This is a genomic window from Pseudoalteromonas sp. SiA1, assembly GCF_018732205.1.
In the GTDB taxonomy this organism is placed as follows: Bacteria; Pseudomonadota; Gammaproteobacteria; order Enterobacterales; family Alteromonadaceae; genus Pseudoalteromonas; species Pseudoalteromonas tetraodonis.
In genome coordinates this window covers 1,224,119-1,281,789 of sequence record NZ_CP076084.1, presented here as the reverse complement: position 1 = coordinate 1,281,789, position 57,671 = coordinate 1,224,119, and the positions used below count along the sequence as shown (strand labels likewise).

The 57,671-nt window shown below is 41.1% G+C and carries 42 protein-coding genes, 8 tRNA genes, 3 rRNA genes and 1 pseudogene (1 of these 54 cut by a window edge); 11 read left to right on the top strand and 43 right to left on the bottom strand.

Going from position 1 to position 57,671, the window contains the following annotated elements; all coding sequences use genetic code 11:
- Nucleotides 1-18 (top strand): annotated as a pseudogene (gene yfcC, locus KK487_RS06005) (putative basic amino acid antiporter YfcC); it begins 1,386 nt to the left of the window's first position.
- A gap of 12 nt (nucleotides 19-30) precedes the next feature.
- Nucleotides 31-1,197: a beta-aspartyl-peptidase gene (gene iadA, locus KK487_RS06000; protein WP_013464620.1), complete on the top strand. Its 1,167-nt coding sequence runs from the start codon at nucleotides 31-33 to the stop codon at nucleotides 1,195-1,197.
- A gap of 117 nt (nucleotides 1,198-1,314) precedes the next feature.
- Here the strand turns inward: iadA and KK487_RS05995 are convergent, their stop codons facing one another.
- From KK487_RS05995 to KK487_RS05980, 4 genes are all read right to left on the bottom strand, one after another.
- Nucleotides 1,315-3,588: an EAL domain-containing protein gene (locus tag KK487_RS05995; protein ID WP_215522046.1), complete on the bottom strand. Its 2,274-nt coding sequence runs from the start codon at nucleotides 3,586-3,588 to the stop codon at nucleotides 1,315-1,317.
- Nucleotides 3,589-3,708: 120 nt separating this feature from the next.
- On the bottom strand, nucleotides 3,709-4,014 hold the full coding sequence (locus tag KK487_RS05990) for a DUF3240 family protein (protein ID WP_013464618.1): 306 nt from the start codon (nucleotides 4,012-4,014) through the stop codon (nucleotides 3,709-3,711).
- Complete coding sequence (locus tag KK487_RS05985) at nucleotides 4,007-7,081, bottom strand: efflux RND transporter permease subunit (protein ID WP_013464617.1); 3,075 nt, start codon at nucleotides 7,079-7,081, stop codon at nucleotides 4,007-4,009. The genes KK487_RS05990 and KK487_RS05985 overlap by 8 nt, the downstream gene beginning before the upstream one ends.
- On the bottom strand, nucleotides 7,082-8,134 hold the full coding sequence (locus tag KK487_RS05980; protein WP_252190554.1) for an HlyD family secretion protein: 1,053 nt from the start codon (nucleotides 8,132-8,134) through the stop codon (nucleotides 7,082-7,084). It lies immediately after the preceding gene.
- A gap of 183 nt (nucleotides 8,135-8,317) precedes the next feature.
- Here KK487_RS05980 and KK487_RS05975 point away from each other — a divergent pair, with 183 nt between their 5' ends.
- The 3 genes from KK487_RS05975 (at nucleotide 8,318) to KK487_RS05965 (ending at nucleotide 10,341) form a co-directional block, all read left to right on the top strand.
- Nucleotides 8,318-8,845, top strand: a complete 528-nt coding sequence (locus KK487_RS05975) for a helix-turn-helix transcriptional regulator (RefSeq protein WP_024601172.1) — start codon at nucleotides 8,318-8,320, stop codon at nucleotides 8,843-8,845.
- A 122-nt stretch (nucleotides 8,846-8,967) separates the two neighbouring features.
- Complete coding sequence (locus tag KK487_RS05970) at nucleotides 8,968-9,882, top strand: M14 family metallopeptidase (protein ID WP_024601173.1); 915 nt, start codon at nucleotides 8,968-8,970, stop codon at nucleotides 9,880-9,882.
- Nucleotides 9,883-9,933: 51 nt separating this feature from the next.
- Nucleotides 9,934-10,341, top strand: coding sequence for a hypothetical protein (locus tag KK487_RS05965; RefSeq protein WP_033102666.1), 408 nt, complete (start codon nucleotides 9,934-9,936; stop codon nucleotides 10,339-10,341).
- 44 nt (nucleotides 10,342-10,385) lie between these two features.
- On the opposite strand, the gene ccoG is transcribed toward KK487_RS05965, so the two are convergent.
- The 10 genes from ccoG to KK487_RS05915 all read right to left on the bottom strand — a co-directional run bounded on the left by ccoG (nucleotide 10,386) and on the right by KK487_RS05915 (nucleotide 23,455).
- Nucleotides 10,386-11,768, bottom strand: coding sequence for a cytochrome c oxidase accessory protein CcoG (gene ccoG / locus KK487_RS05960; RefSeq protein WP_033102667.1), 1,383 nt, complete (start codon nucleotides 11,766-11,768; stop codon nucleotides 10,386-10,388).
- A 153-nt stretch (nucleotides 11,769-11,921) separates the two neighbouring features.
- Nucleotides 11,922-13,340: a sigma-54 interaction domain-containing protein gene (locus KK487_RS05955; protein ID WP_033102668.1), complete on the bottom strand. Its 1,419-nt coding sequence runs from the start codon at nucleotides 13,338-13,340 to the stop codon at nucleotides 11,922-11,924.
- Nucleotides 13,341-13,395: 55 nt separating this feature from the next.
- A complete protein-coding gene (locus KK487_RS05950) occupies nucleotides 13,396-14,697 on the bottom strand; it encodes an ABC1 kinase family protein (protein ID WP_138563215.1) in 1,302 nt (433 codons plus the stop codon).
- A 64-nt stretch (nucleotides 14,698-14,761) separates the two neighbouring features.
- Entirely contained in the window at nucleotides 14,762-15,316 is a 555-nt protein-coding gene (locus tag KK487_RS05945; protein WP_076920766.1) for a YceB family lipoprotein, read from the bottom strand.
- A gap of 90 nt (nucleotides 15,317-15,406) precedes the next feature.
- The gene (locus KK487_RS05940) at nucleotides 15,407-18,091 is read right to left on the bottom strand and encodes a DUF349 domain-containing protein (RefSeq protein WP_215522044.1); all 2,685 of its coding nucleotides are present in this window, start codon (nucleotides 18,089-18,091) and stop codon (nucleotides 15,407-15,409) included.
- Nucleotides 18,081-18,362, bottom strand: a complete 282-nt coding sequence (locus KK487_RS05935; protein ID WP_013464607.1) for a YeaC family protein — start codon at nucleotides 18,360-18,362, stop codon at nucleotides 18,081-18,083. Before KK487_RS05935 ends, KK487_RS05940 begins: the two co-directional genes overlap by 11 nt.
- 1 nt (nucleotide 18,363) lies before the next feature.
- On the bottom strand, nucleotides 18,364-18,690 hold the full coding sequence (locus tag KK487_RS05930; RefSeq protein ID WP_013464606.1) for a hypothetical protein: 327 nt from the start codon (nucleotides 18,688-18,690) through the stop codon (nucleotides 18,364-18,366).
- Nucleotides 18,691-18,813: 123 nt separating this feature from the next.
- Complete coding sequence (locus KK487_RS05925; RefSeq protein ID WP_036956131.1) at nucleotides 18,814-20,316, bottom strand: alanine/glycine:cation symporter family protein; 1,503 nt, start codon at nucleotides 20,314-20,316, stop codon at nucleotides 18,814-18,816.
- A 375-nt stretch (nucleotides 20,317-20,691) separates the two neighbouring features.
- Entirely contained in the window at nucleotides 20,692-21,819 is a 1,128-nt protein-coding gene (locus KK487_RS05920; protein WP_036956129.1) for a M14 family metallopeptidase, read from the bottom strand.
- 193 nt (nucleotides 21,820-22,012) lie between these two features.
- Nucleotides 22,013-23,455 (bottom strand): glyceraldehyde-3-phosphate dehydrogenase, encoded by a 1,443-nt coding sequence (locus tag KK487_RS05915; RefSeq protein ID WP_013464603.1) that lies wholly within the window; start codon nucleotides 23,453-23,455, stop codon nucleotides 22,013-22,015.
- Between the two features lie 486 nt (nucleotides 23,456-23,941).
- Between KK487_RS05915 and KK487_RS05910 the strand changes: the two genes are divergently transcribed.
- Nucleotides 23,942-24,739 carry a DUF2989 domain-containing protein gene (locus tag KK487_RS05910; RefSeq protein WP_024603129.1) on the top strand — a complete coding sequence of 266 codons (798 nt, stop codon included), beginning with the start codon at nucleotides 23,942-23,944 and terminating at the stop codon, nucleotides 24,737-24,739.
- Between the two features lie 41 nt (nucleotides 24,740-24,780).
- On the opposite strand, the gene ihfA is transcribed toward KK487_RS05910, so the two are convergent.
- The 8 genes from ihfA to KK487_RS05870 form a co-directional block, all read right to left on the bottom strand.
- Entirely contained in the window at nucleotides 24,781-25,077 is a 297-nt protein-coding gene (gene ihfA / locus KK487_RS05905; protein ID WP_008114070.1) for an integration host factor subunit alpha, read from the bottom strand.
- 2 nt (nucleotides 25,078-25,079) lie between these two features.
- Entirely contained in the window at nucleotides 25,080-27,467 is a 2,388-nt protein-coding gene (gene pheT / locus KK487_RS05900) for a phenylalanine--tRNA ligase subunit beta (protein ID WP_036956126.1), read from the bottom strand.
- A gap of 15 nt (nucleotides 27,468-27,482) precedes the next feature.
- The gene (pheS, locus tag KK487_RS05895; RefSeq protein WP_013464600.1) at nucleotides 27,483-28,463 is read right to left on the bottom strand and encodes a phenylalanine--tRNA ligase subunit alpha; all 981 of its coding nucleotides are present in this window, start codon (nucleotides 28,461-28,463) and stop codon (nucleotides 27,483-27,485) included.
- An 82-nt stretch (nucleotides 28,464-28,545) separates the two neighbouring features.
- Nucleotides 28,546-29,256, bottom strand: coding sequence for a DnaA inactivator Hda (gene hda / locus KK487_RS05890; RefSeq protein ID WP_024603126.1), 711 nt, complete (start codon nucleotides 29,254-29,256; stop codon nucleotides 28,546-28,548).
- Nucleotides 29,256-30,311 carry a DUF2066 domain-containing protein gene (locus KK487_RS05885; RefSeq protein ID WP_024603125.1) on the bottom strand — a complete coding sequence of 352 codons (1,056 nt, stop codon included), beginning with the start codon at nucleotides 30,309-30,311 and terminating at the stop codon, nucleotides 29,256-29,258. The genes hda and KK487_RS05885 overlap by 1 nt, the downstream gene beginning before the upstream one ends.
- Before the next feature lie 497 nt (nucleotides 30,312-30,808).
- Nucleotides 30,809-30,923: ribosomal RNA gene (rrf, locus tag KK487_RS05880) — 5S ribosomal RNA — on the bottom strand.
- Nucleotides 30,924-31,055: 132 nt separating this feature from the next.
- Nucleotides 31,056-33,941: ribosomal RNA gene (locus KK487_RS05875) — 23S ribosomal RNA — on the bottom strand.
- A gap of 294 nt (nucleotides 33,942-34,235) precedes the next feature.
- Nucleotides 34,236-35,771: ribosomal RNA gene (locus KK487_RS05870) — 16S ribosomal RNA — on the bottom strand.
- The 16S, 23S and 5S rRNA genes sit together here, the layout of an rRNA operon.
- A gap of 606 nt (nucleotides 35,772-36,377) precedes the next feature.
- Here KK487_RS05870 and KK487_RS05865 point away from each other — a divergent pair.
- Nucleotides 36,378-37,796, top strand: a complete 1,419-nt coding sequence (locus KK487_RS05865; protein ID WP_036956983.1) for an alanine/glycine:cation symporter family protein — start codon at nucleotides 36,378-36,380, stop codon at nucleotides 37,794-37,796.
- Nucleotides 37,797-38,480: 684 nt separating this feature from the next.
- Here the strand turns inward: KK487_RS05865 and KK487_RS05860 are convergent.
- The 12 genes from KK487_RS05860 to KK487_RS05805 form a co-directional block, all read right to left on the bottom strand.
- Nucleotides 38,481-38,567 (bottom strand) — tRNA-Leu (locus KK487_RS05860).
- Nucleotides 38,568-38,604: 37 nt separating this feature from the next.
- A tRNA-Cys gene (locus KK487_RS05855) sits at nucleotides 38,605-38,678 on the bottom strand.
- Nucleotides 38,679-38,696: 18 nt separating this feature from the next.
- Nucleotides 38,697-38,772, bottom strand: a tRNA-Gly gene (locus tag KK487_RS05850).
- Nucleotides 38,773-38,836: 64 nt separating this feature from the next.
- Nucleotides 38,837-38,923: transfer RNA gene (locus KK487_RS05845), tRNA-Leu, on the bottom strand.
- 39 nt (nucleotides 38,924-38,962) lie between these two features.
- Nucleotides 38,963-39,038: transfer RNA gene (locus KK487_RS05840), tRNA-Gly, on the bottom strand.
- Between the two features lie 66 nt (nucleotides 39,039-39,104).
- Nucleotides 39,105-39,191, bottom strand: a tRNA-Leu gene (locus KK487_RS05835).
- A gap of 36 nt (nucleotides 39,192-39,227) precedes the next feature.
- Nucleotides 39,228-39,301, bottom strand: a tRNA-Cys gene (locus KK487_RS05830).
- Between the two features lie 28 nt (nucleotides 39,302-39,329).
- A tRNA-Gly gene (locus KK487_RS05825) sits at nucleotides 39,330-39,405 on the bottom strand.
- A gap of 139 nt (nucleotides 39,406-39,544) precedes the next feature.
- The gene (gene pgsA, locus KK487_RS05820; protein ID WP_013464594.1) at nucleotides 39,545-40,090 is read right to left on the bottom strand and encodes a CDP-diacylglycerol--glycerol-3-phosphate 3-phosphatidyltransferase; all 546 of its coding nucleotides are present in this window, start codon (nucleotides 40,088-40,090) and stop codon (nucleotides 39,545-39,547) included.
- Nucleotides 40,091-40,132: 42 nt separating this feature from the next.
- Nucleotides 40,133-41,956 carry an excinuclease ABC subunit UvrC gene (uvrC, locus tag KK487_RS05815; RefSeq protein WP_036956961.1) on the bottom strand — a complete coding sequence of 608 codons (1,824 nt, stop codon included), beginning with the start codon at nucleotides 41,954-41,956 and terminating at the stop codon, nucleotides 40,133-40,135.
- Nucleotides 41,957-41,965: 9 nt separating this feature from the next.
- Nucleotides 41,966-42,616 carry a UvrY/SirA/GacA family response regulator transcription factor gene (gene uvrY / locus KK487_RS05810; protein WP_016899482.1) on the bottom strand — a complete coding sequence of 217 codons (651 nt, stop codon included), beginning with the start codon at nucleotides 42,614-42,616 and terminating at the stop codon, nucleotides 41,966-41,968.
- Nucleotides 42,617-42,783: 167 nt separating this feature from the next.
- Nucleotides 42,784-43,935 (bottom strand): dicarboxylate/amino acid:cation symporter, encoded by a 1,152-nt coding sequence (locus KK487_RS05805; RefSeq protein WP_016899481.1) that lies wholly within the window; start codon nucleotides 43,933-43,935, stop codon nucleotides 42,784-42,786.
- 377 nt (nucleotides 43,936-44,312) lie between these two features.
- On the opposite strand from KK487_RS05805, the gene cysK reads away from it, so the two are divergent.
- Both cysK and KK487_RS05795 read left to right on the top strand, forming a co-directional pair.
- On the top strand, nucleotides 44,313-45,281 hold the full coding sequence (gene cysK, locus KK487_RS05800; RefSeq protein WP_028835324.1) for a cysteine synthase A: 969 nt from the start codon (nucleotides 44,313-44,315) through the stop codon (nucleotides 45,279-45,281).
- A gap of 145 nt (nucleotides 45,282-45,426) precedes the next feature.
- On the top strand, nucleotides 45,427-45,876 hold the full coding sequence (locus KK487_RS05795) for a hypothetical protein (RefSeq protein ID WP_013464590.1): 450 nt from the start codon (nucleotides 45,427-45,429) through the stop codon (nucleotides 45,874-45,876).
- A gap of 125 nt (nucleotides 45,877-46,001) precedes the next feature.
- On the opposite strand, the gene KK487_RS05790 is transcribed toward KK487_RS05795, so the two are convergent.
- The 8 genes from KK487_RS05790 to KK487_RS05755 all read right to left on the bottom strand — a co-directional run bounded on the left by KK487_RS05790 (nucleotide 46,002) and on the right by KK487_RS05755 (nucleotide 54,529).
- Nucleotides 46,002-48,278, bottom strand: a complete 2,277-nt coding sequence (locus KK487_RS05790) for an acyl-CoA dehydrogenase (protein ID WP_013464589.1) — start codon at nucleotides 48,276-48,278, stop codon at nucleotides 46,002-46,004.
- 213 nt (nucleotides 48,279-48,491) lie between these two features.
- Complete coding sequence (locus KK487_RS05785; RefSeq protein ID WP_013464588.1) at nucleotides 48,492-49,280, bottom strand: putative porin; 789 nt, start codon at nucleotides 49,278-49,280, stop codon at nucleotides 48,492-48,494.
- Between the two features lie 208 nt (nucleotides 49,281-49,488).
- Entirely contained in the window at nucleotides 49,489-49,863 is a 375-nt protein-coding gene (locus KK487_RS05780) for a PH domain-containing protein (RefSeq protein WP_013464587.1), read from the bottom strand.
- Nucleotides 49,863-50,771: an ABC transporter ATP-binding protein gene (locus KK487_RS05775; RefSeq protein WP_013464586.1), complete on the bottom strand. Its 909-nt coding sequence runs from the start codon at nucleotides 50,769-50,771 to the stop codon at nucleotides 49,863-49,865. Before KK487_RS05775 ends, KK487_RS05780 begins: the two co-directional genes overlap by 1 nt.
- On the bottom strand, nucleotides 50,768-51,595 hold the full coding sequence (locus KK487_RS05770) for an ABC transporter permease (protein WP_024601640.1): 828 nt from the start codon (nucleotides 51,593-51,595) through the stop codon (nucleotides 50,768-50,770). Before KK487_RS05770 ends, KK487_RS05775 begins: the two co-directional genes overlap by 4 nt.
- A gap of 143 nt (nucleotides 51,596-51,738) precedes the next feature.
- Nucleotides 51,739-52,917, bottom strand: coding sequence for a cystathionine beta-lyase (locus tag KK487_RS05765; RefSeq protein ID WP_024601639.1), 1,179 nt, complete (start codon nucleotides 52,915-52,917; stop codon nucleotides 51,739-51,741).
- Between the two features lie 3 nt (nucleotides 52,918-52,920).
- Nucleotides 52,921-53,847, bottom strand: coding sequence for an NAD(+) diphosphatase (gene nudC, locus KK487_RS05760; protein WP_024601638.1), 927 nt, complete (start codon nucleotides 53,845-53,847; stop codon nucleotides 52,921-52,923).
- A gap of 187 nt (nucleotides 53,848-54,034) precedes the next feature.
- Nucleotides 54,035-54,529: a LabA-like NYN domain-containing protein gene (locus KK487_RS05755; protein WP_024601637.1), complete on the bottom strand. Its 495-nt coding sequence runs from the start codon at nucleotides 54,527-54,529 to the stop codon at nucleotides 54,035-54,037.
- Between the two features lie 139 nt (nucleotides 54,530-54,668).
- Here KK487_RS05755 and KK487_RS05750 point away from each other — a divergent pair, with 139 nt between their 5' ends.
- Entirely contained in the window at nucleotides 54,669-55,292 is a 624-nt protein-coding gene (locus KK487_RS05750; RefSeq protein WP_215522043.1) for a hypothetical protein, read from the top strand.
- Nucleotides 55,292-56,038, top strand: coding sequence for a DUF3307 domain-containing protein (locus tag KK487_RS05745; RefSeq protein ID WP_024601636.1), 747 nt, complete (start codon nucleotides 55,292-55,294; stop codon nucleotides 56,036-56,038). Before KK487_RS05750 ends, KK487_RS05745 begins: the two co-directional genes overlap by 1 nt.
- A gap of 70 nt (nucleotides 56,039-56,108) precedes the next feature.
- On the opposite strand, the gene KK487_RS05740 is transcribed toward KK487_RS05745, so the two are convergent.
- Nucleotides 56,109-57,506, bottom strand: coding sequence for a DEAD/DEAH box helicase (locus tag KK487_RS05740; RefSeq protein ID WP_024601635.1), 1,398 nt, complete (start codon nucleotides 57,504-57,506; stop codon nucleotides 56,109-56,111).
- Between the last annotated feature and the right edge of the window lie 165 nt (nucleotides 57,507-57,671).

Below are 57,671 nucleotides of genomic sequence, written 5' to 3'. Positions count from 1 at the left end.
TTTATTAATTATCAATAAAAAGAATTTGTTATGTTAACTTTAATTCAAGGTGCAACCGTTTATGCACCTACCTTCCTAGGCACACAAGATGTTTTAATTGGCGGTGGTAAAATCATTGCTATTGACGAAAATATAACCCTCGACAGCAGTGTACTCGTCAAACGGATTGCCGGTAAAAATAAGCTGGTTGCGCCGGGGTTTGTTGATTCTTTAGTGCATATTACCGGTGGCGGTGGCGAGGCTGGATTTGCCAGCCGCACCCCTGAAATGAACCTAACAGATGCAACCTTATCGGGCACCACCACGGTGGTGGCCGCACTGGGTACCGATTCAAGCTCACGTACACTGACCAACTTGGTTGCCAAAGCAAAAGGCCTAAAAGAGCAAGGGCTGAATGTATTTTGCCATACCGGTTCGTATCATTTACCCGCGAAAACACTCACCCACTCAATTACTGACGACATCATGTATATAGAGGAGTTTATAGGTGTTGGCGAAGTGGCGATTTCTGATCATCGTAGTAGCCAACCTACGGTACAGCAATTAGCAGAATTGGCAGCAGAGGCCAAAGTAGCCGGTATGCTCAGTGGTAAAAAAGGCACTGTGAGTATTCATGTTGGCCCTGTTGATAGCCATTTAACTATTTTACATCAGGTGGCTGAGCAAAGTGATATTAAGCTTAAACAGTTTTATCCTACGCATATGAACCGCAATAAAGCACTTCTTGATGCCGGTATTCACTTTTGTGATCAGGGCGGTACTATCGACTTTACCACCAGCACAACCGACTATGATTTAGCCCATGGTGAATATGCAGCAGCCCATGCCCTTGCCTACTGCTTAGAACAAGGCGTAGCACCAAATCAACTCACTATGAGCTCAGATGGCCATGCCAGTTTACCTATTTTTGATAAAGACTTTAATTTATTAGGGCTTGAGGTGGGCAAAGAGGCATCTTTATTAACCTCGTTTCAGCAAGCAGTCAAAGAATATAACGTCCCTATTGAGCACGCTTTAATGAGCATAACCAGTAATCCTGCCGATATTTTAGGAGTTGATAAAGGCCGTCTTAAAGCAGCGAGCGACGCGGATGTTGTCCTTCTCGATAAAGAGACCCTAACCCCTGAGTATGTATGGGCTAACGGCACATTAATGGTGCAAAACACCCATGCAGTTATAAAAGGAGTGTTTGAATAAGCTAGTACAGCTAAAATGCTGCTGAGATATTTCAGCAGCATTTAACACCAAAGAGTTTTTTACCCTAGTTTAAACAAATATCAATCCAACAAGGTCACTAGAACCTAGTTGTTAAATTCAGCTACTTTTCGCCGTAGCTAAGTTTTTTGTCGTAAAAAGCAGACCATTTTGATTTATATATTCAGCATAAACCTGAGCACTCATAGGTTTAGAAAAGTAATAGCCTTGAAACTCTTTACATCCCATTTCGGACATTATTAGGACCTGTTCTTCGGTTTCTACTCCCTCGGCTACACACTTAATATTAAGTTCATCACACATCACATGCACGGCTTTAACTAAGCTTTTTTGGCGTGTAGAGCTTGTAACCTTACTTATTAAAGAGCGATCCAATTTAAGTTTATCAATGGGATAATCAGCAAGTCGTGCAATATTCGAGTATCCAACACCAAAATCATCCACTGTAATAGTGAACCCCCAATCTTGCAGAGTTTGCATAAGTTTTAGAGAGTGAACTTGGTTAGCCTCAAGTGACGTTTCAGTAAGCTCTAATTCTATTTGATTCGGTTTTACATTAAAATCCGCCAAATATTTTACCAACTTTGACATAAAATCAGCTTGGCTAAAATCGAGTAAAGATATGTTTATTGCTACGGGTAAAAGTGGCAAACCAACTTTACTCCATTGGGCAATTTGAGCGCAGACTTTTTGAATAATTAAGTCCGTTAATCGGCTAATCATTCTATACTCTTCTGCAATAGGAATAAATACAGCGGGCGATACACTGCCAAGTACAGAGCTATGCCAACGAGCTAATGCTTCAAGCCCTATACATTCACCTTTTGCATTCACTTTAGGTTGATAATGTACTGACAGATCATTTTGTTGCAAAGCTTCATCAAGTAACATGGAAATTTCATACTTTTCCATAAAGGCCTGTGATTGTTTTTGATTGTAACCATTAAATGGCGAGTTATAGTCTGCGAGTTTGAGCGCCTCACACGCAATACTAAGAACAATCGCACTATTTTCACCATGCTCAGGACACTTAGCAAAACCAAATAAAAATGATTGTTGGTAATTAGTACCAAACACATCATAAGCTTGATCTAAGGTGCTTTTAATTTGTATTAATAACTTGTTTTGCTGTTCACTTGAGCTTGAACCAATAATAAAGCCAAGTTTGCCACCTTCTATAGACGCACAAAGCAAAGGCCCCTCTGACATTGCTTTTAAGCGCTTATAAGCAGTAATTAGCAATGATTGCGAGTCAGCTTTGTTAAGTTTTAAATTTAAATATTCACTATTTGCGCTTTGTGTAACGACAATATAAAACCCTTTTTGGTATTTAGACGTTAACCTATCGCATTGCATTTCAAACCACTCTCGATTAGGCAATTTCGTTTGCGAGTCTCTAAACCTTAGACGTTTGTTCTCTTGCTCCATCATAGACAAGTTTTGTTTAATTAACTGCTCTTGCGTGCAATCATAAAAGTCATACACTCGATAATTTGTACTCATTGCTATTTGCTGATAATTACTCTTATAGTAGCGACTCTTATATTCTATGATTTGATTTTTTATATTTAACTCTTTGCTATTAAGTGCAGGGAATAACCCATCAATTCTGACAGCCTTTTCTTTCAAGCTGTTTTTTAATCCAAACATTTCAATAGCATGTTGATTTAAATCTGTAATTACTAAATTTTCGTCGACAATAATTTTAGCTTTATTAGATTCAGTAAATAAGGTGCGATAAAGCTCGTTTTTATCTTTAAGGAAGCTATTAGCATTTAACATGGTTTTGTTTAAACGTTTGGCAGCAACAATTGTTCGCGCAGTGGCAAGTGGGATACAAATATTAAAAAATAAAAATATTAGGCCTGTAATATATAAGTCAGCTTCTGGTAATTGGCTTGCTATTCCTGAATAGCCGGATAAATCAACATTATTAATAATCATGTAAAAAGGTATGATGTTTAAAATACCGTAGGCCAAAGCCGTTCTGTAACCGAGTAGCATAAGAGCAATGATGGGACATGAATACATAAACATAGAACCCACCTTGGCAAGCTCTAAGTCAGTTAAAAATAAATTCATTGATAAACTACCGGCAACGATAGTTAATAGAAGTGCATTTGCACTAAATGTGTAAAATCGCTTACTTGCTAATAAAAGACTAAAAGCAATAGTGAAAAAACTAATAGTAATAACTGCAATATAAATTAGGTTAAATTCAATTGCGCGGGTGTATGTATAACAAACGACCAAAAAACAGAGCAAAGTAACGAGCGTTAAAATTATCCGTAGTGCACTCACCCGCCAGTGTGCGACTTCATCATGGGCAGTATGATGATCGTTAAGTAAGAAGTACTTATTGAGAAAGTGCATAATAAAAATCAGTTAAGACATATCGCCTCATTAAACATTGATAAGTTGTTAAGATCAATTAAATAAGCTCAAATATCAATCCAATTGAAGTAGCTTATAAAATAAACCTAATACAAAAAGCTAAACAATATGCCCGCTTTCAACTATAGGCGTAACCCAATATTTTAACGGCGTGTACTTACAAACAGGGCTTAACGCCGTTTTTACTATGGCAAGTTCAGGTAATAATATATGCACCTCAAACTGATAAAAGCTGCGATGCCCTTCTACTTGCTCGGCAATGTCAAATTCACTGTGCTCTTTACTGTAGCCTTCAATGTTTTTTAAGTTAAAGCCGGTAATGCAGTCTATGCCAATTAATATATCAACCACGTCATCTTTTATGTTTGTGGGTACATTTAGGGTAAAAAGTAACTGTTCAGCCATGTTTTTTCTCCAACCAACCATAAAAGATAGGTAATAAATAAAGTGTTGTAATTGTTGAGGTAATTAACCCGCCAATAACCACAATCGCCAATGGCTTTTGAATCTCAGCGCCGGGGCCGGTGGCAAATACCAGTGGCAGTAAACCAAACATGGCGGTTGTGGCTGTCATTAACACTGGGCGAAGGCGTCTGCTTGCGCCATCTAAAATGCGCTGCGTTACATTGGCAGAAAACATTTTTATTTGCTCAAAGTAGCTGATCATCACAATACCATTGAGTACCGCTACGCCAAGTAAAGCAACAAAACCAACCGATGCAGGCACCGAGAGGTATTCATTACTAATAAATAGGGCAATCACTCCCCCCATTAATGCAAACGGAATATTAGCAATTATCAGCGTTGATTTAGATAAGGATTTAAACGTGGTAAATAAAATAATGAAAATCAGTATTAATGCCACAGGAATAAGCACCAGCAAGTTTTGTGTTGCACGTTGCTGGCTTTCAAATTCGCCACCAAACGACAAGGTAAAACCACTGGGTAACTTTATGCTGCTATTAATTTTAGCTTCCAGTTCATTTACATAACTAACCACATCGCGGTTATCCACATTAACGCTTACAGAAGCAAAGCGCTTTGCTTTTTCTCGCTCTATTAACAATGGCCCCGTTTTAAAGCTAATATTAGCCACCTCTTCAAGTGGTAGTAGGCTGTTGTCGGGCATTAAAATTAACTTTTGTTTTAATGCGCTCATTGACGATAACTCAAAGTGTGCTGCGCTTTCGCCTTTTTGTGCATTAAACACAATAGGGATCACGCGGTTTCCTTCTTGCAGTGCCGATACCTGTAGGCCTTCTAATTGCGACTTTAAATAATCGCTTAATCCTTCGGTGGTTAAACCAAACTGACTGGCAACCTCAGGAATAAGTTTAATATTTACGTATTTACCCCCTTCAATAAGCGCCATTTGCACATCACTTGCGCCGTCAATATTAGTGGCAAGTGCCGTGATTTTTTCAGCTAATGAGGCAAGTGTCGCAATGTCATTACCGAATACTTTAATCGAAATATCACCGGTGCCACCGGTGAGCATTTCTGATACCCGCATTTGTATTGGCTGAGTAAAGCCAATATTTACCCCTGGAAATTGCGTAAGTGTTTGTCGAATATCCTCGATTAGCCGCGCTTTGGAGTCAAAACGCCACGTATCTTTTGGCGCTAATTCCATAAACACATCGGTTTCGTTTAACCCCATAGGATCAAGCCCGAGTTCATCGGAGCCGGTACGGGCAACAATTTGTACGATTTCTGGGGTGTTTTTTAGCAGTGTGGCTTCAATTTGTTTATCGATATCCAGCGAGGCTTGCAAGGAAATACTCGGCGATTTTTCCAGTTGCACAATAATGTCGCCTTCATCTAAAACGGGCATAAAGCTTTTACCAAGCCCCTGAAATAACACCCCACTGAGCACTAAAACAGCTACCGATATAACACTAATAGCCACCGGCTTTTTAATTGCTTGGGCAAGTGTTTTAGTATAAAAACCTTGTAATAGCGTGACCATTTTAGGCTGGGTTACGGGTTCATTTTTTAATAACAATGAGGCTAAAATTGGAATAACCGTTAACGACAACAACAGCGCACTTAGCATGGCAAACACGATAGTGAGCGCCACTGGGGTAAATAACTTGCCCTCTAACCCTGTTAACATTAATAGCGGTGAAAACACGATAATAATAATAATTGTGCCTGAGAACACTGGCGCCGCGACTTCTTTACAGGCGCGATAAATAACATGCAGCCGAGGGAGGTGCTGATTATTAGCCAACCGATTCACTATGTTTTCAACAATAACTACCGATGAGTCCACCAGCATACCAATGGCAATCACTAAGCCGCCTAAACTCATTAAATTAGCCGATAAATCAAACTGCTTCATCATTATAAACGTCAGCAATGCCGACATAGGTAAAGACAAAGACACCACCAATGAAGAGCGAATATCACCTAAAAACAAGGCAAGTAGCACTATCACTAAAATAATCGCTTGGCCTAATGCGCTGGTAATGGTGCTAATTGCGGTATTTATTAAGTTAGAACGGTCGTAAAACACATTAATTTTTGTGCCTTGCGGTAATGACGCTTCAATGGTGCGAAGTTTATCTTTTACATCTGCAACAACTTGCGCTGTATTACTATTTTTAAGCGCAATTATAAGCCCTTGTACCGCCTCTTCACTGTTTTTAGTGACTGCGCCATAACGGGTTAAACTGCCAACGTGTACCGTGGCAATATCACTTAACCGAATAACCTTATTTTGAGTGGACTTAATCACGGTATTTTCAATGGCGGTTATATCGGTGTATTTGCCCTCAGTGCGCAAAATTAAGGTGTCGTTGCCTTTTTCTAAGCGCCCTATGCCACCGTTTTGATTCGTTTGCGTGATTGCTAACTTCATTTCATCAAAGCTGACTTGATGCTGTTGCATCAATAAAGTATTGGGAAGTATTTCATAGGTTTTTGAAAAGCCGCCAAGGCTATTTACATCAGCAACGCCGGTTACAGTGCGCAGTAATGGACGAATTTGCCAATCTAAAAGCTCTCTTTTTTCAATCAGCGATAAGTGAGTACTTTCTATGGTAAACATGAACACCTCGCTCAAAGGCGTGCTCATTGGCGCCATGCCGCCACTAATATTACTGGGCAAGGTGGGCAAAATATTTAATAAACGCTCATTAACTTGCTGACGGGCCCAATAAATGTCGGTGCCCTCTTCAAAGTCAATGGTAATATCGGTAATAGAATACTTAGTGGTAGAGCGCAGCATTTGCTGTGACGGAATACCCAGTAATTCGGTTTCAATCACCCGTGTTACTTGCGATTCTATTTCAAGGGCGTTCATGCCGGGTAATTTGTAAACTATTTTAACTTGAGTAGGTGATATTTCTGGAAAAGCATCCACTGGAATACTTAACCAAGATTTAGCACCAATGGCCATAGCAACAATAACAAAAATACTAACAAACAAACGCTGAGTAAGTGAAAACTTAATAAGCTGGTTTAACATTTACTCTCTCCCTAAGTGAAGCAACATACCTTGTAGCGCACTTACCGAGCTTATTAGTACCTGCTGATCATCTAGGTTTTTATTGGCAGTAAATACATAGTCTTTGCCTTGTGTACCCTTGAGCTCAATCGGCAGTAACTCAAGGTTATCGCCAGACTTTAAAGCAATGTAATTAACATCTTCAAATTCAAACACCGCTGACTTTGCTATTTTAAAGCCCGTTAATTTATTTACCGGTGTGACTTTGATAGTTTGCCCCAGTCTAAGCTGGCACTCATTTGAGCTTGGCGACGCCCACACTATTTGATGGTATTTATCTGCAATACTGTCATAGCTCTCAATATTTAAGCTGCAACTTTGTGACAGCTTGAAATGCGCTAACGTGTTGGTAAAACTAAGAGGGACTTTAATCTTAACGCGAATACTACTTGCATCGATAATATCAAACGCGGTGTCACCCATCACATGGTTTCCCGACTCATTAGTGAGTTTTAAAATGCCCGTTTTTGGACTCACTAAGGTCACATTTTCATTATCATCAATGTTTAAAAATGCCATTTGATGTTGCATATGTTCAAAATTTAGCTTGGCTTCAAAATAGCTTTTTGTGATTTCAACCCATTCAGAACTTCTTATTATTTTGTTTTTTAAGTGTTGTTGGTTTATGTCGTAATGGCTTTTAGCAATAGAAAGCATGTCTTTTGCTGATTGATAGGCATCTAAAAAATGGTGTACATCACTGCCCTCAACGCTTGCAATAGTAGCGCCCTTTTCAACCATGCTGCCGTTAGGGTATAAGTAACGAACCTGCTGTACATCAAACGCAAACAGCACCGTATAATTGACCCCAGGTTTGAAATTGACTTCACCAATTAAACTTTGCCCGTTAATAAACTCTGTTTTTTGAATCGGCGCAAATTCAACATCAAAACCACTGAGTGACGAAAGCCTTACAGGTGCTAAATTTTGCGAAGCAAACACAGGATTAAATGTTAATAAAGTCACCGTAAAGAAGAAAAATAACGTATATTGAATACGCAAAAAATGACGCATTTTTTTTGTAAAATTTAACAGCATTTCGTTTGTTCACATTTGATTAATTTTATAGAATCAACCATGACTTTTTTAGACGGTTAAATCATCAGGCAAACGCCTTAACGTACCCAAAAATAGCGAAAATTACGCTATGGTACATTTGTCCATTGTATTTATAAGGCATTGATAATAGAGGTTTTAATGAGAGACAAGTTAATAGCAGCCACCTTGTTAATAATAATGGTGCTAAACTTTTTTGATGTACTAACGGATATACATTTAGGCGTGCCGCAGTGGCATATTTTTTCTGAGGGCTTAATCGTTGTCATTTCTGCAGCCTGTGCTATTTACTTAATTAGCGATATTCGTGCGCGTACTGCCAATATTAATGCGCTGAAACAAGAATTAGTGCATTCAAAAAAAGAACTTAAAAACATATCACAGGCAATGATGGATGCGCGTCATGAATACAGTGGTGTTATTCAAACCCAATTTTCACAATGGACATTGACTCGCAGTGAGCAAGAAGTCGCGATGTTATTACTTAAAGGCTTAAGCTTTAAAGAAATAAGCGCACTAAGAAACACAAAAGAAAAAACCGTACGCCAACAAGCATCAGACATCTATAGTAAAGCCGATGTAGAGGGCAGACATGAGTTTGCCGCATGGTTTTTAGAAGACTTTATGCAACAAAGGCACTATCCGCATTCAAGCTCAGCCATTAACTAATGCAGTGACTATCGCATATACTTGCGCGCTATTTTAGTCAGCGTTAAGCTAACGCTTTATTTTCGTCATTATGGTCTATGTGCTCTATAGCCCGCAAAGATAATTCAACGTAAAGGTTTAATATGAATAACAGTACCTACCCTATTGGCAACCCTGGTGAAAAGTGGAATAACAATCATAAACTCCAATGGCTTGAAGCCCAGAAAATTAAACGTAGTTATAACGATGAAGTATTAACGCTAATTAATGAGCTAAAAGATACGCTTATTGTAGAGCAATATGGTGAACTTAATTATGCTCAAAACAGTTACCCTTTGTTTGCATTAAAAACCCAACACTTTGATAAAAATAAACACACAGTGCTAATCACTGGTGGCGTACATGGCTACGAAACCAGCGGAGTACACGGTGCGTTAAGGTTTGCAAAAACATTGGCAACTCAATACGCAGAGAAATTTAATCTGGTGATTACTCCCTGCATTAGCCCATGGGGTTATGAAACAATAAACCGCTGGAATCCAGAGGCAATTGATCCAAACCGTTCTTTTTATGAAGGCAGCCCAGCGCAAGAATCTGCATTGGTAATGAATTATGTGCAATCTTTAAATACTGATTTAATCGCGCATATCGATTTGCATGAAACCACTGATTCAGATAACAGTGAATTTCGCCCTGCACTTGCAGCGCGCGAAGGTAAAGTAAATACTAATTGGAATATTCCAGACGGTTTTTATTTAGTCGCTGACAGCAACAAACCAGAGCCTGCTTTTCAAAAAGCTATTATTGAATGTGTTGAAAAGGTCACACACATCGCTCCAAGCGATGAAAATAAACAATTAATTGGTGTACCTCAAGAACAATTTGGGGTAATAAACTATGCAGCAAAAGAGTTAGGTTTATGCATGGGGTTATCTGATGCAACCTACGTTACAACCACGGAAGTTTACCCAGATAGTGCAACGGCCAACCCTGAAGAGTGCATATTAGCGCAAGTTGCGGCAATTTCGGGGGCGTTGGACTACATTATTAATAAGTAATAGTTATGGTATTCATCAGCACATAGTAAGGTGCAGACAAAGGAGCGGCTATTGGAATTTAAAAATAATTACGGCAGTTACAGTTTTTATGTTGAGGGTAATATTGTTATTGCGCAATTTAAAGGCAACTTAAACCCTGAGTTATTAAATCACTTTAAAGCCGCTCTGTTAGACACCATTGCAACGTTTAAACATCAACCTTGGGGCTATATTAGCCACTCGCCCGACGTTGTGGCCGCCACCCCTGACGCTGAAAAAAATATGATCGATGTTAGCCAAACAATGGGGATAAATAATTGCATAATGAGTGCCTTTATACTCACCTCTCCCATAGCCATAAGGCAACTACAACGTATTATGCACAGCTCAGGCCGTGACGCTCATTTGCAAGAATGCTTGTTTGATGACTTGCCAAGCGCTAAGGCATTTATAAAAAGTCAGCTTACCTCAGCCGAGTAAATCAATTACACGACCGAGGTATAGTCAACGAAAAACCAAATGGGCTAGTTTTTATAAAACTGACTCTCTTTAGTAATTGAAATGCTATTGTCCTCTTGTGCGGTAATTTTAAACTGCAGCTTACTCACCTTCGTGGGTATATCATATCCATCGGCAGTAACCGTTACAGGAACACTTTTCATCAACCCTGGCTCTACCAACACAGCGTTAGGACTTTGCAAGCTCGCACCTTCTAACCCACTAATTGAAATAGAATAATGCAAAGGTTGCTGCGTTTTGTTAATGATGGTGAGTGTATAAGGGTTTTCTACTAACCCTTCATAATTTACCCGATACAGTGCGTTTCTGTCTCTTAGGACTGAGGCTTCGATAGGCGTACGTTGTAGCATCCAAGCAAACATAGAAATAATTAACAGCGCAGTTAAAGCGCCATAGCCCACTAACTTGAGCCTAAATGGATTAGTTTTTTGCCCCGCCATTTGCTTTTCACTGGCGTATTTAATTAAGCCTTTTTCGTAGCCAAACTTATCCATGGTATCGTCACAGGCATCAATACATAAGCCACAGTTAATACATTCATATTGCAGTCCATTGCGAATATCAATCCCAGCAGGACATACTTCAACACATAAGTTACAGTCTACACAGTCACCTAAATTAAGCGCTTTAGGATCGGCTTTACGTTTACGTGGACCGCGGTTTTCACCTCGTTCGCTATCGTAAGTAACCACCAGCGTGTCTTTATCAAACATCACTGATTGAAAGCGCGAATACGGACACGCCACTGTACACATTTTTTCTCGTAAAAAACCTGCGTTGCCATAGGTACAAAATGCAAATAAAAACACCCAAAAACTGGTGATCCCAGACCATTCAAAATTAACCATTTCTAGGTATAAGGTTTTAGCTGGAATAAAATACGCTAAAAAAGAAGTGGCAGTTAAGAGTGAAATAACCAGCCATGCACTGTGCTTAGTAATTTTTTTACGCCACTTGGTAATATCCCATGGGCTTTTATCAAGCTTAATACGCTGGTTACGCGTCCCCTCAATACGTTGTTCCACCCAAGAGAACATCAACATCCAAATTGTTTGCGGGCAAGTATAGCCGCACCACACACGGCCAAGCCAATTGGTCACAAAAAATAACGCAAACGCCCCCACCATAAATAGCATGGCGAGAATCATAAAGTCTTGAGGTAGTAAGGTTAGGCCAAAAATAGTAAACTTTTGGGTGGCAACATCCAATAAAACCGCTTGCTGACCGTTATATTGAATCCAAGGAATGGCGATAAAGCTGAGCATTAGCAACCAACCTAAATTACGGCGTATACGCTGAAAAAACCCTTTTTGCTCGCGTATATAAATTGGCCCTTCTTCTTTGTAGGGCTTAATGATCATGTCTTCTTCTTTAATATCAAACTTCATGTTACTTACTTAATAGTGACGGGTATTAAGTACGATTTTGCAACTTTCAGACCACAGTGAAAGTTAATTTAACTTATTGATATTAAATGATTATACACATAACACCAAAGCGAAAATTCGCGATATTTAACGAAATACACGATATATCGCGAGTTAACGAGTACGATGCACTGCTAATTTTCGCATTTTTGAGCGAAGCGTACTCTCTGGTAAGCCCAACTTATTTGCCGCGCCTTGTTCGCCTGCAATTTTCCAGTTACATAACATCAGTACGGAGATAATATGCTGCCTTTGCGCCTCATCCAGTGTAAGCGTTGGGTTAACAGCACTCGCATCACCGGCTTTTAGCGGCTGACTTAACTGCAGTGTGGGTTGTGTAGATAAAATAGCTTCTCTCTCTAACACGTTTTGCAGCTCTCTGATATTGCCGGGCCAGTCATAGGCTTGTAGTTGCCTAATAGCTTTGTTACTTAACCCCTGCAATTGCTTACCTAGCCGCTTGTTTATTTGCACAATTAAGTTTTGACATAAATAAGGTATATCTTCTTTTCGCTCTTTTAGTGCTGGCACTTTGATAGGAAACACGTTTAAACGATAATATAAGTCCATTCTAAACTGCCCTGCTTGTACCATTTCCCACAAGTTACGATTGGTTGCAGCAATGATACGAATATCAACTTTTAGGGTTTGGCTGCCCCCTACTCGCTCAAATTCGCGCTCTTGTAATACTCGTAATAATTTACTTTGTGACTCTAACGGCAGCTCTGCCACTTCATCTAAAAATAAAGTGCCCTTATCAGCAAGTTCAAAACGCCCTTTACGTCGCTCACTTGCGCCGGTAAACGAGCCTCGTTCGTGTCCAAACAACTCCGATTCTAATAAGCTAGGGGTAAACGCCGCACAATTAACTTTTATAAACGCCTGCTCATTGCGCTTGCTTAATCTATGTAAGTTACGTGCCACCAGCTCTTTGCCAGTACCGTTTTCACCAAGTATCAACACCGTACTGTCGGTTTCGCTCACTAACTGTATTTGCTGCAACATACGTTGAAATACATCACTGCGCCCTACTAGCCCTGAGTCTTGCCAATCTTGATTTAGCTCGGCAGTAAGGTAGTCGTTTTCATCTTTGAGCTGCTCGCTTAAATGCTTTACTTGCGCTAAAGCATCTTGGAGCGCGGTTTGGGTTCGCTGCTGCGCTGATATATCGCGAAAAACGGCTACGGCTCCGATAAGCTGGCTATTTTTATAAACGGGCGTTGAGGTATATTCAACAGCAAAGGCGCTGCCATCTTTACGCCAAAATACTTCGTTTTTAACCTCGCGGCGTTTACCATCAAACATGGTGCAGTAAATTTGGCATTCATCGGCAGGGTAAGGCGTGCCATCTGCATGACTGTGATGATGATATTGATGTATTTTTTTACCCAGCAATTCATCGGCTGTCCAACCCGTCATTCGCTCTGCCGCTGGATTTACAAACACCGCATTACCAGATAAATCAAATCCGTATATGCCCTCACCTACCGCATTAAGTAATAAAGTAGGATCGTTTAAAAAGTTTTTTATCATTGCAGACCTCGCGAAATATCGCGAGTATTATGCCAACTCTCTCCTGCTTTAGCACCTAGTAATGGCTAAATAATGCCTTAATATCTATTTTTGCTTCTAGCCGTGCTGCAATTAAATACAAGCCCGCTAGCTTACGGTGAATAAACAACGCATCAACAGGAGGCGTATGCCATTGCTGCGACTGTGCACTTAACTGCAAGCCAGCATCTTTAATATTGCTAGCAAGCGCGCTGTTTTTAAAATCAAACTCGCCGTGATAACGCAGTGGCTCGCAGGCCATTAAAAATAAATCAATCACTTTTTCTTTGTAATTGTCTTTGAGCGAATCTTTAAAATAGCCAATATCGGTGGCGGCATTGAGCACCCCCTCACGATCGTTATTACTACCAGCTTTAAATAAAGCTAGATAGGCATTACTTAGTGCTGGGGTAATTTCTCGTGTGGCACCAAAGTCAAATAATACTATTTTTTGTGATTCAGGTTGGTAATGAAAATTTGCAAAGTTAGGGTCGGTTTGGATTAAATTAAAGACAAACATTTCTTTAAAAAATAAATCAATCAGTTGCTCAGCAACCCGACTTCGCTCTGATTGTGGTAAATATGTAATGCCCTCTATAGACTTGGCATCTACATACTCCATAGTTAGCACTTGCGCAGTACTGTGCTGGGGATACACGCTAGGGACTTTGAAATGCGCGTTATCTGCTAACAGGTTTTTGTAACGTGCTAAATACTCAGCTTCTCGAGTGTAGTCGGCCTCGGCTAATAGCTGTGCCTTGGCTTCTGCCACTAAGGGTTTAATATCCAGCTCTTTAGGTAATAACCGCGATAAGGTAAGTAAAGTGATCACGTTATCTACGTCACTCACTACACTTTTTGCGATTCCAGGGTATTGAATTTTAACTGCCAGTTGCGCGCCATTTTCTTTATAAGCTAAATGAACCTGGCCAATGGACGCCGCCGCAAACGGCCTGAGCTCAATATGAGAAAAACGCGATAACCAATCCTCTCCCCACTGCTCTTTTAAAACACTAACCAGTTGTTTGTGTGGCATCGGGTTGGCATCTGAGCGCAATAAAGACAGCAATTGAGCAAGTTCGGGGGTTAGTAGGTCGCCAGCATCCATTGAAAGCAGCTGCCCAAGCTTCATTGCCGCACCGCGCAGGTGTGAGAGTTGAGTGGCTAGGTTTTCAATATTTTTAGGCTGAAGCAATAAGCTTTTATTATCCCAGCCTTTACCAGAAAGCGCACTTTTAGCCCCGCCCACTAACATATTCGTGGCGACGCCAGTGGCTAATGAGCCTAACTTTGCAAAACGTGAAAGTCGAGATGTGGGAACGGAACGCTCATTAGCCATAACTAACCTAATCTATTAATAATAAGGTCAATTAATACGTTTTATTACGCCTATTGGATCTAAATTATAACCGAGGGACTAGCTTAATAGCGCCTTCTACTACTTTTAAATCTAAAGGTAAATTACTTAATAATGCCATTTTAGGATCGTTCATATTTAACTTATAAACGGGGTTAACGGCTAAAAAGGCATTCATTACATCCATGGCCTCGTTATCCAGCACTTCTAAATTACCTTTAAAGCCACCGGCATCAATGCTTGAGTCGAGTAACTTAACATTACGTAAAAATACCGCTTTTTTCTCGCTGTCATAAAAAGGAGTGCCCTGTATTTGCAGCTTTAAGCGCACTGGGTACTTTAATGCAAAAGCATTAATCTCGGCGCTAGAATCTGCACCTAATAAAACATAATCACTATTATCTGAGCCAATATTAACGCTTAAATCATTCACATCAAACTGCACAGGCAAGCCCATCAGGCTAACTTTTTCACTTAATTTAGGTAACTCTTTATTTAGTAACGACTCAACCTCTGAATTTGTAAATGAATAAACCGAAATACCCTGCGTACTGTTACAGGCAGTTAAAAATAGTAGTGAAATAAAAACAAAAATTTTCATGCAAAACCCTATTGGTTAATCGTATAGGCAGTAAGTAGCCATAATAAAAAACCGCTTTAATAGCGGTTTTTTTATTTTAGTTGATAAAAGTTAATTTACAGCAAAAATAACTTTTAACCTTGCTAGTGTGTCAGCTGTGACTGAACCCTCGCTGAGTGCTAATAACTGCTTTAAATAATAATTTAAATCAGCGTGTTCGCCACGGTGCTTATCATCAAGCATGGCTACTTGCTCTACCATTCTTTGCGCTGAGTTTTGCGAACTTACGCTCGCAAGTATTTCCATGCGCGTTAGCAGCTGCTCACAGCTCAATGCTGTTTTAACTGCACCATTAAATTGGCTCGGGACTGGCTCGTTGTTCTCAAGTGCAACAAATAAAGCATCTAAATTAGCTTGCTCATTTTTAGCCGCTAAGCCTGTCAGCTTTTCATCTATGGCTGATAACAAAGCAGACACTTTAGAGGTTAACGATTTAAACTGTGTATACCCTTTAACTTTGGTTTGTAAATCAAGTAATTGGGCTTTACCTTCTACACTATTTAATGCTGCTTCAAGCTCATTCAGCTCAGTTGTTGCCAGCTTATCTGACTCGCTTTGTTCGCGCTTTTGCTGTTCAAACTCTTCGCTTCGTTTAGTGAAAGTTGCATCATTAAACTGACGGAATTTTTGCCACAATGCGTTTTCAGCTTTTAAGCCTGCAAACCCTATGGTTTGCCACTGTTGCTGTAACTGCTTTAGCTGTTGGCAAGCATCTGCTAAATTATCGCTTTGTGATAATTGCTGTGCTTGTTCAACGAGCTCATTTTTAAGTGCGGCATTGCCTTTATGAAACGCGTTAAGTGACGCTACAACCTGTTGCTGCTCTGCCTTATAACGCTCGTTCAACACGCGGTATGTTTTCGGATCAACTTTACCCACACTTCGCCATGCTTTTTGCAAACGGTTATAGTTGCTTTCTAGTTGTTTCCAATCTAAATCAGCCGTATCAGTTGCTTGTAAATGCAGTGCATGCATATCAGCAATCAATTGCTCGCGCTCTGCTTTTGCTGCCTCACGTTGCACTTCTTGCTCAGCGAAGTAGCTGCGACAAGGAGCAAATAAAAGCTCAATTTTTTCATCAAACTCGTTGCCCTGTTGTTTCTCTTGCTCTGTATCAAGGCGTCCTAGCTCGTTCCAACGCTTGCGAAGTACTTTAACTTGATCAGCGCGCTGTTGTGGATCGTTACACGGCTCATCAACTAACGCTGTTACTTCTTCTAAAAGTGCTGCACGTTTTGGTGCGGCCGCATATTTTTGCCAATCTTTAGCATCGGCTAATTGCGCTTCTAGGTCTGATTTTAAATTAACCAGCGGCTGTTGGTATTTCTCAGTTAGGGCATTAAATAACTCTTCGAAGCCTTTAAATACACCAAATGCAACGTTAAAGCGCCCTTCTTCAATTAAACGTTTTACATCACGTGCCTTGCGTTTAGCTTGGCTTTGCGTTTTTTCAAGCGGCTTAGTGAGTTCGCTCATTGCGGCTAAAAATTGCTTTTTATGGCTGTTAAGCTGAGTTTTGAATGACGCTTGTAAATCAGTGCTAAGTACATTTAGGTGACTACGTGCAGTTTTAAATGTGTCATTGAACGCTGTTAACTGTTGATCGTAATCGCTAAGTTGCTCTGCAGGTTTTATTTCAATAAGCGTACTGTAGGCAATTTTATATTCTTTGATCGCCGTAGTTAGCTCAGGTAACTTGGCTACTTGTAAAAATAGTTGCTCAAGCTTATTAATCACTTGTTTTGATTGCTGATCAGCCATCAATTGCGTTTTATCTAGTGTGTCTTTTGCTTGTGCTACTTTTGCATTAAGCCAATCTTGCTGAATTTGCTCTGGGGTTTCTAATCCAAGTTGCAATGCATTTTCAATTTCTTCACTTAATGCTTCTAACGTAGCTAACGCTAACACTTGGCGCTGTTGCTGCGCTAAACGTTGCTGCTCTATTTCATGTTGCGCTTTTAATGTGGCAATGTGAGCATCAAGCTTATCGGTAATTGATATATATTTAGCATCAAGGGTTTTTACATGTTCTTCACTTAGCCATTTTAATTCAAGAGCTTGCCACTGCGCCATGAGTTCTGCAGCTTGTGGGTCAACAATGGCGTAGTCATTTTTATCACGCAATGCATTAAGCTTGGCTAAAATAACACGGGTTGCGTTTTCAACTTGCGATGGCATTTCAAGCGCTAAACGTTCGTTTTCAAGATGACTTTCTAGCGCAACTTTGGCTTCACCTTGAGCATGCTTTAACAGTGCTTTAGTTAACTGCTGAGTAATGACTAAATCAACTAACTGTTTTTGCAGCTCTTCGTTTGCTTCTTTAAAGGCTTTTTCAATCAGTTTAGGGTTAGCTAGGCGTTTTAATAGCTTAACTCTCACTTGCAGTTCTTTTTCAGCAAATGCTAGTTTTTCAAGGGTTTTAACCGGTGCAAAGCGTTCAATGTACTCATTTTTAATCTGCGCCGACAAGCTACTTTCACTGTTTAATACAGCCGATGAGATTTGTTGTTCAGCAACATCTTTCAATGCCTGATCTTGTTTGTAAGCTTTCCACCACAGTGGTAAGTCGTTTACTTTTTGCAGTGCTTTACGACGAATTTCAGCCGATGAGTCTTCAAGGGCTAAGGTGCTTAAAATTGTTACGTCACGTGCCACATCAAGTTTTTCAATCGCATCTAAACGAACTTGTTGCTTTGGGTGTTTCCATTTTGGTGTAAAAAGGTGTTTAAAGATCATTTTCACTGAACCTAGCTATTTCGTTATCTGATTTGAATTCTTTTTGTAGTTGCGCTTTGGTTTTTTGGATCATTTCTCCATTTGCACCAATGGTAAACTGCTCGTTTGATTGTGCTACTTTTGCTTGGTACAACATCACTAGTTGCACTGTTTGTTGCTTTTGCTCATCTGATAAAGGCGTGCCATCTGGCCACTTTCCCGTTGCCGCGCCATACTGTAAGCGCTCAAATAATTCTGGAGTAATATTCTGTACTAGGTTGTCAATATTCATGTCATTTTTTCTTTTTCAGAGTCACTAAAATAATACGGTTAATAAGGTACCAAATACAGCCAATGCCAATGGCCGAGGTATACGCATACCACTGAAGTGTTTTTTCTTGAGGTTGTAGGAAGTACAAACAAAAGAAGCCACCTAAAAATAAGATCAGCGCTAAAAAGGAGTGGTTCATAAACATTTGCTGCTTTTTAATTCGCTGCTCACGTTGAAGTTGTTGAACTTGCTCGGCATTTAATTCAGCAACGTTACTTTGGCAATGTGGACACTGCGAATGTTTATCTGAAATTGATTTTGCACATTTGGGGCAACGAATAATCGCCATACATCTCTCTCCATACTACGCATAAAAAAAGCGCCTTTCGGCGCTTTTCATTGTACTTGTTTTATTGCTCTTTGTCTTTTTTGAATTTAACCCAATAGATGATATTAGGTTATTGGGATCTGTTTATTCAGCGTCTTTAGATTGCTTTTCAAGGCGCTTTTCCCAGAAGGTAGCATTTTTAATCCCTAACTTAACGGGATCAAATGTGATTTGGCCACCTTTTTTCTTCTGGTCTTCATAATCACTCAAACATGTTAAGGCCGGTTTAGCGACAAAGAAAATGGCTAATATACCCAATATGTTGATCCACGCCATTAAGCCAACGCCTATGTCGCCAATAGTCCATATATAACCGGAACTGTTAACCATGCCGTAGGCTACCATAAACATAATCATAAGTTTTACTACTACAAGCGGAATACTTCCTTTAAAGTAGCGATTTAAGTACGCGATATTCGTCTCAGCAATGAAGTAATAAGCCAGTATGGTGGTAAAAGCAAAGAAGAATAAAGCGATACCTACAAACGCTTCGCCAAAGCTACCAAATACACTAAACAACGCCATTTGGGTAAATGCTGCTGACCCCACTTCAGTTGCCGCATCAACATTTTGTATAATGAATTGCCCTTCTGGCAAAGTACCGACTACATTGTATTGCTGCGTCATTAAAATCATTAATGCCGTTGCTGTACATACAAAAAGTGTATCAACATATACAGAAAAAGCTTGCACTAAACCTTGCTGTGCAGGGTGATCAACTTCTGCCGCCGCCGCCGCATGAGGACCTGTACCTTGGCCGGCTTCATTAGAGTATATTCCACGCTTAACACCCCAGCCAATTGCAGCACCAAAACCTGCTTGGGCTGTAAATGCATCACCAATAATGAGCGAGAAAATACCCGGGACTTTGTCTATATTTAAAAATACGATAATTAAGGCCAATACGATGTAACCAAGCGCCATAAATGGCACTACAATTTGCGTAAAATTAGCAATGCGCCTTATACCACCAAAGATAATAAACGCTAAAACGATTAGAATAATGGCCAACGCAACCAGTTTAAAACTACCTACGTCACCAAAACTTGTAGACACCATAGTGCCATCGCCAAATACTTGAGTGAATGCGTTGCCCACAGCATTTGCTTGCACGCCCGGCAGGAAAACCCCACAGGCTATAATTGCCGACACAGCAAATAATACAGCCAGCCACTTTTGCCCTAAACAACGATCAAAATAATACGCTGGACCACCGCGGTATTGGCCGTCTTCTTCTAACTTATAAATTTGACCTAATGTTGACTCCGCGTATGCAGTACTTGCACCTAAAAAAGCAACAACCCACATCCAGAAAATAGCGCCAGGGCCTCCAAAACCAATTGCGGCTGCCACACCGGCAATATTACCAACCCCTACTCGGCCAGATAATGAAACAGCAAGAGCTTGAAAAGATGAAATTCCTTTTTCTGAGGTGTTAGGGCTAAATAATAGCTTACACATTTCTTTAAAATGTCTAACTTGAGCAAATCGAGTTAGTACGGAGTAAAATAAACCTGCGCCTAGGCATAAATAGATGAGTGCATCACTCCAAACAACATCATTAACGGCGCTTACAAAAGCTTCCATGAACATCCTCACAGTTATATTTATTATTATTAATTACCATACTCTGCTACTCAGAATACCTGTCATAAGCTTTACGAAATAAGGGGTTAATCTTTTTCGTTTTTCTTATTGTTCAATCGATATTAACTTAAGTGCCCAACCTTGTTAACAGTTAATTTTCAAAACAACTTATTGTTTATTTATATTGAGCCTTCCAGATCAACGTTTAACTAAGTGCAAATTGATTTAGACTATATGGTATTAAATCTGTCGAGAAGGTGTATTGAAACGTTTTAGTGCTGTGGTGGGTAAATGATTCTTATTTTTTGGTACGGTTGGTTTAGCTAAAAGTAAAAAGGGTATCAATATTTATTGATACCCTTTGAAACAAACGTTTTATCTTAAGTTGTCTACAACATTAACAATGGCTGCTAAAGTATCTTGACCAAATTGATATGAACGACGATCTGACCAACCATAATCTGGATCGGGTAAGTCATTATTATCTTTAAATGGCATTTCAACTGTGTAAGTTAGTGCTTTAAATTCTTCTGCTGTGGCTGATGAACCTACTGTTAAGTTAGCTTGACCTGGTTCGTCTTTATCGTAGCCATGCGTATCTTGAAACTCTGGAGTAATAGTTAAAAGCGCGGCCTTAAAGCTATCCTCTAGGCCTTTTAGGCGTGCATCATAGCTTGGTATGCCTTCGCTACCGGCAACAAAATTATATGGAATGGCTTCATCACCATGAATGTCTAGGTGCATGTCTAAGCCGGCTTCGCGCATTTTATTAAGCACTAAGTAAACTTCTGGGCTGTTTTCCATGCTGGGTGTTTGCCATTCACGGTTTAAGTTAACCCCTTTAGCGTTAGTGCGTAGGTGACCGCGTACACTGCCATCTGGATTCATGTTTGGCACGATATAAAATACCGCTTTTGATAGTAACGCTGCTGCATGAGGGTCTTCATCATCAAGTAGCTTGTGTACTAAGCCTTCTACAAACCACTCTGCCATTGTTTCACCTGGGTGTTGACGAGCAGTGATCCAAATTACTTTTTTATCGGCGCTTGGCTGACCAATTTTAAGCACGCTCATGTCACGCCCATCAAGCGTTTGACCTAGTGTTTCTAGTTGGCAAATTTCTTGGCTTTGCGCCCATGCTAATAAGTCTAAATGACGATCGTAGCTGTAAGGTGCAAAGTAGGCGAAGTAAACGCTGCTGCACTCAGGCTCAAGCTCAAATGTTAATGTGCCATTTTCATACGAAGACGGTACACGGAACCATGTTTGACGGTCGTATGAAGCGACAGCTTGGTAGTCTACCCAACCATCAGGGTATGCAGACTTATCAAGATTATTAATATTTAACTGATGAAGTTGATAAGGCGTTGTCTCAAGACGAAAGTGAAACCACTGATAAAACTCAGACTGGTGATCTTTATTAATTTCTAGCTGAATATTTAACGGATCGGTGGCTTCAATAACTTTAATATTACCACTGTCGAAATTGCTACTGATTTTCATTACAACAAACCTATTAGTTAACTGTGTGTCTTTGACTAAGGCACTTAGCCAAGAGGTAAATACGTGTCACTGCACTTTAAAAGTGTATAAACGCGTACCCAATTTAATAAAGCGTACCATAACCGCTTCACTTTAAAAATCTTCAGGCCTAAAAAAGCCAGCAAGTGCTGGCTTTTCTTAATAGCTCATGTGTTTATCGAGGTAAACTTGGGAATGAGACTTCTGCCATGTCGCGCATACAGCGAACTACCTGGCAGCTATAACCAAACTCATTGTCGTACCATACGTAAAGTACAACACGGTTATCATCAACAATCGTTGCTTGAGAATCAACAACACCTGCGTAACGGCTACCCACTAAATCGGTAGAGACGATTTCAGTTGATGCTGTGTAATCAATTTGATCACGTAGGTCTGAGTGAAGTGCTGTTTCACGTAAAAACGCATTAAGCTCTTCAACCGTTGTACTCTTTTCAAGGTTCAAGTTTAAGATAGCTAACGATACGTTTGGTGTAGGTACACGGATTGCGTTACCTGTTAGTTTACCTTCAAGCTCTGGTAATGCTTTAGATACCGCTTTCGCTGCACCTGTTTCAGTGATAACCATGTTTAATGCCGCAGCACGACCACGACGTTCTGCTTTATGGTAGTTATCAATTAAGTTTTGGTCATTAGTGTATGAGTGAACTGTTTCAACATGGCCATTCTTAATACCAAACTGATCGTTTAATGCTTTAAGTGTTGGCGTAATCGCATTGGTTGTACAGCTTGCTGCACAGACGATTTTGTCTTCAGGTAAAATATCTTGGTTGTTTACACCGTAAACGATATTTTTAATATTACCTTTAGCAGGCGCTGTTAATAATACTTTTGCAGCCCCTTTAGATTCTAAGTGTTGACCAAGGCCGGCTTCATCTTTCCAAATACCTGTGTTATCAACAACAAGTGCGTTTTCGATGCCGTAGGCGCTGTAATCAACTTCACTTGGCGAGTTAGCGTAGATAACTTGAATGTAGCTACCGTTCGCTTTAATTGCATTACGCTCTTTATCGATAGTGATAGAACCATTAAATGGACCATGGATAGAGTCACGACGTAATAAGCTTGCACGTTTCTCTAAATCGCCATCTTTACCGCCACGCACAACAATAGCGCGAAGGTTTAAATCGGCATACGGGCCTGATTTTTCAATTAATAAACGCGCTAATAAGCGACCGATACGACCAAAACCGTAAAGTACAACGTCACGTGGTGCTTTTGGTTTAGAGTCAACAATTTCAGCAAGTTCATCTTTAACAAACTCTTCTACTGAACGACCATTCGCTGCATCTGTGTATAAATAGCTGTATGCTAATTTACCAATATCGATACGGGCAGAATTTAATTCCATTTTGCTGATAGCTTCTAAGAATGGGAAGCTTTCACGTAGGCGTAGTTTAGTCCCTTCAAATTGAGCTACTGATTTGTGAGACTTGATAATATCAATAGTGCTTGAATTTACTAATGGACGGCCGTAAACAGCGATTTCGATACCACGATTACGGTACAATTTACCAATAATAGGCTGCATGCTTTCTGCGTAATCTTGACGTTCTTGCCAGCTACTTGTGTATTCTAACTCGTGAGATGAGGTCATTTTTTTTACCTAATTAAACAATTTTGAACGGATAGCCTAAGAATGCATCGAATTTTGAGAGCAACGCATTCCTTCGGGCAGGTCTATTCTAATTTAATCTCATTTTATTCTCTACTGTTAGAGACTAAAGTTTAGGCTAGAATAATACTATATGAGGGTCTGTTGACCTTTGCGGATTAAAATTTGTTCAAACTAGGGACAATTTAATCGCGGTGCGAGGTTTGTAACCTAGTGGGCTAAGTCAAAACCGAGCAAAGCTTCCGCGTCCTGCTCACGCCCCTTACCTACATCCATGTAGGCAGCAAAGAGTAAATCGCCCCTAGGCAGAACCCTTCGGGCAGCGCCTGTTTGGCATTGATGCAACGTTATCGCCTATTTATGGGGAATAACCACACCACATAGGCTCTGCCTTGTCTCAATACCAAACAGACTGCTGCAAATTCAACCTTGAAAGGTCAACAGACCCTAATAATTTGAGAGACTCGGATGGCTTTTAAGCGCATAACCCTCGCCTTTGCAATTTTGCTTACAGGCTGTGAAGAATCTTTAACCGTTGAAGATATTTGCGTTCAATCGCCGGCCATATGTAATGATCTTAACCAAGATAGTCACTGTAAAGCGCAGCGAGAACGTACTATTTTTTCTCGTCACCTTGAATCTTTACAACCAACCGATGAACACAAATATCAATTACTTAAAGCGTTTGAGCATTACAATCAATGTATTGCTTTGGCAGCCAACATTCAGCACATAAAACTAAAAAGCAAAACCACGGCTCGCCGACATGCCCACTTAACGAGCATGAGGGAAATGGCACGGATTTATCAACAGACAAAACACACCAGCCACCCGGGCTTGCTTTATTATCATTGGTCAAGAAACAATGACGAAAGTGCATTAACACGTTTGCTCGCTTTAGAACATACTGCAGAAGTTGAACAAAGTGCTGAGATGCAATTTTACTTAGCGTCTTATTACATTAAGGTTGATGAAGAAAAAGCGATTAATTTTTTATACAACACGCTAGCGCTGAATAAAGCGAAGCATGAACCGAACCCTGAAATATATATGTCTTTAATCAGCCTGTTTTATAAACATCAACAATATAAACATGCTTATATTTTTGCCAAAATAGCTCAGTTTTCTGGTATTGAACATATTGATATACTGTTAATTGAGCAGCAGTTAATAGCACAAGGAAAGAATTTAGAGAGTTTAGATAGGTTAGCCGAGCAGACTTTGCAGCAAATAGATCAAGGAACGTTTATCTCCCCCCGGAAATAATAAAACAGATACAAAAAAGGCAGCTTACGCTGCCTTTTTGTTTATTTTTTGCTAGTGCCTACTTCGACACGGGTTTTTAACTTTTGCCCCGGTCTAAAGGTAACCACGCGACGTGCTGAAATTGGGATATCTTCTCCCGTTTTCGGATTACGTCCCGGCCTTTCTTTCTTATCTCGAAGATCAAAGTTACCAAATCCAGAGAGCTTAATCTGCTCGCCTTTTTCAAGCGCTGAGCGGATTTCTTCAAAAAACGCTTCAACTAAATCTTTGGCATCTTTTTTATTGATCCCGAGCTTTTCAAATAGGTGTTCAGCTATGTCGGCTTTAGTAAGCGCCATATCTAGTCCCTCAACGATGCATTAAACTTTTCGGCCAGTGCGGCCACCACGTTATCAACTACCTGATTGATATCTTTCTCTTCGAGTGTTCTATCAACCGCTTGCAGTGTTAGAGCAATCGCCAAACTCTTATAATTTGGCTCAATACCTTTGCCCTTATACACATCGAATAAGTTTAGGTCAACCAATTGATTTCCGCCAACTTTTCCGATGACGTTTAAAATATCACCTATTTTAACGCTGTCTTGTACTAAAATAGCGATGTCGCGGCGATTTGATGGGAATTTAGACACCCCAACAGCCTGCGGTAAATTTCTTTTTTCTAATGCCGACATTTCAATTTCAAACACAAAAGTAGCGTTATTGATATCTAACGATTTTTGCGCTTGAGGGTGTAATGCACCAAAGAAACCTACTTTTTTTCCATCAACATAAATAACGGCTGATTGACCAGGATGAAGGCCATCTGATTGCTCGGCTTTAATTTCAAAGCGGCTAACATCATTGGTAATAGCAAGTAATGCTTCAACATCCCCTTTTAGGTCGTAAAAATCAACGTTACGTTTTTCTTCAACCCAATGCTCGCCATGCACAAGCCCAGTAATAACACCACCAATAACCGGCACTTGGTAAACGCCATTTTCTGCGCTTTCATCGCTGATAAATTTAAGGCCATGTTCAAATAAGCGAATACGTGGTTGCTGGCGGTTTTGGTTATAGGCAACAGATGCTAATAAGCCAGGCATTAAACTTACACGCATCGCTGACATTTCAATTGAAATTGGGTGCGGCAATACCAATGCATTACACTCAGGGTGTAAAATAGCTTGCGCTTTAGGATCAACAAAACTGTAAGTAATGGCTTCTTGATAGCCACGGGTTACTAGCGCATTACGAAAACGGCTCAGTGCAACAGTTGACTCATCATGTGTGGTCATTTTAAGTTTTGCAGTTGGTGCCACATTAGGAATACTGTTATAACCGTATACACGTGCTACTTCTTCAATTAAATCTTCTTCAATACGAATATCAAAACGGTAGCTTGGTACATCAGCGCTCCAGCTATCATTGTCAAATTTAACATCAAGACCTAAACGCGTAAGAATATCGGTTACTTTTGCATCGTCAATGTGATGACCAATAACACGGTCTAAACGTGAACGACGTAAACGTACTTCAGTTACTTTTGGTAACTTATCTGCAGCAACAGCTTCAACGATTGGACCTGCGTTACCACCTACAATCTCCAGAAGTAACGCTGTAGCGCGCTCCATGGCATCGTGTTGTAGTGCAAAGTCGACGCCACGCTCATAGCGATGAGATGCATCAGTGTGCAAACCATAGCTGCGTGCTTGTCCTGCAATAGCCACTGGGTTGAAGAATGCACTTTCTAGTAAAATATCAGTTGTTTTTTCAGTAACACCCGATTGCTCACCGCCAAAAATACCAGCAATGGCTAGCGCTTTATGATGATCGGCAATCACTAATGTCGATTCATTTAATTTAGCCGTATTACCGTCTAATAAAACCAGCTCTTCACCTGGGGTTGCACTACGTACTTTAATTCCACCATCAATCGCATTTAAATCAAATGCATGCATTGGGTGGCCAAGCTCTAATAATACAAAGTTAGTCACATCAACAACCGGATCAATTGAACGTACACCACTACGACGTAGCTTTTCAACCATCCATAATGGCGTCTCAGCGTCTAGGTTAATGCCCTTAATAACACGCCCTAAATAGCGAGGACAGGCATCATCGTTAACCAACTCAATAGATACTTTGTCTTCAATTGTCGGGGTTACCGCTGGAATGCTTAATGTATTTACATCAATACTGTTAAGTACGCCGACTTCACGGGCAAGCCCTTTAATACCTAAACAGTCGCCACGGTTAGGTGTTAAATCTACGTCAATAATGTTGTCATCAAGCGCTAAATATTCGCGTAAATCGGCACCAATAGGCGCATCAAGTGGCAATTCCATAATGCCATCGCCTTCTTCACTAATACCTAGCTCATCAAACGCACATAACATGCCGTGTGAAGGCTGACCACGAAGTTTGGCTTTTTTAATTTTGAAATCGCCTGGTAACACTGCGCCAACAGTGGCAACTGCAACTTTAATACCTTGGCGGCAATTTGGTGCACCACAAACAATATCAAGCAGTTCATCACCACCAACATTAATTTTTGTTACACGTAGTTTATCTGCATCAGGGTGTTGGCCACACTCAACCACTTCACCTACCACAACGCCATTAAATTTGGCTGCTGCCGGCTCAACGCCATCTACTTCTAAACCAGCCATTGAAAGCTGTTCCGAAAGAGCTTGCGTATCAATTGCAGGATTTACCCACTCTCTTAACCACTTTTCACTAAATTTCATTTTATCTCTTCACTCTTAACGGAACTGGTTTAGGAATTTTAAGTCATTTTCGAAAAACGCACGTAAATCGTTTACGCCGTAACGCAACATGGTTAAGCGCTCAACACCCATACCAAAAGCGAAACCTGTGTATTTTTCAGGATCGATGCCTACAGACTTAAGTACGTTAGGATGAACCATGCCGCAGCCTAATACTTCTAACCATTTACCGTCTTTACCCATCACGTCCACTTCGGCTGAAGGCTCTGTAAACGGGAAGAATGAAGGACGAAAACGAATTTCCATGTCTTCTTCAAAAAAGTTACGTAAAAAGTCATGTAAAATACCTTTAAGCTCAGTGAAGCTTACATCAGTATCAACCATCAACCCTTCCACCTGATGGAACATAGGCGTGTGTGTTTGGTCGTAGTCATTACGGTATACACGCCCTGGCGAAATAATACGCAGTGGCGGTTGCTCAGTTTCCATTGTACGAATTTGTACACCACTGGTTTGAGTACGTAAAACCAGCTTAGGATTAAAGTAAAAGGTATCGTGATCGGCGCGAGCAGGGTGATGCTCTGGTATATTTAACGCATCAAAGTTATGAAAATCATCTTCAACTTCAGGGCCTGATTTAACAGCAAAGCCAAGTTCACCAAAGAAGCTTTCAATACGCTCAATGGTGCGAGTTACTGGGTGCAAACCACCCGATGGCATAACACGCCCAGGTAAAGTTACATCGATTGTTTCTGCTGCTAGTTTTTCTTCTAATGCTTTACTTGCTAACAATTCACGCTTGTCATTAATCGCAACTTGCACGTCTTGCTTAGCTTGGTTAATTACTTGGCCTGCTTCTTTACGTTCTTCAGGGGCAATTTTACCTAACGTTTTAAGTAAGCTGGTAATTTCGCCTTTTTTACCAAGATAGTTAACCCTGATCTCTTCTAGCTGCGCGATTTCACTGGCACTGGCTACCGCCTCAAGTGCTTGCGCTAATATGTTTTCTAAGTTCATTCGATACCTGATCTTTCACAGAAGGTGATTACAATTTAGTTAGCTAATGATAACTGAAAGCAGGGTCTAGATTCTAGACCTACTACAGCTTTAGCGTTGATTTTATAAAAGGAATAGTCAATTTTCGTTGTGCAGCCATGGATGCGTGATCTAATTTGTCTAATACATCCAATAAAGCACGCATATCACGACTCAAACGCGTTAATAAAAATCGCGCACATTCATCGCTCAGTTCAAGCCCACGCATATTTGCACGCTTAACCAGCGCCTGTGCTTTATCATCGTCACTCATAGAACGAATTTGAAACGTAGTGCCCCACTTTAAACGGGATTCTAAGTCGGGCAAGCTAATATTAAGCATGTTAGGCAGTAAATCGGCAGTCACTACCAGCATTTTATTGGGCTCATTAAAGCGATTAAAAAAGTTAAATAACGCTTTTTCCCATGCATCATTGCCTGCTACCAAGTGCACATCATCAATACACAATACATCTAATGCTTCAAGCCCATCTAAAACCATTGGTCCAAAATGAATGACCTCGCGCATGGAAAGTAGCATATTAGATAAGCCACGCTCTTGTGCCTGAATACAAGTGGCATATAGTAAGTGAGATTTACCAGAATCTCCTAAGCCACACAAATAGGTATACTGAAAAGAGTGAGCAAGCTTAGAAAAGCTATCTTTGAGATGATTTACCTCAAGTGAGTCTTCACCGCCAAAGTAGGATGCAAATGTTTCATCGTCCGGTAAAGTAACCGGCAATGCCATTTGTATTGGCTCTTGAGTTAGCATTAATTTACAACCCATTGATACTCTAGGCTTTGCTCATCAACTATGTGATAAAAAGCACGAGGATCAACATAGTCTTTAAAGGCGTTATCCAGGCCAAGGGCTTTTTTAAGGTCACTCACAGTCCCCGTATGATGAAGCTCAAACTCAACCGAATCGGGTGTTTTGCGTAGAATAACAGCTTGAGTTACTACGCTTAGATTCATTAAGCGGCGCTTAGCCAATTCAATATCAACAAAGCTCTCAGTCCCTTTTAAAGTTAAATTGGCAGTACGCTGCTCATAATAAGCATTAGGATCAATCGCATATTCACCAGCTAAACCTTGTGCTAAATCATCAATCATTTGCGCAACAATTTGCTGTCTATAGCCAGTGATACGGTTAGATTCAAACATTTCATCATTGGTAAAGCGCCAATCTAGTACCCAATTATCAGAGTTAAACGCTTGATACATTCTAGCAGTAATACTTCGCTCAGCACTGTAGCGTTTAGATGCCTCTTCTACAGGCCCAGAAAAATTTCCCCAAACTTCAGGGACACCAACAAGCCGTCTGTCTTGTAAATCGAGTAAAGGCACAACAACCGGTAAACCGCGGCGGCTTGCTTTGTCGTAAATCAGTTGCTCTAACTGAGGATAACTCTCTTGAGTAACCAGCTCTCGCTGCCTGTTATCTTCAATGCCTAACCAGATAGCAACCAGTGGACGTTGAGCTCCCCACAACGGCAAATTAAGATCTTTTATTAGTGCATTGATCTTTCGCGCTTCAAATTTAACTAGTAACTTAAGCGTTCCAGGAATACGCTCATCGTATTCAAATTTCAGCATATAATCAGATATATCTTTGGTGCGTTGCTGTGCTATCTGATTTTCATCTGCACTTTTATCACCACTCACTTTTACTAGTACGTTAAGAAGCGCTTTGCGACTAGCGTCTAAACGCGCATCACGAGATTTATCTTCTACGACCAAAATATCTTGATATAGATCAGTTACTTCAACTGCAGATACAGAAACACAAAAGAAAATGGATAAGGCGCTAATTAATAATCTATACACAGGCAAATCATTCTTGGTTTTAAACTGTTTTGATCCTAAATCAAAGCCACTAACAAAGCAAAATTATATTTTTACAGTGACTAAAGCTGCTGATTAAGTCGAACTTTCTTGTATTAAGAGTCGCTGCGCTACTTCGTAGCGATAAGGCAGTAGAATATCATGGTGCCGACAACGATAGAGAATGCATAACCGATGCATGGAGTAGGCATTAGTCTCTGATCAACTCTCTTCCTTTAACCTATTACCTTTTACCTTGACCTGCATTTTCACTTTATTCCAAACACGAAAAAGCCCAACGACTGCTAGTCGGGCTTTTTCGTGTTTGGAGTCATGGTGCCGATAACGATAGAGAATGCATAACCGATGCATGGAGTATGCATTAGGCTCTGATCAATTCTCTTCCTTTAACCTGTTACCTTTTATCTTGCATCTGTATTTTCACTTCCTGCAGACGTAAAAAAGCCCGACTCTTTCGAATCGGGCTTTCTCAATTTGGAGCCTGGTAATGTCCTACTTTCACATAGCAAATGCTACACTATCATCGGCGCTGTTTCGTTTCACTGCTGAGTTCGGCATGGGGTCAGGTGGGTCCAAAACGCTATTGTCACCAAGCAAATTTGGTGTAAGCTCGATTTAATCGAGCTTACTAAAATTTGGAATTCTGATAATAAAGAGTAATCAAGTATCTACTTTAGTCTATTAACTTCTTGCTTAAACTGTCGCATAAAACGCGTTTGGCGTTGTATGGTTAAGCCTCACGGGTAATTAGTACAAGTTAGCTTAATGGCTCACACCACTTCCACATCTTGCCTATCAACGTTGTAGTCTTCAACGGCCCTTCAGAGACTTTAAAAGTCTAGTGAGAACTCATCTCGAGGCCTGCTTCGCGCTTAGATGCTTTCAGCGCTTATCAGTTCCGAACGTAGCTACCGGGCAATGCCATTGGCATGACAACCCGAACACCAGCGGTTCGTTCACTCCGGTCCTCTCGTACTAGGAGCAACCCCTCTCAATTCTCAAACGCCCACGGCAGATAGGGACCGAACTGTCTCACGACGTTCTAAACCCAGCTCGCGTACCACTTTAAATGGCGAACAGCCATACCCTTGGGACCGACTTCAGCCCCAGGATGTGATGAGCCGACATCGAGGTGCCAAACACCGCCGTCGATATGAACTCTTGGGCGGTATCAGCCTGTTATCCCCGGAGTACCTTTTATCCGTTGAGCGATGGCCCTTCCATTCAGAACCACCGGATCACTATGACCTACTTTCGTACCTGCTCGACGTGTCTGTCTCGCAGTTAAGCTGGCTTCTACCATTACACTAACCGTACGATGTCCGACCGTACTTAGCCAACCTTCGTGCTCCTCCGTTACTCTTTGGGAGGAGACCGCCCCAGTCAAACTACCCACCAGGCACTGTCCGTAACCCCGATTCAGGGGCCAACGTTAGAACATCAAAACTACAAGGGTGGTATTTCAAGGACGACTCCACAAAAACTAGCGTCTCTGCTTCTAAGTCTCCCACCTATCCTACACATGTAGGTTCAATGTTCAGTGCCAAGCTGTAGTAAAGGTTCACGGGGTCTTTCCGTCTAGCCGCGGGTACACAGCATCTTCACTGCGATTTCAATTTCACTGAGTCTCGGGTGGAGACAGCGTGGCCATGGTTACACCATTCGTGCAGGTCGGAACTTACCCGACAAGGAATTTCGCTACCTTAGGACCGTTATAGTTACGGCCGCCGTTTACCGGGGCTTCGATCAAGAGCTTCTCCGAAGATAACCCCATCAATTAACCTTCCGGCACCGGGCAGGTGTCACACCGTATACGTCATCTTGCGATTTTGCACAGTGCTGTGTTTTTAATAAACAGTCCCAGCCACCTGGTCACTGCGGCTCCAATCAGCTTAAAGAGCAAGTCTCATCACCAATCGGAGCGTACCTTCTCCCGAAGTTACGGTACGATTTTGCCTAGTTCCTTCACCCGAGTTCTCTCAAGCGCCTTAGTATTCTCTACCTGACCACCTGTGTCGGTTTGGGGTACGATTCGGTATAATCTGAAGCTTAGAGGCTTTTCCTGGAAGTATGGCATCAGCAACTTCATCACCTTGGTGACTCGTCTCGTGTCTCAGCCTAACAGCAACCCGGATTTACCTAAGTCGCTAGCCTACACACTTTCACATGGACTACCATCGCCATGCTTGCTTAGCCTGCTCCGTCCCCCCATCGCAATTATACCAAGTACGGAAATATTAATCCGTTTCCCATCGACTACGCCTTTCGGCCTCGCCTTAGGGGTCGACTTACCCTACCCTGATTAACATGGATAGGAACCCTTGGTCTTCCGGCGTGCGGGTTTTTCACCCGCATTATCGTTACTCATGTCAGCATTCGCACTTCTGATACGTCCAGCATACCTCCCGGTACACCTTCAACCGCTTACAGAACGCTCCCCTACCACTCAGAATAAATTCTGAATCCGCAGCTTCGGTGCATAGTTTAGCCCCGTTACATCTTCCGCGCAGACCGACTCGACCAGTGAGCTATTACGCTTTCTTTAAAGGATGGCTGCTTCTAAGCCAACCTCCTGGCTGTCTGGGCCTTTCCACATCGTTTCCCACTTAACTATGACTTTGGGACCTTAGCTGGCGGTCTGGGTTGTTTCCCTCTTCACGACGGACGTTAGCACCCGCCGTGTGTCTCCCGGATAGTACTTTACGGTATTCGGAGTTTGCAAAGGGTTGGTAAGTCGGGATGACCCCCTAGCCTTAACAGTGCTCTACCCCCGTAAGTATTCGTCCGAGGCTCTACCTAAATAGATTTCGGGGAGAACCAGCTATCTCCCGGTTTGATTAGCCTTTCACTCCTAACCACAGGTCATCCCCTAACTTTTCAACGTTAGTGGGTTCGGTCCTCCAGTTGATGTTACTCAACCTTCAACCTGCCCATGGCTAGATCACCGGGTTTCGGGTCTATACCTTGCAACTATTCGCCCAGTTAAGACTCGGTTTCCCTACGGCTACCCTAATCGGTTAACCTCGCTACAAAATATAAGTCGCTGACCCATTATACAAAAGGTACGCAGTCACCCAACAAGTGGGCTCCTACTGCTTGTACGTACACGGTTTCAGGTTCTATTTCACTCCCCTCACAGGGGTTCTTTTCGCCTTTCCCTCACGGTACTGGTTCACTATCGGTCAGTTGGGAGTATTTAGCCTTAGATGATGGTCCACCTATATTCAGTCAAAGTTTCACGTGCTCCGACCTACTCGATTTCACTTAAAATGCGTTTTCATGTACGGGACTATCACCCTGTATCGTGGCACTTTCCAGAGCCTTCCATTAACACATAATAAGCTTAAGGGCTGTTCCGATTTCGCTCGCCGCTACTATCGGAATCTCGGTTGATTTCTTTTCCTACGGGTACTTAGATGTTTCAGTTCTCCGCGTTCGCCTCGTTAACCTATGTATTCAGTTAACGATACCTGCAAGCAGGTGGGTTTCCCCATTCGGAAATCCTAGTCTCAAGTGCTTTTTACTAGCTTGACTAGGCTTATCGCAAGTTAATACGTCCTTCATCGCCTCCAACTGCCAAGGCATCCACCGTGTACGCTTAGTCACTTAACCATACAACCCAAACGGGTCTTTGTTTTGTGACAGTTTAACTTCGCCAGAAGTTAATATTGAATACTAAAGTAGATACCAATCAACAAACGTAAACGTTCATTAAATGGCACTGAATGATACTGCTATCATTCTTTTTTACTTTTGAAAACTCTGTACAAATACAATGTATTTATACGAATTTTATTATCAGCTTTTCCAAATTTTTAAAGAGCATATTAATTAGTTAACCCAAAGGGTGAAACTAACTAACAATCATCTGTGTGGACACTACGAACAAATAAGTTCTAAATCGTATAAGGAGGTGATCCAGCCCCAGGTTCCCCTAGGGCTACCTTGTTACGACTTCACCCCAGTCATGAATCACTCCGTGGTAAACGTCCTCCCGAGGGTTAGACTATCTACTTCTGGAGCAACCCACTCCCATGGTGTGACGGGCGGTGTGTACAAGGCCCGGGAACGTATTCACCGCGTCATTCTGATACGCGATTACTAGCGATTCCGACTTCATGGAGTCGAGTTGCAGACTCCAATCCGGACTACGACGCACTTTAAGTGATTCGCTTACTCTCGCGAGTTCGCAGCACTCTGTATGCGCCATTGTAGCACGTGTGTAGCCCTACACGTAAGGGCCATGATGACTTGACGTCGTCCCCACCTTCCTCCGGTTTATCACCGGCAGTCTCCTTAGAGTTCTCAGCATTACCTGCTAGCAACTAAGGATAGGGGTTGCGCTCGTTGCGGGACTTAACCCAACATCTCACAACACGAGCTGACGACAGCCATGCAGCACCTGTATCAGAGCTCCCGAAGGCACCAAACCATCTCTGGTAAGTTCTCTGTATGTCAAGTGTAGGTAAGGTTCTTCGCGTTGCATCGAATTAAACCACATGCTCCACCGCTTGTGCGGGCCCCCGTCAATTCATTTGAGTTTTAACCTTGCGGCCGTACTCCCCAGGCGGTCTACTTAATGCGTTAGCTTTGAAAAACAGAACCGAGGTTCCGAGCTTCTAGTAGACATCGTTTACGGCGTGGACTACCAGGGTATCTAATCCTGTTTGCTCCCCACGCTTTCGTACATGAGCGTCAGTGTTGACCCAGGTGGCTGCCTTCGCCATCGGTATTCCTTCAGATCTCTACGCATTTCACCGCTACACCTGAAATTCTACCACCCTCTATCACACTCTAGTTTGCCAGTTCGAAATGCAGTTCCCAGGTTGAGCCCGGGGCTTTCACATCTCGCTTAACAAACCGCCTGCGTACGCTTTACGCCCAGTAATTCCGATTAACGCTCGCACCCTCCGTATTACCGCGGCTGCTGGCACGGAGTTAGCCGGTGCTTCTTCTGTCAGTAACGTCACAGCTAGCAGGTATTAACTACTAACCTTTCCTCCTGACTGAAAGTGCTTTACAACCCGAAGGCCTTCTTCACACACGCGGCATGGCTGCATCAGGCTTGCGCCCATTGTGCAATATTCCCCACTGCTGCCTCCCGTAGGAGTCTGGGCCGTGTCTCAGTCCCAGTGTGGCTGATCATCCTCTCAAACCAGCTAGGGATCGTCGCCTTGGTGAGCCATTACCTCACCAACTAGCTAATCCCACTTGGGCCAATCTAAAGGCGAGAGCCGAAGCCCCCTTTGGTCCGTAGACATTATGCGGTATTAGCAGTCGTTTCCAACTGTTGTCCCCCACCTCAAGGCATGTTCCCAAGCATTACTCACCCGTCCGCCGCTCGTCAGCAAAGTAGCAAGCTACTCTCTGTTACCGCTCGACTTGCATGTGTTAGGCCTGCCGCCAGCGTTCAATCTGAGCCATGATCAAACTCTTCAATTAAAAAGTTTTATGTCTTTCGACAGCTCAATGAATTCTGAATTTATTTAATATCTTTCGATATTGAATTGACTGTGCTGAATAATTACCGAAGTAACTATTCTGTTGGTCACTCAGTTTAAATTGAGACTCTAAATTTGTTTGCCTCACTACCTAAATAGCTTGGCTGTTAGAACTCAATCTGTACGAGTGCCCACACAGATGATTGCTTTATATTGTTAAAGAACGTTGCGATTAAAGCGTTTAACTTTATCTCGCTAGGGCTGCGCATATTACGCTTTCCTATTTTTTTGTCAATACTTAATTTTGTTAAACTTGAAAGTTTTCGAAACTAAGTTTTACTCGATTCACTAAGTAGCTCGTGCCTCGCTATGCGTTGGCGTTCCCCGTCTCAGTGGGGTCGCATTATAGGGCGAATCGATTTTAACGCAAGCGTTTTTAAAGGCTTTTTTGCATTTAATTTTTACCCCAAAGATACCCCACCTAGACACACACGTTACCCACAAAACCCTGTGGATAACTCATTTTTTTACGCTGTTTACTAAACTATTTACTGTGCTTGTGGTAAGTTGCGCCCGATATTTACAACTCGTTCACTAGGTAACGCACATGACAGATATAATAAATAGTATAAGTGGTCTCTTATGGGGTCATATTTTAGTGTACTTATTAATAGCAGCAGGGCTATTTTTTACAATACGTCTTGGTTTTATCCAATTTGTACAGTTTCCACATATGATTAAAGTCATGTTTCAAAGTCGTCAAGGCTCTGACGGCGGCATTTCTTCTTTCCAAGCATTTTGTACATCTTTAGCAGCCCGTGTTGGTACTGGTAATATGGCAGGTGTTGCCGTTGCACTTTATTTAGGTGGCGCAGGTGCTATTTTTTGGATGTGGTTAATTGCTTTAATTGGTATGGCTACTAGCTTTGCTGAAAGTACATTGGCACAAGCTTATAAAACACGAGATGAAGAAGGTAACTTCCGTGGTGGTCCGGCCTATTATATGGAGTACGGACTTGGTAAGCGTTGGATGGGTGTTGTCTTTTCATTGTGCTTAATTTTAGCCTTTGGTTTAGTTTTTAACGCAGTACAGTCAAATTCTATTGCTGCGGCTTTTGAAGTCGCCTTTGGTATACCTAACTATATAGTCGGTATCGCTCTTGTTATTGGTTCAGGTATTATTATATTTGGCGGTCTGAAAACCATTTCTCGATTTGCTGAATTAGCCGTTCCATTTATGGCTGCTGCTTACCTTGTGGTTGCACTTTATATATGTGCTGTAAATTACACTGAATTACCTGATGTATTTATGCATGTGATTAGAAGTGCTTTTGGTATTGAGCAAGCGGGTGCCGGTGCAATTGGTTATGGGGTAATGCAAGCGATGATCCAAGGGATCAAGCGCGGCTTGTTCTCAAACGAAGCCGGTATGGGTAGCGCTGCGAATGCTGCAGCAACGGCAACGCCAAACCCACCTCACCCTGCTTCACAGGGGTATGTACAAATGCTGGGTGTATTTGTAGATACTATTATTATTTGTACTGCAACTGCTGCTCTTATTTTATTATCAGAGCAATTAGTGCCAGGCTCAGATGTAACGGGTATAGCGCTTACACAAGCAGCCCTTGAAGAACATGTAGGCAGCTGGGGTGCCATATTTGTAGCAGTCGCTATTTTGTTTTTTGCTTTTACATCAATTGTAGCTAACTATTCTTATGCAGAAACGAACTTATTGTTTTTAGAGCATAACCATGCATCTGGCATGCTGATCTTCAGATTATTAGTGTTAGGTATGGTGATGTTTGGTGCCCTTGGTGAATTACCATTAGTGTGGACTCTAGCTGATGTGTCTATGGGCCTAATGGCGATTGTAAACGTAATCGCGCTATTTATGCTCTCAGGAGTTGTGGTATGGCTTGCCAAAGATTATAACGCTCAACGACGTGCTGGTAAGTTACCGACGTTTGATCCAAGTAAAAACAACAAGCTTAATAAAACTATTCCGAAAGGTATTTGGCACAAATAACTTTAAAGTGATTTAAGTTAAAAACCCGGAACGGCCATGGCCATTTCGGGTTTTTTATTGATTTAACTTTAATCTAAAAGTTACTGATAACAGTAGTCACTTATAAATTACTAGTGTGAAGATAGACGTTATTAAAGCCGCCCAACCTACCTATAAGCTCACCTTATCCTAACATTATAAGCATCCTACAAGTAAATTTAATAACCTATGTAGTAGGTCTCAATGCTTATAACGACATCCCCGCTTAGGTTTATATACATTACTGCATAACCATAATAACTAACACTGCGCTTATTATACCAATCCGCAATAATACTCAATCATTTTGCGGGACTAAACGTGTCGCTATCTGTGTTAAAAAATTCTCATTTAGAACAACTAAATAGCGAATTTTTTGCCTAGCTATCAACCCGTTTTTCCTGCCTCAAAATAGACCGCTTAATTAAGCGAATTGGTATTAAAGAGTCTAGTTTATGATTTAGCTAACGACCTACACTACACCTTGATTAACTTGTAAAAAAGTCTGAAGTGTTCAGTGACAGTCTCTTGGTGAGCCAATAGTATGTATCAGACCTTGCAACAAACCATTATTGCTAACAGCAGGGGTAGTAAATTAGTGTGCCTAAAGGGATTTAGTAATAAAGATATGATGATTTAATTAGATTTTACGGAAAGAATATAAAGTGGTGCCCGAGGCCGGACTTGAACCGGCACGACTTGTTAGTCGAGGGATTTTAAATCCCTTGTGTCTACCAATTCCACCACTCGGGCATCGAGTTTGCTAATTAAAGCGTGTGGAGTAATTATTTGGAGGCGGAACCCGGAGTCGAACCGGGGTAAACGGATTTGCAATCCGGTGCATGGCCACTCTGCCATTCCGCCTAAACATATCAAATAATTTGGAGCGGCACACGAGGCTCGAACTCGTGACCTCGACCTTGGCAAGGTCGCGCTCTACCAACTGAGCTAGTGCCGCATAATATTAATTCTAAATAATTTTTTATAAGTTACATATTGGTGTATGTAACCAAACCACAAAGTGGTGCCCGAGGCCGGACTTGAACCGGCACGACTTGTTAGTCGAGGGATTTTAAATCCCTTGTGTCTACCAATTCCACCACTCGGGCATCGAGTTTGCTATTTAAAGCAAGTGGATAAAACTAATATGGAGCGGCACACGAGGCTCGAACTCGTGACCTCGACCTTGGCAAGGTCGCGCTCTACCAACTGAGCTAGTGCCGCATCATATTAATTCTAAATAAGATTTTTTATAAGTTACATATTGGTGTATGTAACCAAACCACAACGTGGTGCCCGAGGCCGGACTTGAACCGGCACGACTTGTTAGTCGAGGGATTTTAAATCCCTTGTGTCTACCAATTCCACCACTCGGGCATCGAGTTTGCTAATTAAAGCGTGTGGAGTGTTGATTGGAGGCGGAACCCGGAGTCGAACCGGGGTAAACGGATTTGCAATCCGGTGCATGGCCACTCTGCCATTCCGCCTCAATACTAGGTTAGCTTTAAGATAAACTGGAGCGGCACACGAGGCTCGAACTCGTGACCTCGACCTTGGCAAGGTCGCGCTCTACCAACTGAGCTAGTGCCGCTTTGTTTATCTAGGGGGCTATGCCCTCTCAACACGGACGCATTCTACAGAGATTATTAAACGCGTCAACACAAAAAATGCTACTTTTGAACTGTTTGATTATTTTTTATCTAAAATGGTGCGTTATTAGACGTTTACAATCAATTTTTGGTCAATTCTGCCCATGCTGCAACTAAATATTGCACCATAGAACTGAGCGTTAAAAACGTCGCTATATAAAGTAAGCCATAGCTTAAATACATCATCCAGGTATCGTACTGCCAAATTAGGCCAATAATGGCTAACATTTGCGCTGCGGTTTTTAACTTACCCATATCGGATACAGCTACATTGCCGCGTTTGCCTTGCTCAGCCATCCATTCTCGTAGCGCCGATATAACAATTTCACGGCTTATAATAATAAGTGCAGGAATAGTCATATACAAAGATTGATAATGCTCAGATAAAGCAACCAAAGCAGCGCACACCATTACTTTATCAGCAACAGGGTCTAAAAACGCACCAAAAGGCGTTGATTGTTCAAGCTTACGCGCTAAATAGCCATCGAGTATGTCTGTGATTGAAGCAAGCCAAAAAATAAAGGCAGCAACAAAGAATGCCCATGAATAAGGCATATAAAATATCACCAAAAAAATGGGGATAAGAAAGAGTCTAAACGTTGTGAGTGTGTTTGGAATATTCCACATAACTACTTGGATATGTCTTTTTTTCTATATTCGCACATAGGGCTAGCCCTTGTCATGCAAATGGTTAAATATCTTCTCAGCCATGTCAGGACTGATCCCAGGAACTTTCTTTAGCTGTTCTATATTAGCAGCTTTTACGCCTTGCATGCCCCCTAAATATTTTAATAATGTTTGTCGACGCTTTGAACCAACGCCATCTATTTCTTCTAATAGCGACTGAGTTCGCTGTTTTTGACGCTTATTTCGATGTCCTGCAATAGCAAAGCGATGTGACTCATCGCGAATATGCTGAATTAAATGCAGTGCGGGTGCATCAGAATCCATAGGAATAGTTTTACGCCCACCGTCAATAAGTAAAGTTTCAAGGCCTGGTTTACGGCTAGTGCCTTTTGCAACCCCAACTAATAGTGGCATTTTTGCATGCGGCCAGTTTTCAAAGTATTGTTCTGCCCTACCTAATTGGCCTTTACCACCATCAATAAAAATCACATCAGGAATTTTATCTTCATCCACTAACTTGTTATAACGTTTGTTTAGTGCAAATTCCATAGCGGCGTAATCATCGCCACCAGTTATGCCCGTGACGTTGTAACGACGATATTCTTTATTGTTAGGCCCTTGAGAATCAAAGACAACACAACTGGCCACGGTGTTTTCACCCATGGTGTGGCTGATATCAAAACATTCCATGCGATTAATGTCATCAAGACGCAAGGTAGCCTTTAATTGAGCATAACGCTTGTTTATAGAGTCTTGAGTGCTTTGCTTAACCGTAATACTATTTAATGCGTTTTTATTCGCTAACTGTAAGTACTGTGCACGCTCACCACGGGTAACCACTTTAAGCGATACCTTACGTTCACTAATTTGAGTCAAGGCTTCACCTAGTGCATCACTTTCTTCTATTTCAAATGGTAAGATGATTTCTTTGGCAATGCGTCCTGTTGCTCCCGGTGCTAAGTAATATTGGCCTAAGAAAGAGGTTAAGATTTCCTGCTCTTGTGAGTCTTTAGGCACCTTTGGAAAGTAAGTTTTACTACCCAGCACTTTATGATCGCGGATCATTAGTAGATGAATCCCATTTAAGCCATTTAAATGGGCAAAACCTACAACATCCATTTCAGCAAAATTACCTGAGATAGACTGCTGCTCCTGCATTTTACGCAATAGCATAATTTGGTCGCGAACTTTAGCTGCGAGTTCAAAATTAAGCTGCTCACTGGCTTTTTCCATTTTAGCGATAAGATCGGCTATTACTTCATGGGATTTACCGGTTAAAAATTTACGGACATAATCAACTTGCTGCGCGTATTCATCTTCAGAGACTTTATTAACACACGGCGCAGAGCAACGTTTTAATTGGTATTGCAAGCATGGCCGACTACGCGCACGGTAGTAAGCGTCTTCACATTGACGTACCGGAAATATTTTTTGCATTAAGCGCAAACTTTCTGATACGGCTCCAGCGCTTGGAAACGGGCCAAAATATTCGCCTTTTACTTTTCTGCTACCACGATGAAAGGCTAAACGAGGGTGCTTATGATTCGTGAGTAATATGTACGGGTACGATTTATCATCACGTAACAGAATATTATAACGTGGCTGATATTTCTTAATGAGGTTATTTTCAAGCAGAAGCGCTTCTGTTTCTGTATTAGTAAGTGTGACTTCAATATTACAAATATTACTCACTAAAACACGGGTTTTGCTGTCGGTAATGTTGCTGCGAAAGTAACTGCTCACCCGCTTTTTTAAACTTTTAGCTTTACCGACATAAATAACTTGGTTGTCATTATCGAGCATGCGATAAACGCCAGGCTCACTCGATAATGTTTTTAAAAACTGGGCATGATCAAATTCAGACATATATATCGACTAGTAAGAGATATCTATATCAATCATTTTGTAACGTATGGCTAAATGAGTAAGCTCGACATCGCCCCCTACGTTAAGCTTTTCAAACATACGATAGCGATAACTGTTTACTGTTTTAGAGCTTAAATTTAAGCGCTCAGCAATATCCTGTGCTTTTTCACCTTTGGTGATCATCAGCATAATTTGCAGTTCACGCTCAGACAAACTTTGAAATGGGTTTTCATCAGTTCGCCCAGTAACCTGTGCAAGCGCAATTTGCTGTGCTATTTCTGGCGCAATATAACGTTGCCCTGCATGCACGCAACGTATAGCACGCACCATTTCATCAGATCCTGCCCCCTTGGTTAAAAAGCCATGAGCACCAATTTGCATAACCTTGCTCGGAAATGGGTCTTCACAATTAACTGTAAGCACAATAATTTTTACATCGGGACAATAACGGCAAATCTTTTTAGTTGCCTCAAGCCCGCCCATACCAGGCATGTTCATATCCATTAATACTATATTTGGCGCATGTTGACGACAAAACTGTACAGCCTCTTCGCCTGTTTTAGCTTCACCTATTACTTTAAAACCACGTATGTCATCAAGAATACGTCTGATCCCCGTGCGCACAAGTTCATGGTCATCAACTAAAAGTACGTTAATCAATGGAACACCCTCACTAGCCTAATAAGATGCAAGTTAACAAAATTAATTTTCAACATTAGCATAGATACGACGAAACCATAACTAATATTATGCTTTCGCCGTCGGTCGCTATGACCCAATATTGTCAAAGCGTATTTACCTATCGTAGGTAAATACGCCATAGTGATTTAAGCTGAGGCTTTTTCACTAAAACGGTCTACCCACAAAGCAATGATACCGTCGCCAGTTACATTACACGCAGTGCCGAAGCTATCTTGTGCAAGGTACAGCGCAATCATTAGTGCCACTGCACCTTCGTTGAAACCAAGCATACTAGTTAATAAACCTAACGCCGACATTACCGCGCCACCTGGGGCACCTGGTGCAGCAATCATAACCACACCTAGCATCATAATGAATGGCAACATAGCCATTAGTGAAGGTACTTCCATGCTAGGCGATAAAAACATCACAGCCATAGCACAAGTAACTATTGTAATTGTTGAACCTGATAGATGAATAGTGGCACATAATGGGACTGTAAAGTTAGCTACATCTTCTTTAACGTTATTTGCTTTACTTGATTGCAAAGAGACTGGAATGGTTGCCGCGCTCGACATGGTTCCTAATGCAGTAAAGTACGCAGGTAGCATGTTTTTAATTAGCTCAATAGGATTACGCTTAAGTAATAGGCCCGATACAATATAAAGCACACTCAACCATAACCAATGCATCACTAATGCGGCAATGAGTACTACACCAAAGGCCTGTAATGTATCAACAACGGTACCTGCCACGGTCATTTCAGCAAACACACCCGCAATGTAAAAAGGTAATGCTGGGATAATTACTTTAGCAAGTAAACCATCTATAATATCGCGCCCTTGATCAGACACCGTTTTTAATGTGTCTAAACCTAGCTGGCTCATACCAATACCAAATACAAAGGCTGTGACTAAAGCAGTCATTACACCCATTAATGGTGGAATTTCTAAGTCAATAAAGCTACCTACCTCGGTGACGGCTTCAGCTTCAAATGAAATTCCACCGCTTAGGAACGGAATAATCGCTGTGACTAATAAAAACGCTAAGGTACCGGCAATAATTGTTGAGCCGTAAGCAAAACCAACCGTTTTTCCCAGTAAATGCCCAGACCCTTTAGGAAGCCCGGCAATCCCAGAGGCAATAAAAAACAAAATAATCAGTGGAATTGTAAAACTAATAAGCTGGCCAATAAGCTCTTTTACTGTGTATAAAAGCTCAACGCCAGTTAAGGGAATATAGAGTCCGACTAAAATACCGGCCACAATACCGGCAATTAATTTTAAGATTAACTTCATGGTGATTACTTTATTGAATTTAGATAGTGTGTTTTTATCATGTTTTGAATAGTTTGTGTCAATAAACTGTTCAACCGCAGTTCATTTGCACAATTAACCAACAAAATATAAGTATGTAGTGTTGATTTGTTTAAATAACGACTACATAAACAAAAAATACAGTACAAAGTTAAAAACGAACAAATGGCTTCAAGTTCACCTTTTTAATAACTAAAAAAATAACAGGTTAAGTTTTTAGTTCAATCCGTTATAAGCGGAATTAATATATGTTATAGCCAAAGCTTACTTTAACTTTTTTTATCTCACAGTAAAGTAGGCTTATAAAGTTAACAGACTAACTGTTAATGTGTTGATCAGATTGTACCTAAAGGAACATTATGTCTACTATTTTTGAAGATAACTCACTAAGCATCGGTAACACACCGTTGGTAAAACTTAACCGTGTTACAGGTGGGAATGTATACGCTAAAGTTGAGTCGCGTAACCCAAGCTTTAGTATTAAATGCCGCATTGGTGCATCGATGATTTGGGAAGCTGAAAAATCAGGTCAACTTACCAAAGATAAAGAGCTTATAGAGCCAACATCAGGTAACACGGGCATTGCACTGGCATTCGTAGCAGCCTCACGCGGCTACAAATTAACGCTTACAATGCCAAACACCATGAGCTTAGAACGTCGTAAGCTATTAAAAGCACTCGGTGCTAATCTTGTACTAACAGACGGTGCTAAAGGTATGAACGGTGCTATTGCTAAGGCCAAAGAAATTCAAGCATCAGCCCCTGAAAAGTTTATTTTATTACAACAATTTGAAAACCCTGCAAACCCTAAAATTCACTTTGAAACAACTGGCCCAGAAATCTTTGATGCACTTGATGGCAAAATCGATTTCTTTGTTGCAGGCGTTGGTACTGGTGGAACTATCACAGGTGTAAGCCGTTATCTTAAAAAAGAAAAAGGCTTAAATGTAAAATCAATCGCTGTAGAGCCAAGCCACTCTCCGGTAATTAGCCAAACACTTGCTGGTGAAGAAGTAAAACCTGGGCCACATAAGATTCAAGGTATTGGTGCAGGCTTTATTCCTGGGAATTTAGACCTATCAATAATTGATGGTGTAGAGCAAGTCTCTAATGAAGAATGTATAGCAATGTGTCACGAGCTAATGAAAAAAGAAGGGATTTTAGTTGGTATTTCATCAGGTGCAGCTGTGGTTGCAGCGAAACGTATTGCTGAACGTCCTGAAAATGCAGATAAAAATATTGTGGTTATTTTGCCAAGTGCAACAGAGCGTTACTTATCAAGCCCGATGTTTGACGAAGAGTTTAGCGAACAAGAGCTTGTTCAATAATCGAGCGTTCTGATTAAAAAAGGATGTTTTTTAACATCCTTTTTTATTGCTTTTTTAATAAGTTACTATCTATTTAGTTCACTCCTCTTTACATCTTCTCCATTCCATCACACACTTTATGTATAAGTAATCAACCTGACCAAATATGAAAACAATTTTAACCATTTTTGTGCTCATTTTTAGTATTTTGATCGTTGGCTGTAATGAAAATACTAAACCTAAAGAGCAGTATATTGACAATGATCGTCCAGGCGACACTGCTACTGTGTATTTTGATGCGCTTTATAACCAGCATAACTTGCAAAAAGCCAGCGATTTCGCAACGCCTAAATTAGCCCGCATAATGAAATCGTATGGGACGGCCAAACAGTTTGCGCGTAGTCTTATTAATTTACAATACGATGAAGTTGTGATTGAAATTGATATGTCAAATTCAAGCCTGCGAGAACAGTATGGCAATCAGGCTAAAATAAACATTGTGTTTACCGGTTATTTTAATGGTAAAAAAATCGATGATTTCCGCAGCATCGAAATGCTTAAAATAAAAGGTAAGTGGTACGTAGATAAAATCATCGCCGATCCTTACGGGCGCTGATCAGTCATTCAGAGCCTTAGTAACGATAACCGTATATTCGAGCTTAAAAAAATACACAACATAAAAAAAGCCTTAAATCATAAACTTAAGGCTTTTTTTATTATCTACATTATTATAATCCAGTGTTAAATGTCTTCAGGTTTAAAGTTATCAACCGCAATAGCCTGCATTCTTAGCTTATTGGCATGATGCATTGCTTCACCATCAACTTTAGTTACTAACTCATGTTCAAGTGCGTAATCAATCGCTTGTTCAATATCATAGGTGGCAGGCACCTTGCCTTTTCGTTGCCACTGTTTCAACTGCTTAAATTGATTGTGCATATCGTGCATTGCTAAGAAAGCATTTTCCATAACACCCGTTCCGGCATTTTCATCCACATAACACAAATGGGTAAGTCTATTTCTAAATACCCCTGGTTGAGTCATGTGCTCGCAAATACGCTGGGCAATAGCATCACTTGGTTTGTGATAATGGTTACCTAATGGAAAAACAATACGCTTAAGTGCAAAGTTAATCACTGGATTAGAAAAGTTTTTAAAGAAGCCATCAAATGCTTGGCCTATTGCATATAACGATGTCTCTATAGCATATTTTACAAAAGGCAAATCAGCTTGTTGACGCCCTTCATCTTCAAAACGCTTTAATACCGTTGATGCAATATATAAATGACTTAACACATCGCCTAAACGTGCCGATATCATTTCTTTACGTTTAAGTTCACCACCTAACATCAACATTGCAACATCCGTTGTAAACGCCAATCCTCGGCTCATTCTACCTAATTGTTTATAATAGACGGCCGTCTCTCCACACACAGGCGCTTTGGCAAAGTAGCTGCGAGTCAAACCATGCACCAAGGCCATACTTGCATTACTCAGTGCAAATACAATGTGCTTCATTAACAAGCCATCAAATTGCTCAAGTGCAGCATCATCGTCATCCATTGCTGCAACTTCCATTTCTTTTAACACAAAAGGATGACAACGGGTTGCACCTTGGCCAAATATCATAAGGTTACGGGTAAGAATATTGGCGCCCTCTACGGTAATAGAGACGGGAATACCCATATAACCGTGTGCTAAATAGTTATTAGGCCCAACCTGAATCCCTTTACCTGCATGAATGTCCATTGCATCATTCATTACCGTTCGACCCATTTCTGTCATGTGGTACTTTGCAATAGCAGTCACTACTGACGGGCTAAGTTTTAAATCAATTGCACCTGCGGTCATTAATCGGCATGATTCCAATGCATAAGTTAGTCCACCAATACGTGCCAACCCTTCTTGTACGCCTTCAAATTGCCCAATTGACACGCCAAACTGTTGGCGTACAACCGTATAAGCCGAGGTCATCTTAGCTGCCAAGTGCCCTGTTGCAGTGCTTAATGCCGGTAATGAAATACCACGCCCTGCGCTTAAACACTCTACTAGCATGCGCCAACCGCGCCCTGCCCCTTGCTGGCCACCTATAATCCAATCAAGCGGAATAAATACATCCTTACCGTACGTTGTGCCATTCATAAACGCCATGTTAAGTGGGTAATGACGCTCTCCTGTTTTAACACCTGGGTGATCAGTTGGAATAAGTGCACACGTAATTCCGAGCTCTTTTTCATCGCCTAACAATCCATCTGGATCGTACATTTTAAATGCAAGACCTAACACAGTCGCCACAGGCGCAAGGGTAATGTAACGTTTTGACCAATTTAAACGCAGTCCCAACACTTCCTTACCATCATGCTCGCCTTTGCACACCACGCCTGAATCTGGGATACTGCCAGCATCAGAGCCAGCCTCTGGGCCCGTTAATGCAAAACAAGGTACATCGTCGCCTTTTGCAAGGCTAGGTAACCAACGATTTTGTTGCTCAGTTGTTCCGTAATGCAGTAATAACTCACCAGGACCTAAGCTATTTGGCACCATGACCGTTACGGCGGCCGTTAAGCTTTTAGTCGCAATTTTTGACACTATCGTAGAGTTAGCAATAGCAGAGAATTCAAGACCCCCAAATTTTTCAGGGATGATCATTGCAAAAAACCCTTCGGTTTTTAAAAAGTCCCAAACCTCTTTAGGTAAATCTTTGTCTTTTTGTACAATTTTATAGTCATCAAGCATGGCTAATAAAGTTTCAACTTGATTATCTATAAATGCAGTTTCTTTTTCACTTAACTTAGGGCGCGGATAATTATGTAATTTTTGCCAGTCAGGCTCACCACTAAATAACTCGCCATCCCACCAAACATCGCCCGCTTCCATGGCTTCTCGCTCTGTTTGCGATAATGGCGGCAACACCTTTTTAAACATCTTAAAAGTAGGTCGAGTAATTAAATTAAGGCGGATATCTTTAATCGCAAACACCACGACCACCACAACCAGTAATATAATAAATACTGACATGAGCACATTCCTTTTACAGTTATAAAAACACTGATTTAATTATGACCGATCTTAATTTAAATACAATGGGCTGTCAGACGAGTGCCACTAAATGATGAAGTTATTCTATTGCGATTAAAATATAACGATGAGTAAAGTCACTAATTTATTACACACAGCAAAAAGCCCACAAAATGTGGGCTTTTTACTACTTAACTGGTTTTAATTATTTAATTAAAACTGAAAACGCATGTTAGCAAAGTAAGCATCGTTATCTGAGTCATCTGCGTTGTTGCCGTAACCCACTTTTAAACCAATGTTTTTATTGATGAAGTGTTGAGCACCAAAGCTGTAGTTGTCTTCTTTATCGTAAGCTGCAAATACAGAAGTCGCTTTAGAGAAGTAGTAGTTTGTTTCTACGTTCCATTGATCATCTGCTTCGTCAAGGCTTACAAATGTACCTTCTACTGTTAAGTAGTTACCTTGTTGTAAATCAACAAAGTATTTAGCAGCTACTGAACGAGAATCAAAATCATCATCTGATTCTACAGTGATACCTACGTAATCTGTATCGTTTAGCATGTGGTTGTATGCTAAAGAAAAGAATGTAACGTTATCACCATCTTTTTGATCAACAAATCTTACTTTTGCAAGTAAGTCAGGGTTGAAGAAGTAACCAGCAGAAAGTGTGTATGACTCGTTGTTAGAGTTGTAATCAGCATTTTGGTAAGACGCACCAACAACAAAATCTTCAACGAAGTATTCACCACCAATAGCAGTCACATCGCCAAAATCGTCATCAGCGTAGCCACCAAATACGTTGCTTTGCTTGTTAATGTATTCGAATTGGTCGTATGGACCTAGTGTGCTCTTTGGAGAGAAGTAGTAAGTAGAGTCCACGCTGATAGTATCGTTGTTATCAGTATCTGTGTAGCCTAAGTTACTGATTGATTGATAGCTATCTGCAGCGTGTGCAGCACTTGATAATAAAAGACCTGAAATAATAATTGCTAACTTTTTCATAATGAAACATCCCTATGTACATTGTTTTTGTACTTTAACTACATTGCTAAAGTGGGGGTATGCTAACGCCGCGAAACTGAACGAAAACTGAATCAAGCAATTGTATTTGTTAGGGAATTTGTAAGAAAGTGTTGGAGTAATTTATGTTAAAGTAATCGCAACAAGCTGTAAACAATTACTTTAATTTTACACCGATTTTTGTTTGTTTCTATAATGAATACTGGCTGATTATCCTATAAACATCATTTATGTTATCACCTGCTTTAAAGTCCTTGCTAATAGGCGTTGGATCTGACCCTACCCATATTTTTAACTCGGCGTCTAAATCAAAGTGCCCTGCACTCTCTTTACTGAATTTAGTAATTTTAGAATAGGCAATACTGATCATTTCCATTTTAGACCCTGTCACGCCTTGCTTATCGATTAAAATAAGTCGCTTATTAGTAAAGATAAACATATCACGGACAACTTTATACGCTTTTTCAACTTGCTCACCTTCAATAAGGGTATTTGCCAACACTTTCTCTAAATCAGCGTCATCCACTTCACTGGCATTACCCATTAAACCACTAAATAGTCCCATTATAGTTTCTCCTGTTTAAATATTTGATTTTCTAATGTATGGCCATTTACTAACTGCCGATACTGCCAATTATGTTGGCGACAAAATTGCAATAGTGCTATATCGAGCGGATCACTGGTTGGTTGATACTCAATCACGTACTCTTTGTGCTGGCTCATATAAACACGACTCACCCCCTCAAGTGCTTGGAGTTGTTGCTCCACATTTTGATACACGTCGCTAAGCATTAAGGTGTAAAAGTGCTTATCGGTGTTCACTGCTTTAGTTTGGTGCTCGCTTAATACGCCTTTATCCAAATGGAGTACTTGGGAACACAGTCGTTCTAATTCAGTTAAATCATGTGAACTTAAAATAAACGTCGCTTGGTCACTTAACTGAGATACCAACTCGCGCACTTCTCTGGCATGAATAGGATCAAGCCCTGCCGTGGCTTCATCTAACATTACAATTTGTGGTGAGCCAATTAATGCTTGCGCTATGGTTACACGCTTGCGCATACCGTGGGATAAATCCCCAGCGCGGTTTTTTGCAATTTCGCTAAGGCCCACTAAATCAAGCACACGAAGTGCCTCTACGTGGCTTTGCTTAGTACTCATGCCTTGTAGCTTGGCATAAAAACTAAGTTGTTTATCTATATTAAAACGCGGATCAAGCTGGGCATCTTGCGGTAATGCACTCACTTTATTAAATAAAGCAGCGCTGCCTGGTTTATGGCCGAGTATTTCAAGCTCTCCCATGCTAGGGGCTATATAGCCGCACAGCAAACTAAATAAAGTAGTTTTTCCTGCGCCATTAGGGCCAACAAGCGCAACGGGAGCACCTTTTTGAATCTCAAAATTCACATTATTAAGAGCCAGTTTTGAGCCGTACGATTTACTTAAATTACGCCCTGTGATTAATGATTTCATAGTGAGCTCCTTGCAAAAACACGTTGCGCAACCACAAGTAGCACCGCTGTTTGCACAAGCGGAATAGCCAATGCACTCAATAGCGGTAAGTTCTGTCCGGCTAATAACTCTATTTGCACACCAGGGAATAAATAATCAAGCACACTTAATGCGGGTATTTGCCACTCCAGCAATCCAACAATAATGCCACCGGCTGTAAAATATAAAATGGCTAACACAATAGATAAGCGAGATGAGCTCGCAAAAGTATTAATCAAACTCATTAACGCAACAAACGGCGCAAAAGTAACAATGAGAATTAAAAATATTGAAACTGCACGGCCAACGCCACCAGCAAGTAAGCTCGGATCGCGAAACCCGAGCACCGCCAATGTCGCTACCAATGTAATGCCAACTAAACAGGTTAGTACCGCTAACTGCCCTAAAAATCGACCAAAGAGTATTTCAAAGCGGGTTGAGCGCAGTGATAAAAACCTTAAAGTCCCCCTCTCTCTGTCACCCACAGTTTGATCACTACAAATAAATAAGCTAAAAACAGGAAAACTATACAAAGCAATTAGCCAATACATAGCAAATTCGGCTTCAGGCCAATCAAGTAACTTATTTAATCCAATAGAGCCGGAAATATCACGGGCTATTTGTTCAAAATCGGGGGAGCTGATAATGCCCACTGCCTGCCCTATGGGGTAACGTAAAATAACAAGCCACACTAGCGCGAAAGCCGCCAGTGCAATAAGTCCTCGTTTAGTTAAAAACATACGTACAAGCTCAAAACCCGCAATTTGAGTTAAGCGCCCTACGTTTATTGGTAATGGTGTTGCCATTGACTATCCTTAATGACGTTGTTCATGCTTTAAAATAAGCGTTATTTAACAACACTAAGTGTAAACACGTTGAATTGCTAGCAAAAAAAAGCCTACTCAGAGGTAGGCTTTGTAACAAATAATGTAATTTAAACAATTAGTAATTATAAATGTTGCTCATAAATAGCGAATGCTTGCTGTAAGTCGGCAATTAAATCTTCAGCATCTTCTAAGCCAATGTGCAAACGAATAACAGGTCCATGCTCCCATCCTGTTTGCGAGCGCAGCCCTTTCATTGATAGGTTTGCCGTTACTAAGCTCTCAAAGCCTCCCCAAGAAAAGCCCATTTTAAAATGCTGCAAGCTATCTAAAAAAGCATCAATGGCCTTTTGGTTACCGGTTTTCATTACAAACGAAAACAAACCATTACTACCGTCAAAATCGCGTTTGAAAAATTCATGCCCAGGACATGTTTCAAATGCTGGGTGGCGAATATGATCAACTAACTCGTGCTGCTCTAACCATTTAGCAACCTCAATAGCCGCTTTTTCATGCTGATTTAATCGCACCGCCATGGTACGCAAACCTCGTAGTGCTAAATACGCATCATCTGCACTGGTGCATTGCCCGAGTAAATAAGAGTGTTCACGAAGTGTTGGCCAATATTTTTTATTCGCTACAGCTACGCCCATCATCACATCTGAATGACCTACAATATATTTGGTTGCCGCTTGAATACTAATATCAACACCATGTTCAAGTGGGCGATAGTGCAAACCATTACCATAAGTGTTATCAAGCACCGTCATCACATTATGATCATTTGCAACTTGCACCATAGCGGGAACATCTTGAATCTCCATGGTAATTGAACCCGGAGATTCTAAAAACAACACTTTGGTATTGTCTTGAATGTACTCTTTTATATCTGCGCCAATCATGGGCGGATAATAGGTCGTAGTAATGCCCAGCCCCGCTAAAATCTTGTCGCAAAAATCACGGGTTGGCTCGTAAACAGTATCCACTATTAAAATATGATCACCGGACTTTAAAAACGATAACAATGTTTGGCTTATCGCTGCCGCGCCACATGGGTATAAGGCACAGCCTTCACCCCCTTCGAGTTCAGTAATTGCCTCTTGCAGGGCAAAATGCGTAGTGGTACCACGACGGCCATAAAATAACGTTTTATCACCGCGTGTTTTAGCCGCTTCTTTAAGCTCACTCACAGAATCAAACACAATCGTTGAAGCGCGCTGTACCACAGGATTGACTACGCCATGGGTGTACGCTTTTTTGCGCCCTGATGAGACTAACTGAGTATTTTTATTTTTGCTCGACATGATTCATCCTTCTATCTGAGTACGCCAATATTCAATTAAATAACGCGAAATTGAATCAGCTCTAGGTAGCTTTAAATGCTCCCCTTGATGGTGCCAATCTTTAAATTGCGCAAGTTCTTCGCGAGAAAACCACTTTGCATCTTCAAGTTCATCTTGCTCTGTGCTTATTTCATCACTGCTTGCTGTGGCAATAAAACCTAGCATAATTGACGAAGGAAACGGCCAAGGTTGCGAAGCAATATATTCAGCTTTTTCCACAGTAATACCCGCCTCTTCTTTTACTTCTCGGATCACGGTTTGCTCAAGGGTTTCACCAGGGTCAACAAAGCCTGCAAGCGATGAATACAATCCTTTTGGCCAAGTTGCTTGGCGACCCAATAAGCAGCGTTCAATCCCATCAGAAAATGTTCTAGTTACTACCATAATAACCGCAGGATCGGTACGCGGAAAAGTCTGGTGCAAACACGCAGGATTGTCGCATAATCGAGAGTGACCCGCTTCAACTAAGTGATTTTTGGTACCACAACGACCACAAAAACTATGAGTGGCATGCCAGTAACACAACCCACGGGCAAGCGCTGCATTTGAGCCATCTTCAAGCGCCACCTGTGTACCAAACTGGCGAATATCTGCAAACTGGGCGCCATCAATAATCGTTGCTAATAACGACTCTTCGAGTGCGGTTACATCTAGCGCAAATACGGCATTATCCTGCTCATTTGAACCTAAAAAAATAGCCTGCGTTAAATCTAAATGTGCCACCTGTAGGTAAGCCAAATACACCACCTCAGGGCTACTGTTAGCAAATAAGGTGTGATTGCCTTTAACTAAAAGCCATAAGCTGTCTGCTGTTTTTTTTGCGTCTACCCAAGTAGGGTCTTTGCGCGCATTTGAGCCTCTGTCTAATGGCATATTACTGTAGTTAAGCATGTAATTCCTTGATACTAATTGATTCTTAAAATTACCATAATCATCCACTAAACCCAATTTATTACCGCCATAAAAAAAGCCTAAATTAGGCTTAATTAATCTATGCACCCGCTGTATTAAAAATGCTCATGTTGAAGGTGGGCATTCTGCTCAAAAATACACCGAACCAACGCAGCGCTTATACTTTTTAAAGTAGTAACTGATTGTCAATTAAATGAAATTGCTCAGCACTTTGCTTAAGTACCTCTGCGGTTAATTTATCAGCACCGTATACATCACACGGAACATTGTATTGATTTTTTAAGTGCCCAAGTAATAACGCAAAGTCACCGTCACCCGAGAGTAAAATAACCTTATCAAGCTGCTTTCCCTGCTCTAACATATCTATGGTTATACCTACATCCCAATCGCCTTTGGCACTGCCGTCACGGCGTTGAATAAAGGGTTTTAGTTTTACTTCAAAGCCAATAGCGCGCAAAATATTTTGAAACTGATTTTGCTTTTCATCACCTCGGTATATTGCATAAGCAAACGCACATTTAATATCGTATTGTTGCTCTATCATTCGCCAAAAGGCATTGTAATCAAAGTTTTTACCGTAGCTCTCGCGACAGGTGTAATAAATATTTTGTACATCGACAAAAATACCTACACGAGGTTTACTGCTTTGTTGTGAGGTCATTATTATGTCCTAATGAGTAATACTTGCAATTGCGTGTTAAGTAACCTAAATTAGTTACCAAACCCAATGTAACCAAATACGGTTACATTTTAAGATGTAACCAAAATTAGTTACATATAAATAATCTATCTGGATTTATATGATTGGTGTGATCAGCGGCGATATAATTAAATCGCAAAAAATACCTAAACAACAATACGATGCCATGCTTTATCAGCTAGAGCAAAGTTTACGTGCAAATTGTAATAAAACAACATCTTGGGATATTTACCGTGGGGATGCATTTCAGCTGCAAGTAGAAAAAAGTGAACGGTTAGTTACCACCGCTATTCTTATCTATCTACAGCTCAAATCTGCCGGCTATGAATTGCGTCAAAGCATGGCATTGGGACACATAGATAACCCTGGTACGAGTATAAAAACCGCTACAGGCTCTGCGTTTACTCTCTCTGGTCATGAGCTAGATAAAATGACAAACCAGCGCTTTACATTTGCTATTGCAAAACAACCAGTTGATGAGAGCTTTGAGCTAAACCTAGCGTTTGTCGATGTATTACTGTGTAAAATAACCCAAAAACAAGCAAATGCTTTGTATGTATATTTAACCCATACTAATAACAACCATGCAGCCTTAGCTAATGAGCTCAACACCAGCCGAGAAAACGTTACTAAGCTGCTTAATCTTGCTAACTATCAGCTGATAGAACGATTTATTTTACATGCACAACAACAGCTTAAAAGCATACAGCAAGGACATGACTAATGGAATTTTCACTATTACTCGTTGCACTGATTATTGGCCACTTACTCGCTGATTTTTATTGGCAACCCATGAGCTGGGTAAACGACAGAAACACCCGTCATTTTAAAGCAAAAAAACTTTACTACCATGTATTGATTCACGGAGTTACCAGCGCTGTCGTTGTTGCACTTTGGGAATATAGCTTTGGCTGGCAACAACTAAGCAGCGTATTACTGGCCACCAGTATTATTATGATCAGCCACTACTTTATTGATATTGCAAAATCGTATTCAAATAAAGGCGTGGTGCCTTTTTTATTAGACCAAATTGCCCATATCACCGTCCTTGTTGTGATAAGCATTTGGCTCACTGATAATCAGCAATTTACTAACAATTTTATGGCGTTATTGTTCAACGAAAAAGTGCTGTGGGTTATAACTGGTTACCTTATTATTTTAAGTCCCAGTGCGGTATTTATAAGAATGATGTTAGAGCGTTTAACTAATCACTTTTCTAGTGATGGTAGCCTCCCTTTAGCAGGACAAAGTATTGGTATGCTCGAACGAGTACTTATGCTGACATTTATTTTATTAGATCAGTTTGCTGGGCTTGGGTTTTTAATTGCCGCCAAATCCGTGTTTAGATTTGGCGACTTAAGTGCCAGTAAAGATAAACAACTCACGGAATATGTGATGCTAGGCACGTTACTGAGTGTTAGCGTTACGCTGTTTGTTGGCCTAGGCATTAATTACTTACTGATAAATTAAAAACAAAAAAAGCGCTAACCTTAAAGCTAGCGCTTTTTTTGCAGCTGCGTTTAACTAAACGCAGTGACAATTAGTCGTTATTTGCTGGACGACGACGGCGCTGACCAGTGCCCCCTACCGATTGACGCTTTGCCCAAGGGTTTTGTGCATTCTCGTCTGTTTTTGCTGCTGGCTTTTTAGAGCCACCACGACGTGGGCCTGTACCATTGCCACCATTGTTAGGCTTTTTGCTATTAGGTTTGCTGCTATCAGATTTAGGCTTATTAAATGGTTGTTTTTTCTTTGGCTTTTTAGCAGGCAGTGGGCGAGCATCGAGGGCGCGCTCAGCAACAGGGTTAGCCGGTTCAAAGCCTTCTTCTTCAGCACGAGGAATTAACTCGCCAATAAAGCGTTCAATACCGTATAAATCCACTGCATCGTCGACCGTTACAAACGAAATGGCATGCCCTGATGCACCCGCACGACCAGTTCGGCCAATACGGTGAACATAATCTTCATATACATTAGGTAAGTCGTAGTTAACTACGTGTGGAAGCTCAACAATATCTAAACCACGGGCAACAATATCGGTTGCCACTAATACGCGCACTTCACCACTTTTAAAGCCTTCCAATGCTTTAACACGTGCGCCCTGAGATTTATTACCATGGATTGCTGCGCCAACAATATCATCACGTTCCAGTTGCTTAACTAAACGGTTAGCACCGTGTTTAGTACGGCTAAATACCAGTACTTGTTGCCAATTGTTGCTACGAATTAAATGGCTTAATAAGGCCGTTTTACGCGCTTTATCTACTGCGTACACGCATTGAGTCACGCTTTTAGCAGTCGTGTTTTTGGCAGCGACTGAAATTTCAACCGGATCGTTAATTAACTCTTTGGCCAATGCACGAATGTCGTCAGAAAAGGTTGCTGAGAACATTAAGTTTTGACGTTTTTCAGGCATTTTTGCAATTAAGCGTTTAATGTCGTGGATAAAGCCCATGTCTAACATACGGTCGGCTTCATCTAAAACCAGTACTTCAACGCTATCAAATTTAACCGCGTTTTGATTGTGTAAATCAATTAAGCGCCCAGGTGTGGCCACTAAAATATCAACCCCTTTACGCAGGCGCTGCATTTGTGGGTTAATTTTTACACCACCGTAAACCACAAACGAACTCACATCAGAATGCTTAGCGTATTCTTCAACGTTTTCGCTTACTTGCAACGCAAGCTCTCGGGTTGGCGTTAAAATAAGCGCACGTACATGATTACTTTTTGCTTTAGTGCCCGACGATAAACGCTCAATTAGTGGCAAAGTAAAACCAGCGGTTTTACCGGTACCTGTTTGTGCTGCGGCCATTACATCGCGACGCGCAATAATTGCTGGGATAGCTTGAGCCTGAATAGGCGTTGGCGTTTCATAGCCCTTTTCTAAAACCGCATTAACTAAAGACTGTGATAAACCTAAACCATCAAAACTCATATAAACTCTCTATTTCAAATTAGGCCAAAGTGGCCAGTTGCGCGCATTATACCTTTAGTAGCTCAGAATGCATGCCATTATTTACTTTGTGTCAAATCAATACACACAAATACTAAAAAAGCGGCTAAACAGCCGCTTTTTATTTACCTGAGCATTACATATGCT

What these genes read in the sequence shown, in the direction of transcription:
- iadA (WP_013464620.1), top strand. Translation starts at nt 31, where the DNA reads ATGTTAACTTTAATTCAAGGTGCAACCGTTTATGCACCTACCTTCCTA.
- KK487_RS05995 (WP_215522046.1), bottom strand. Translation starts at nt 3,588, where the DNA reads ATGCACTTTCTCAATAAGTACTTCTTACTTAACGATCATCATACTGCC.
- KK487_RS05990 (WP_013464618.1), bottom strand. Translation starts at nt 4,014, where the DNA reads ATGGCTGAACAGTTACTTTTTACCCTAAATGTACCCACAAACATAAAA.
- KK487_RS05985 (WP_013464617.1), bottom strand. Translation starts at nt 7,081, where the DNA reads ATGTTAAACCAGCTTATTAAGTTTTCACTTACTCAGCGTTTGTTTGTT.
- KK487_RS05980 (WP_252190554.1), bottom strand. Translation starts at nt 8,134, where the DNA reads ATGCGTCATTTTTTGCGTATTCAATATACGTTATTTTTCTTCTTTACG.
- KK487_RS05975 (WP_024601172.1), top strand. Translation starts at nt 8,318, where the DNA reads ATGAGAGACAAGTTAATAGCAGCCACCTTGTTAATAATAATGGTGCTA.
- KK487_RS05970 (WP_024601173.1), top strand. Translation starts at nt 8,968, where the DNA reads ATGAATAACAGTACCTACCCTATTGGCAACCCTGGTGAAAAGTGGAAT.
- ccoG (WP_033102667.1), bottom strand. Translation starts at nt 11,768, where the DNA reads ATGAAGTTTGATATTAAAGAAGAAGACATGATCATTAAGCCCTACAAA.
- KK487_RS05955 (WP_033102668.1), bottom strand. Translation starts at nt 13,340, where the DNA reads ATGATAAAAAACTTTTTAAACGATCCTACTTTATTACTTAATGCGGTA.
- KK487_RS05950 (WP_138563215.1), bottom strand. Translation starts at nt 14,697, where the DNA reads ATGGCTAATGAGCGTTCCGTTCCCACATCTCGACTTTCACGTTTTGCA.
- KK487_RS05945 (WP_076920766.1), bottom strand. Translation starts at nt 15,316, where the DNA reads ATGAAAATTTTTGTTTTTATTTCACTACTATTTTTAACTGCCTGTAAC.
- KK487_RS05940 (WP_215522044.1), bottom strand. Translation starts at nt 18,091, where the DNA reads ATGATCTTTAAACACCTTTTTACACCAAAATGGAAACACCCAAAGCAA.
- KK487_RS05935 (WP_013464607.1), bottom strand. Translation starts at nt 18,362, where the DNA reads ATGAATATTGACAACCTAGTACAGAATATTACTCCAGAATTATTTGAG.
- KK487_RS05930 (WP_013464606.1), bottom strand. Translation starts at nt 18,690, where the DNA reads ATGGCGATTATTCGTTGCCCCAAATGTGCAAAATCAATTTCAGATAAA.
- KK487_RS05925 (WP_036956131.1), bottom strand. Translation starts at nt 20,316, where the DNA reads ATGGAAGCTTTTGTAAGCGCCGTTAATGATGTTGTTTGGAGTGATGCA.
- KK487_RS05920 (WP_036956129.1), bottom strand. Translation starts at nt 21,819, where the DNA reads ATGAAAATCAGTAGCAATTTCGACAGTGGTAATATTAAAGTTATTGAA.
- KK487_RS05915 (WP_013464603.1), bottom strand. Translation starts at nt 23,455, where the DNA reads ATGACCTCATCTCACGAGTTAGAATACACAAGTAGCTGGCAAGAACGT.
- KK487_RS05910 (WP_024603129.1), top strand. Translation starts at nt 23,942, where the DNA reads ATGGCTTTTAAGCGCATAACCCTCGCCTTTGCAATTTTGCTTACAGGC.
- ihfA (WP_008114070.1), bottom strand. Translation starts at nt 25,077, where the DNA reads ATGGCGCTTACTAAAGCCGACATAGCTGAACACCTATTTGAAAAGCTC.
- pheT (WP_036956126.1), bottom strand. Translation starts at nt 27,467, where the DNA reads ATGAAATTTAGTGAAAAGTGGTTAAGAGAGTGGGTAAATCCTGCAATT.
- pheS (WP_013464600.1), bottom strand. Translation starts at nt 28,463, where the DNA reads ATGAACTTAGAAAACATATTAGCGCAAGCACTTGAGGCGGTAGCCAGT.
- hda (WP_024603126.1), bottom strand. Translation starts at nt 29,256, where the DNA reads ATGCTAACTCAAGAGCCAATACAAATGGCATTGCCGGTTACTTTACCG.
- KK487_RS05865 (WP_036956983.1), top strand. Translation starts at nt 36,378, where the DNA reads ATGACAGATATAATAAATAGTATAAGTGGTCTCTTATGGGGTCATATT.
- pgsA (WP_013464594.1), bottom strand. Translation starts at nt 40,090, where the DNA reads ATGTGGAATATTCCAAACACACTCACAACGTTTAGACTCTTTCTTATC.
- uvrC (WP_036956961.1), bottom strand. Translation starts at nt 41,956, where the DNA reads ATGTCTGAATTTGATCATGCCCAGTTTTTAAAAACATTATCGAGTGAG.
- KK487_RS05805 (WP_016899481.1), bottom strand. Translation starts at nt 43,935, where the DNA reads ATGAAGTTAATCTTAAAATTAATTGCCGGTATTGTGGCCGGTATTTTA.
- cysK (WP_028835324.1), top strand. Translation starts at nt 44,313, where the DNA reads ATGTCTACTATTTTTGAAGATAACTCACTAAGCATCGGTAACACACCG.
- KK487_RS05795 (WP_013464590.1), top strand. Translation starts at nt 45,427, where the DNA reads ATGAAAACAATTTTAACCATTTTTGTGCTCATTTTTAGTATTTTGATC.
- KK487_RS05790 (WP_013464589.1), bottom strand. Translation starts at nt 48,278, where the DNA reads ATGTCAGTATTTATTATATTACTGGTTGTGGTGGTCGTGGTGTTTGCG.
- KK487_RS05785 (WP_013464588.1), bottom strand. Translation starts at nt 49,280, where the DNA reads ATGAAAAAGTTAGCAATTATTATTTCAGGTCTTTTATTATCAAGTGCT.
- KK487_RS05780 (WP_013464587.1), bottom strand. Translation starts at nt 49,863, where the DNA reads ATGGGACTATTTAGTGGTTTAATGGGTAATGCCAGTGAAGTGGATGAC.
- KK487_RS05775 (WP_013464586.1), bottom strand. Translation starts at nt 50,771, where the DNA reads ATGAAATCATTAATCACAGGGCGTAATTTAAGTAAATCGTACGGCTCA.
- KK487_RS05770 (WP_024601640.1), bottom strand. Translation starts at nt 51,595, where the DNA reads ATGGCAACACCATTACCAATAAACGTAGGGCGCTTAACTCAAATTGCG.
- KK487_RS05765 (WP_024601639.1), bottom strand. Translation starts at nt 52,917, where the DNA reads ATGTCGAGCAAAAATAAAAATACTCAGTTAGTCTCATCAGGGCGCAAA.
- nudC (WP_024601638.1), bottom strand. Translation starts at nt 53,847, where the DNA reads ATGCTTAACTACAGTAATATGCCATTAGACAGAGGCTCAAATGCGCGC.
- KK487_RS05755 (WP_024601637.1), bottom strand. Translation starts at nt 54,529, where the DNA reads ATGACCTCACAACAAAGCAGTAAACCTCGTGTAGGTATTTTTGTCGAT.
- KK487_RS05750 (WP_215522043.1), top strand. Translation starts at nt 54,669, where the DNA reads ATGATTGGTGTGATCAGCGGCGATATAATTAAATCGCAAAAAATACCT.
- KK487_RS05745 (WP_024601636.1), top strand. Translation starts at nt 55,292, where the DNA reads ATGGAATTTTCACTATTACTCGTTGCACTGATTATTGGCCACTTACTC.
- KK487_RS05740 (WP_024601635.1), bottom strand. Translation starts at nt 57,506, where the DNA reads ATGAGTTTTGATGGTTTAGGTTTATCACAGTCTTTAGTTAATGCGGTT.